This is a genomic window from Nostoc sp. FACHB-280, assembly GCF_014697615.1.
GTDB lineage: Bacteria > Cyanobacteriota > Cyanobacteriia > Cyanobacteriales > Nostocaceae > Nostoc_B.
Map to the genome: position 1 here is coordinate 1 of NZ_JACJSD010000046.1, position 57,671 is coordinate 57,671.

Sequence of the window (57,671 nt, forward strand, 5' to 3'; positions counted from 1 at the left end):
AGCAAGAACTTATTCTGATTTAGCGAAAGCGATTGAAAATGCTTTTAGCCAAGTCTCATTAAATGACATTTATAATTGGTTTACACATTCTTGTTACTGCACCTCACCAGAGTAGAAAACGCTATATATGGATTTATCATCATCAAATCAATTACAAAATCCCCTGTTACAAAAAATCGCCCAAACCAAGCGTCGCCAATCAAAAATTCGAGATAGTCACATAAATTTATCACATGGTAGCGGCGGTAAAGCCATGCGTGATTTAATTGATGATGTCTTTATCCAGAGTTTTGATAATCCAATTTTGAGTCAATTAGAAGACCAAGCCAGCTTTAATTTAGCTAATCTTTTACAACAAGGAGATAGACTTGCATTTACCACTGATTCTTATGTTGTAGACCCATTATTTTTCCCTGGAAGCGACATTGGAGAATTAGCAATTAACGGCACAATTAATGATTTAGCAGTTAGCGGTGCAAAACCTTTATATCTTACCTGTAGCGTCATTTTAGAAGAAGGATTACCCCTAGAAACCTTACGCCGTGTAGTAGCAAGTATGCAAGCCGCAGCCAAAAATGCAGGTGTGCAAATCGTTACAGGCGACACAAAAGTAGTGCATCGTGGTGCTGCTGATAAATTATTTATTAACACTGCTGGTATTGGTGTCATTCCCACAGGCGTGAATATTTCAGCACACAATATTCAACCGGGAGATGCCATTATTATTAACGGCGAATTAGGAAATCATGGCACTGCAATTTTAATCGCTCGTGGAGAATTAGCCTTAGAAACTGATATTCAAAGTGATTGCCAACCCTTGCATAGTTTAGTTGCAACCATCCTCAACGTTTGCCCTGAAATTCATGCCATGCGGGACGCAACACGCGGCGGTTTAGCCACAGTATTAAATGAATTCGCCCTCACATCTAATGTTGGCATTCGCCTTCATGAAGAATCTATTCCTATCAGAGAAGAAGTCAAAGGAGTATGCGAAATTTTAGGTTTAGAACCCTTATACTTAGCCAACGAAGGTAAATTAGTCGTAGTAGTAAAACAAGATAATGCCGACAAAGTTTTAGCAGCCATGAAAACTCATCCAGCAGGTAAAGATTCCTGTATAGTTGGTGAAGTTATCGCCTCACCTCCCGGCGTTGTCTTCCTCAAAACAACCTTTGGTGCTGAACGAATTGTAGATATGCTAGTTGGCGACCAATTACCAAGAATTTGTTAAATACTTCTCTTTATTCTCTTTGCGCCCTTTGTGTCCTTTGCGGTTCGTTAAAAAAATTAATTTTAACTATGCACGAACTAGGAATAACCCAAAATATAGTAGCCATCGTCACCGAACACGCCAAAGGCATGAAAGTACAGAAAGTAGTCTTAGAAATTGGCAAACTTTCAGCCATTATGCCCGATGCGATTAAATTTTGTTTTGATATTTGCTCAAAAGGCACACTTTTAGAAAATTCCCTATTAGAAATTATCGAAATCCCAGGATTAGCCAAATGTCGTCAATGCGGGGCGGAAATTGCTCTTGATAAGCCTTTTGGTGTTTGCCAATGTGGTAGCGTGCAACTTGATTTAATAACTGGTGAAGAACTCAAAATTAAAGAAATAGAAATAGAGGAAATATGTGTGTAACTTGCGGTTGTTCTGATGATGCTGAAGGCAAAATTACAAATCTCCAAACTGATGAAATTAATCACCATCACGACCATCATACCCACACTCATACTTTACCCGATGGTACTGTGATTACCCATTCCCATCATCATGATGAAGCACCACAAATTCATGCCAAAATGCACGGCACAACTATATCTTTAGAACAAGATATCTTAGCAAAAAATAATTTATTAGCAGCCCAAAACCGGGGATGGTTTAAAGGTCGAAATATTCTCGCTTTAAATTTAATGAGTTCTCCCGGTGCAGGTAAAACAACATTATTAACTCGCACTATTAATGATTTAAAACAGCAATTACCGATTAGTGTAATTGAAGGCGACCAAGAAACAACTAATGATGCTCAAAAGATAAAAGAGACAGGCTGTAAAGTTGTGCAAATCAACACAGGTACAGGCTGTCATTTAGATGCGTCGATGATAGAAAGAGGGTTACAACAACTCAACCCGCCGCTAAATTCTGTGGTGATGATTGAAAATGTTGGTAACTTGGTTTGTCCAGCTTTATTTGATTTGGGTGAACACCTCAAAGTTGTAATTCTTTCTGTCACGGAGGGAGAAGATAAGCCGCTAAAATATCCCCATATATTCCGCGCCAGTGAGATGATGATTCTCACCAAAATTGATTTATTGCCTTACGTGCAGTTTGATGTGAAACGCTGTATTGAATATGCTAAACAAGTGAACCCGCACATTCAGGTTTTTCAAGTGTCGGCGATGACTGGTGAGGGTTTAGATAGTTGGTATAAGTGTCTGACGGAAAAGGTGGGGGATTTGTCTATACCAGTTTGAATTTTATTTCACGCAGAGGCGCAAAGAGGAGAGGATTTTAACAAACCACAGAGGCACAGAGGACACAGAGAAAGAAGAGTTTTAAAGAGTTACTTCTTTCTTCATACCTTTGCGTCTTTGCGCCTTTGCGCGAGGTAATTCATCCTTGGCCGCAACACCAAACATAAAAACACAGATGCACATTGTCACCTGTGTTTATTCATATATATCTGCGTTAAGCGAGATTCAACACCTTGCGTAACAGTGCTTGGTCTTCTATTTTCGCTTTGAGGCGGCCATTTTCCACATCTCGAATCCAGCTTTGGCTTTTGCCGGTGAGTTTGGCTAATTCTCGTTGGGAGAGATTTAAATTTTTGCGGGCTTCTAAAATCTGTTCGCCAACTAAATCGCCTGTAAGTCTGACTCGTCTTCGGTTTTTGATAGTGCGTCGTTGCTTCTTTTCAGAATCAGAGATTTGCTGTTCCCATTCTGGCGGTAGTTCAAATGACAAAATCCGCGCGTTCATCAACAGGTTCCATTTTCCACGGGGGCCGGAATCTGTCAGTCGGGTTTCGCCACCACCATCATTAATCCAAAATTCTAAGGCTTCGTCTGGATCTTCAGGTATGCCCATTAACTTCGCCCACAATGGTTGAATTTCCAAGGGGTAAGTTACTGGGTCAAACATCGGTTTGATACCCAAATGATTCAGCACTTCTAAGTCATTTTCAAATGTCCGCAATAGTCTTTTGCGTTCTTCTCGCTGTCGGGAAGCTAAGGTAACTTTTTCCTCACCATAAGCAATGCGTAACAAGGTAGGAACAGTGATGCGTTGTTCTCTACCCATCTTGGTTTTAAAGAGTAACCACAACATGAGTCGGACTGCGCCTTCGTGTTGTTGCCAAATACTCATAACCGTGGTGAGCAAGGTTTTGGGCAAACTACCGTATTGGTAAAAGGCGCTGCGCTCTTTACAAGCTTGTTTGTTGAGGAAATGCTGCGCCCAAATTCCGGCGCGAATTTTGAAGGTTAGCCCAACCAGGTATTTACAGCCTATGTCATCTTCTTGGAAGTGGTGTTGGATATGGACTAAGTGCCACAAGCGAGATTGAGTAACGGAAAATCCTTTGACGCGCCCTTGTTGCGGCCAGTCAATAGAGATTAACAGCGAGCAAGCTTGTTGGACAAGATTTTTCATTAAGGTGAGTTTGGCAGTTTTACTTAAGTCTTTGCGCTTTTCTAGCCCCAAGTATTTTTCTATTTGCCGTTCATCTAGGGAAAATTCTTGCTCCCAAGGTTGTTCTAAGGTTGTGGCGTAGGCGGCAAATATTAAATGGATACAAGCCGCCCGAATATCCATTGTTTCAATCGCTTCTAAATTAGTGATACGATCGCTAACTTGGAAGGGATGTTGAATGTGAAAGGCGATCGCACCTTTGCCTTGGCTGACTTGTCGGCTGTAACATAGATATCCTTCTGCATCATGTTCCCAATTTAAGGATGTGCGTTGAGCCAATACATTACACGCCTCCCAAATTGCGATCGCTGAAGCAAAAGGGTTATTCTTCCCATTAGAAAATAAATCCGGGCTGGTAGCATCTCGCGGTTCGACTTTACATCTCCCCTTTTTTGCTTGCCACGGTATGGGAGAATTGGTCGGACAAGCTATTACACATTGCGGTTCTGGATAATAGCCCTCACAATTGTTACACAGACAAGGATCAATCCAATATTCATCGTCTTCTAACTGAATCGCACCCGTAGGACATTGGGGACGGCAGTTATCACATCCAACGCAACTGTTGTTAGGAATTGTATACGGCATAAAACTTCTTCCCACCTAATCGTTGAGATGTTTGGCTCAAGTCTCCCCTGGATGTGTCCTGTTTATTTATCACTCGCAACCACATTAATTACCTAGCAAGAAGTAAATTTTCTTGCTGCGATAATTGCCCACATCCATATTCAGACTTAGTATCCAAGTAGAGGCTCAATTAGGCTTTTCAGCCCAGCCGAATCTTTATTGTTCATTAACTATAAATTTCATAAATATTTAGATGATTTTGTTCATCATGAGCTTAGGAAATTTTCTTAAGCTTTCATATTTTTTTAACTACTAACCTTTAATGTTTGGCTTCAAAACCTTAACCCAAGGATTTTTGCTGAATTTTTATACACACAATCATTTAGCATAATCCCATTTATTAATAATTTTAATATTTAATATCAAGCTAACTGCTGCTACAAAAATCACATTTTTAATTAAAATGCTCAAACCACCTGCTATTCTATTGATTTGGGCATTTTTATTGCTAAATAACAATACGTTGCTAATACAAATTGCAAATATATTTATGTAATGAAAGAACATAAGGTTTGTATAGTGATTTACTGTCTTTTTGATATCGGTCAAAAACTGCAAAAGAATTGCATTATTAATTCAGGCAATCATTAACTTTAAGGTAATTGATTTAACTAAATATAGGACATTCAAATCCCTGACTTGTTGAAGAAGTTGGGGATTTTGGCGTACAAGAATCATTGAATACTAAAATTATTATCAAAAAATATATAAATTATTGCTATAAAATCTCATTTAAATAATCAAAATAAACCTGAAAATAGACCAAAAGTCATCAAACTTTAATGAAAGAAAAATTAATCGTTTAACAACAAAACAAAACAATTAGATTAAGTTAGTATGAAATTAAGTACAAACGATTAGATTGGCGAAATCGCCGAAGGTTTATTCATGGCAGCACTAACAGGATTGACATTTGGAGGTAAACCCTGGACACCTAAATTTGCCCAGGAGATTGACAAAGATAAATGTATCGGCTGTGGCAGATGTATTAAAGTGTGTGGGTATAGTGTGCTGGATTTAAAAGCACTCAATGAAGAAGGTGAATTTGTCGAAGATGAAGAAGATGATGAAATCGAGCGCAAAGTCATGGTAGTTGCTCATCCAGAGAACTGCATTGGTTGTGAAGCTTGCTCTCGGATTTGTCCTAAAAACTGCTACACCCACGCTGAATTGAACAACTAAATATTGGCGGAAGGTTGAAAGTTGTTGTTTTGGTAAGGGGGTACTCAGCAAGGTAAATTGAGGGGAATTTATATAGCAGGTGACAGGTGACAGGTGACAGGTGACAGATGACGGGGTTATAATCCTGGGTTTGTTAAGTGGAGCATCTGTAAATTTCCTAAACCATGTTTCAAGTGCTATTTAATTACTAGGACTAGTGAAAAAGTTCGTAGTAAACAAATGCGTAAATTTTAAATTGTTACTTATTAACTAAATCATACTTGCTGCTATTTTGAATGTTCAAAATCAGAACTAGTAGTACCCTCTGACAACAACTATTACGGCTTGTAGAACTAGAAGGTACTCTTGTCTAATTCATTAGAAATATTGTTAAGTTTTTGGGGGAAGGATCTGAAGAGATTTGGAAAATTCCCCCAAGTTTTACATTATGTAAGATACAACGTTAATAAGTAGAACTCAAAAGTCAAAAATCAAATTATCGACAGAATTTGATTATAAGCTTTTGTACTGATTTTAATCGTGAAGTTAGGTGTGTTACTGAAGTATCAAAAAATGAAGTTACATAAATTTCCTACTTCAGATTTCATACTAGCCTGCGGCAAGTGGCTGCGCGTCTACACACTTCAAACTTCATACTTACAGGAGCTTTTATGCAACAAATTCCTGTTTCACTATGGACGCTAGTTGCTGGTATGGCAGTTACAGCGTTTAGTGTTTGGGTTGGTCAAAATCACGCACTATTACCAGTACAAGCATCACAACAAGCACCTTTGGTAGATGGATTTTTTAACATCATGTTTACCATTGCGATCGCTTTATTTCTGGTTGTAGAAAGCACCATTCTGATTTTTTTAGTAAAGTTTCGTCGCCGTCGTGGTGACGAAACCGATGGTTTACCAATAGAGGGTAATGTTCCTTTAGAAATTTTCTGGACAGCTATCCCATCAGTGATTGTGATTGGTTTAGGCATCTATAGCGTAGATGTCTTTAATCAGATGGGTGGTTTGGAACCAGGAAGTCACGCCCATTCTCCGGCTCATGTTGCCCATAGTTCTGGAACTGCCCTAGCTGCTACCTTCAATAATACCCCAGAACCAACTTCAGCCCCAAGCATTGGCCTTGGTGCGAGTAGAGGAGAAAGCAAACCTGCGGATTTAGTAGTGAACGTTACCGGAATGCAGTTTGCTTGGATTTTCGAGTATCCCAACGGTGGCGTTACTGCTGGTGAACTACATATTCCTGTGGGTGCTGATGTACAGTTGAATTTGTCAGCCCAGGATGTAATTCACGCCTTTTGGGTTCCGCAATTCCGAGTGAAACAAGACGCACTTCCCGGTATCCCCACTCAATTGCGCTTCACCGCCACTAAAACAGGTACTTATCCCGTCGTGTGTGCGGAACTGTGTGGTGGCTATCACGGTTCCATGCGATCGCAAGTCATCGTTCACACACCAGAAGAATACGATAGCTGGTTGAAAGAAACCCAACTCGCCCAAAAACCAGACTTGCAAAAAGCGATCGCTGTTAATCCCGCCGACTTATCACCCTCCGAGTTCCTTGCGCCTCATATCCAACACCTGGGCGTGAGTGCAGCAACTCTAGAGTCAATAGTCAAAGGTCAATAGTCAATGGCCAATAGACCTTTTAAAAGTCGTTATTTGCGAACTTTTATTTGCGCCTTTGCGCCTTTGCGCGAAACAAAAAAAGACCAATGACAAAGGACAAACTTATGACACAAACAGAATTACCTCGGAATACACCGCCCGATAAGAATCCACAAGTAGCCGTTACCCATACCGCACATCCTAAAAAGTGGAAATGGTACGACTACTTCACCTTCAACATTGACCATAAAGTAATCGGGATTCAGTATCTAGTCACGGCGTTTTTGTTTTACCTGATCGGTGGATTGATGGCGATCGCCATTCGCGCCGAACTCGCCACCCCAGATGCGGATATCCTCGATCCCAATCTGTATAACGCCTTCATGACCAACCACGGGACAATCATGATTTTCCTGTGGATTGTTCCCAGTGCGATTGGGGGATTTGGCAACTATCTAGTACCGTTGATGGTTGGTGCTAGGGATATGGCATTCCCCAAACTGAATGCGATCGCCTTTTGGTTAAACCCACCAGCCGGATTATTACTGCTGCTGAGTTTCCTGTTTGGTGGTTCCCAATCAGGTTGGACAGCTTACCCACCACTGAGTTTAGTCACCGCGCCAGTTGCCCAATCTCTATGGATTTTGGCAATTGTCTTAGTAGGTACTTCCTCAATTTTGGGTTCGTTGAACTTTGTCATCACCATCTTAATGATGAAAGTCCCCAGTCTGAAATGGGATCAACTTCCCTTATTCTGCTGGGCAATCTTAGCCACCTCCGTACTAGCACTTCTCTCTACACCTGTGTTAGCTGCGGGTTTAGTGTTGCTATTATTTGACATCAACTTCGGCACATCCTTCTTTAAACCAGATGCAGGCGGTAACGTTGTTATCTACCAGCATTTATTCTGGTTCTATTCTCACCCGGCAGTATATCTGATGATTCTGCCAATTTTCGGCATCATGTCCGAGGTGATTCCCGTTCACGCCCGTAAACCAATTTTCGGATATAAAGCGATCGCTTATTCCAGCGTCGCCATCTGCGTCGTCGGGTTGTTCGTTTGGGTACACCACATGTTTACCAGTGGTACACCCGGCTGGATGCGGATGTTCTTCACTATTTCTACCCTCATCGTTGCTGTTCCCACTGGCGTAAAAATATTTGCTTGGGTTGCGACCCTCTGGGGTGGAAAAATCCGCTTTACCAGTGCCATGCTATTTGCGATCGGTTTATTGTCGATGTTCGTCATGGGTGGTTTAAGCGGCGTGACAATGGGAACAGCCCCCTTTGATGTTCACGTCCACGATACCTACTATGTAGTTGGACACTTCCACTACGTCTTATTTGGTGGTTCCGTATTTGGTATTTACGCAGGTATATATCACTGGTTCCCCAAAATGACCGGACACAAGCTAAACGAATTTTTGGGACGGGTTCATTTTGCCCTCACCTTCATCGGGACAAACCTTACCTTCTTACCGATGCACGAATTAGGTTTACAAGGTATGCCCCGACGAGTGGCTATGTATGACCCCCAGTTCACTAGCTTGAATGAAATTTGTACCATCGGCGCATTTATCTTAGGCTTATCAGTCATCCCCTTTACCATCAACATACTGTGGAGTTGGAGTAGAGGCGAAGTTGCAGGTGATAATCCTTGGCGGGCTTTAACCCTAGAATGGACAACCAGTTCACCTCCATTGATTGAAAACTGGGAAGTCTTACCCGTAGCCACTCACGGCCCCTACGACTACGGCCATAGCCCCGAAGCACAACCCACCACAACACCTGAAGTGAGTGCGTAATTTAGATCCCCCCTAACCCCCCTTAAAAAGGGGGGAACATGACTCATATATAGGACTTACGCAAGAAATCTCTCAGACTCTTATAACTTCGCGTCCTACCCTGCGGGAAGCCGCTATTGCGTCCTTTGCGCCCTTTGCGGTTCGTAAAAAAAGTTAGGTATTCTCACTCACAACAGTACAGGAGTAAAGGATGAGAATGTAGCCCCCCTTTTTAAGGGGGGTTGGGGGGATCTCCAACACCCTTGTTAGAAATTCAGATGGTAAAAATATGACAGTCGCCACACCCAGCGAACATCACGGACATGAAGCCGAACATCATCCAGATTTGCGAGTTCCGGGATTATTAACCTTCCTCATCTCGGAATCTTTAATGTTTGGCGGATTCTTTGCCACATACTTGTTCTTTCGCGGCACTACAGAAGTTTGGCCGCCAGAAGGTACAGAAGTAGAATTACTCGTACCGACAATTAACACCATCATCCTGGTGTCTAGCAGTTTCGTCATTCACTTTGGTGATATGGCGATTAAAAAGAATAACGTCGCCGGAATGCAATGGTGGTACAAAGTGACCGCCGTTATGGGCGCAATGTTTTTGTTAGGTCAAGTGTATGAGTACCTAACCTTGGGATATGGCATGACAGCCAATATCTTTGCTAATTGCTTTTACATCATGACAGGCTTCCACGGATTGCACGTATTTGTGGGACTGTTATTGATTTTAGGAGTATTGAAGCGATCGCAACGTCCCGGTCATTACTCCGCCACCAAACACACTGGCATCGAAATGGCAGAAATTTACTGGCACTTCGTAGACATCATTTGGATTGTTCTCTTTTCTTTGTTGTACATTCTCACACAGTTTTAAAAGTGAGTAGGGAGTAGTAAATTAACCCACTCACTACTCCCTACTCCCCACTCCCCATCTACAATTATGCAAATAGATACCAACAGATTTTCTTGGTTTCAAGTACCAGAAAATGTCAAAAAATTACTAATTCTCGCTGCTGATACTTGGCATAATAATTCTGAATCCGAGAAATATATGCAACAAGCCATCACCGAAGCTGGAGACAATACAGACATTTTAGTTTCAGCTTATAGATATTTTTACTACAAAAATAATTATTCTCTCGCCTTGCAAACAACAACTAAATTATTAGATAAAATTAAGAAAGCAGAAAATTTTCCTGAAAATTGGGAACAGCTAAAACCCATACTCATAAATCGGAGGGAAGAAAACCAAATCAGATTGTACCTAAATGCTTATGCTGCGACTGGTTTGGTTTTAGCTAAATTAGGAAACATCGAACAAGCCAAAGAAATCAGCATCAGGGTGCAAGAAATTGACCCCAAACATGATTATGGTGCTGGTATCCTTCTGGATATTTTGACACGTCCAGCCGAGGAAGAAGATTGAATAGTCAATTGTCATTAGTCATTAGTCATGAGTAATTAGAAAAAATGACAAATGACAAATAACCAACACTCAACGATCAAAATTTACAAACCATGATGAACAATTTCTATTTTGCTCGACCTCTTTCCACCTTTACCCTACCCGAAAATCCCCTGCCCAATACTGTTCCTTTATCACCTGTAAGTCTTCCTGAAACTAACTCTCCTTGGTATGCAGCACCAGTAATTGTTATGCCTTCAACTTCTCAATTTAGATTCTAAAAGTTATGCAAGGTAGGGATTGGCTACTTACTGGAGACGGTCAGTATCAAATTTGCAAATCTGTCAGAGCATGGGATTTATTGCGAGAAAATTATCGCCTCTATCGTTTTTTGACTGAGGTAGAAGATATTCTCAATGGTGTTGAGGATGAATCTAGCCGTCTACCAGAAATTAGGATGTTGGTGAGGCGCTTAATTGCCAATTCCTACTGGGTGAGAAGTCAACATTTAGAGCCTTGTCCCAAAACAGGTACTTCTGTTGTTCTCTTATACGATGAATTGGGTTTTCCGTTAACTGTTCAAACAGTAACCTTTGCACCAGGAACAACTTCAAACATCCATAATCATGGCACTTGGGGAGTTGTCGCGGTGTTAAAAGGTCAAGAAAAAAACACTGTTTGGCGACGCACAGACAACTCAACATCTTCAGGTAAAATTGAACAAACAGGAGAAATAATTTTATCTCCTGGAGATATTGTGAGTTTCACTCCTGATGCAATTCACAGCGTGCAAGCAGTCGGTGATGAACCAACTGTGACTTTCAATATTTATGGGGAAACTGATCCAAAACAACGATTTGAGTTTGATTTAGTTACCCATACTGCACGGAAGTTTTAGTAGAGGGGTGTAGGGGTGTAAGGGTAGAAAGGGTGTACTTCGACTGCGCTCAGTAAGCAGGGTGTAGGGGAAGATTATGTGAATCAGCATTTTTAACCACAAGAAAATCTCACAAACATAAACATCTTTCCCTTATACCCCTACCCCCTTACACCCCTACACCCTAATTGAGAGGGTTCTCTGCGTAAATCCTAAACCATTTAAGTGGATTAGGAGCAAGCACAATGGCAAGAGTAATTTTTTATGAAAAACCAGGCTGTAAAAATGGTACTAGACAAAAAGTGTTGTTAACTGCGGCTGGTCATGAAGTAATTTCATACAACTTATTAACCGAACCTTGGACGATTGAGCGTTTACGGTCATTTTTTGGGAATCGCCCTGTATCTGAATGGTTTAATCGGGCTGCACCCAAGGTAAAATCTGGGGAAATTGTACCCGAAAATATCGACGCAGAAACCGCCTTGGTACAGATGTTGCGTGACCCGTTATTAATTCGCCGTCCTTTAATTCAAGTAGGCGATCGCCGCGAAGTCGGTTTTGAGGTCGAAAAACTTGATGCTTGGATTGGCTTAAAACCTGTAGATGAATCCTTCCAAGCTATGAGTGAAGACCTGATGAGTAAGGATTTGCAAGGCTGCGCCCACGGTGGTAATCACCACCATGACCATGAACATGGCCACGGTCATGGTAATTGTAAACATTAAATTAAGTAAAAAGTAAAAAGGCAAAGGGCAATAAAGACATAAGTAAAAAGTAAAAGGGCAAAAGGTAAAAAAGTTTATTTTCTATTTTTACTGTTTACTCTTCACTTTTTACTTTTTCCTTTTTACTTTTGCCTTCTTAACTAAGGCTCAAATCTTGAAACATTGCTGTGCTGAGGTAACGTTCGCCGAAGGAAGGCTGAATCATCACAATCAAACGACCAGCATTTTCTGGTCGTTTTGCTACTTGCAATGCAGCACACAAAGCCGCACCTGAAGAAATACCAGATAACAAACCTTCTTCTTTGGCTAACCTGCGTCCGTACATCATGGCTTGGTCATCGCTAACTCGGATGACTTCATCCACCAATTCCAAGCGCAGTACGTCAGGGACAAAGCCTGCACCAATGCCTTGAATTTTATGAGGGCCTGCTTCGCCACCAGAGAGGACAGGGCTGTTACTGGGTTCAACTGCGATCGCCTGTAAACTAGGTTTACGTTGTTTCAATACTTCGGCAATTCCGGTAATTGTTCCGCCAGTCCCAACGCCAGCAATCACAATGTCTACTTCCCCGTCTGTATCTTCCCAAATTTCTTCGGCGGTGGTTTCGCGGTGAATTTTGGGGTTAGCTGGGTTGCGGAATTGTTGCAGCATATATGCGTCCGGTGTATTCGCTACAATTTCCTCAGCTTTGCGAATTGCGCCCCGCATTCCTTCTGGGCCTGGTGTCAACTCTAGTTTTGCACCATAAGCACGCAGCATTGAGCGCCGTTCTTGGCTCATAGTTTCTGGCATAGTTAAAACTAGGCCGTAACCACGGGCGGCAGCGACCATTGCCAAAGCGATTCCAGTATTCCCAGATGTCGGTTCGACTAAAATGGTTTTTCCTGGTGTAATTAACCCTTCAGCTTCGGCGTTATTAATCATACTTACGCCAATCCGGTCTTTTACAGAAGCGGCTGGGTTCATTCCTTCGAGTTTGGCAAGTATCCGCGCCACTGCACCTTCAGCTTGGGGAATTTTATTTAGTTGAACTAAGGGAGTTCCACCGATTAGTTCTGTAACATCTTTAGCAATTCGCATAAATTAACTCCTAGCCTTTTAATTTTAAAACTGCCTATTTACTTATAACTATCATTTTTGGGTAATTGCTGGGTTAAGCGATCGCCAAAACTATTTCCTTTCACTAAAGCATAAATATGTAACATCCAGAAATAATTTTGGTTAATTTACATCTAAATTCAGATTTTTGATGTCTATTGACAGAAAAGCACAGTATTTAAGTATTGCTCAACACTAAACATCAGCTTGTTTTGAGAAACTTAATTAGGTTGCTTACGTCTAACAAGCATATAAAAACTCATTTCATATTTTTCAATACATCACCAATCAAATCAACAACCTATTTAACAGTTTGCTAAAATATCCATTTTTCCAGATATAAACCCATAAAATGTCATTTAAATACAGCAAAACATTTAATTCATCAAATTCTAATATTTGCTAATTAATTAATTGAAATTATCTCCAAATACTGCTATTTAGAGCCTTAATTCTTCATCTTGAGTACAAAAAATATTCATCAAAAATTATCTAAAAAAATCGTTTTTATCTATAGCCTGTCTAGCTTTAAAGCTGAGTGCAGAAATTCCAGACCCCCTACCAAGCAATACTAGCCCCTCTGCCCAGAAATACTAGACCCTGTAACCCCAGCAATTTTTATAAAACTTACACAGCAATGCTTTAGGGCTTTGAGTACCGATTTAATCAATTTAATAAACTTAATCCACACCAACTAAACAGCCACCTCCAAAGGCAACTGATATAAAACATATAGGATTTACGCAGAGATTCCCCTCTACCCCCCGAAATTCCCTAGCTTGCTAGAGAACTAGGGGGGACTTCTTAACTAGATATTTTCAGATAAGAGTGCGTTAATTCGACAAGTATAAAAATAGAAATTAAAAAAATTAGGTAATTATTCACTAGTTATTAAATCTACAAAATAGATACCCGACTTCTTTGAGAAGTCGGGTATCTGAAAACCACTAACTATGTAAAACTCTCTTATCTAACCTGTAACCTATCACCTGTAACCTATCACCTGTAACCTATCACCTATAACCTCCAACCCCTAGCCTCTACCCCAAGGATGAAAGTCAAAATTCTCAATGTTCTTACTGTTTGCCTAGTAACATTAATCGTAATTTCTCCAGCAATGGTAGTCCTGAGAGTAGTTTGGGAAAAGCATGGAGAGTTAGTTAAGGCACAGAATTTAACTTGTGAAGTTAATAAGATTAACGAAGTCAATCAAGCCTGGTATCCCCCGGTAACGGCTGGTATTAATAATTGCGATCGCTACATCGTGAACCAACCGCTCACAACAGATTATATCTATAAACTTGCCATTATTCTCCAATGGTTTATCTTGCTAACCCCTGTATGTATCGGGTTAGGAATTCTTGTATACGACAGGTATCTAGCGCATCGCGCCGCCGTATATCAAGAACAAGTAGAAATGTTAGAAAGACTTTGGCGACAAAGTATTGAACAATAATCAATTCACCTCACACAATTACAAAATATTATGACTGAAGAACGGCAAGCTCAATATTTTGATTTAATCGATCAATTACTACAATGTCCTAATGGCCAAGAGCCAGCAGTTTTAGAAGCAAACTCAGAACTAGTTGATGCTAACCTCATCGAAGCAATGGCAAAAGTAGCCACAATGTTTGCTCACGATGGTAATCAAGATGGTGCTAAATTTTTATTTCATGTAGCTCGTGAGCTTGCCAAACAATTAGGTTTATATCCTGACTTTAACAATTCCGAAGCTGCAAAATCTGAATGAAGTTGCCTAACAAGGAGTAATCATGCTACTTACGGCTACTGATGCTGGACATATAGCGTTAGAGTTTCTCTTAGCAGACTGGAATATTCGTGACGAATATCGAGAGTGGTTTACTGTTATCAAATCTCGTTTAGTTGGCGAGAGTTGGTACATTGTTGAGTTGGGTGTGGAAGGTTTTCCTGATAAATGGTTTATTCAAGTCTACGATACAGGAGAATGCGATCCAAGCTATACTTTTGTTTCTCCCATCAGTGGTAAAGAAGGATTTTCTGACTTTTGTGATTTACCAGAAATAATTGCTGAAGTATTAGTAGCAGAAAGAAAATCTCGGTAATCAATATAATGATTTAAAACATCTATCAAAAGTTCGGAAGTTTTAGATCCTCGATTTCTTAAAGAAGTCGGGGATTTTAGATTATAAATGAATTAACTATCCACTATTATCTATTCATAAAATTAAAACTAATTCACCATGTTTTCTATATATTATTTAACCTAAAAATGCAATATAAACTACACTTTATGTCATGCTTGGTTGACAAATATATGTTATATTAAATAGCGTGATGAAAGCTACAGAAACATCAGCTAAAATGATTACTGAAGATATCATCGCTCAAGAATTCAAACGAATTATCAGCGAGTATTATCCAAAGGTTGGAGAACTATTAGACGGGTGTCATGTGAAAGTCATCACCTGTTTTTGGGGAAGACCGCCTAGACGTTTGCAATACATAGGTATTTATTGCTCTGAAGAAATGTTGCCCCACATTAGAGAACAGCAAAAAATCCTCAGAGACATAGCCGACAATATGGGATTAGTCCAAGTAGTTTGTATGAATGCCAAACGCTTGATTCGAGACCCCAAATCGACGCTCAAAGATACCGATCCACGCCTGTGGTTGGAGTTGCAAATGGTAGCAACCTAAGAATAGCAAACAATGAAAATTGGACTTTTCTGCAATTACGAAAATCATCACCAAAATTACCGCCGCGCAATTTTTGAGCAAGTTGCTTTAGTCAGACAAGCTGAAAGCTTAAACTTTGACGAAGCCTGGGTAAGTGAACACCATTTTAGTGAAGTCAATATCAGTTCTTCGATGCTGTTGTTGATGGCGCATTTAGCAGGTGTCACTTCCACAATTCGGTTAGGTACTGCGGCGGTTTTACTGCCATTTCACAACCCGATTCGGGTAGCGGAAGATATTGCGACTTTGGATAATTTGTGTAATGGCAGATTATTATTTGGAATTGCCAAAGGCGGGCCTTTTCCTCAGCAAAATAAACATTTTGCGATTGCAATGGGAGAATCTCGCGCCAGAATGTTAGAGGCTATGGCATTGATTCATAAGCTGTTATATGAAAAAGAAGTTTCATTTTATGGGCAGTATTATCAATGCGATCGCCTCACAGTATATCCTAAACCTTTGCAACAGCAAATTCCGGTATATATAGCCAGTGGTGACACTTCAAGCATCGAATTCGCCGCGCAAAATTCCTTTAGCTTAATGGGGGGGCCACCCTTTGCGCTAGAGAGATTGAAAAAAACAGTCAACGAATACCGCAATATTAATCCTAGTGGTGCAGATAATTTTGTCTTAGCGCGGTTCTTTTTTGTGGGGAAAACTAACGAAGCTGCGGTGAATGAAGCCATGCCTTTTATCCGCCAATTTAGCCAAAAAATGAAAGCTAATACGGCAGTAGTAATGCAGAATAGTTCCACCGGACATAAACCATTTGAGCGGACAAATATTTGTTTTGACGAAGACTATTTGATTGAGAATTCAATCATTGGTGATGCGATTACTTGTCGAGACAAAATCAAGAAATTTCAGGACGAATTGAATCTAGGTACATTAGCACTCAAACCCGCATCGTTTGATATGCAAAAAAACATCGACAGTTTGCAGTGCTACAACCAAGAGGTACGCAATTATGTCTAAATTAAACCAGCTTCCACCCGATGATTTACCACCAACTCAGGTAACAAAAGAGGATGGAATGCTGCACCTAGAGCTAGAGCAATCGATTGGCAGATGTTTTTATTACAGTTGCGATCGCATTACTCAAGCTTTACTCAATAACTGTCAGTGGTATCTTACTGATAAAAATGCAAAAGTTATGTTAGTAATTGACTGCCCTGACATTGTATCTTACTGGCATATAGTCAGCAATATTCCCCAATTAGGTAATAGATTAGAGCGATTTACAACTAATGCCAAAATTAGAGTTTATCCGCCTTTTGGTAAAGGTGGGCCGTTAGAAATTAGTGTCAACGAAATCTCTGCTTATCGAGATTGGTTGTAAAGTCATAACACAATTTTTTAAACCCCAGTTTTTTTCTATAAAAAGCTGGGTTTTTCTTTATAATTAATAAATCCAACGCCAGCGAGATAACGGTTATGCTTTCCCCCGATCTCAAAAATGCGTTACCTAGCACTGATGAACTGCCATGCTCAGACGATACACCAGTGGATAACGAAGACCAAAACTTACTGCCCAACATTTTATTATTTTTACTCAACACTATTTGGGCAAATCGCCAAGATTGGTACTTTGGCGTAGATATGGCAGTTTATCACACCACTGGAGTTAACCCCAGAGTGCCAGTAGTACCAGATGCGTTTTTAAGCGTGGGAGTAGAACGGAGAAAAGGTGGTAAGTCGCGCAAAAGTTACGCCGTCTGGGAAGAAAAGGAAGTAGTTCCCATTTTGGCAATAGAAATGGTGTCTCATACACCAGGAGAAGAATACGACGCTAAAATGCTAATCTATGCCAAACTCGGTGTACTATACTACGTAATTTACAATCCCGAATACTGGCGACGCGACCAACATCAACCTTTTGAAGTGTATAAGTTGGTAAATGGTAACTATCAATTACAAATAGGTGAACCTTACTGGATGTCAGAAGTCGGTTTAGGTATCGGCAGATATCAAGGTGCAGTGGGTGGCATTCCACAAGAATTACTATCTTGGTATGATGAACGAGGTACGCGCTACCTGACAGCAGAAGAACGAGCCGAAAAGTTAGCTCAACATTTGAGATCGCTTGGCATTGACCCTGATAATTTACCTAGTGAATAACAGGCGATCGCTTCTCACTAGGGGCAATATGTCGTTACTAGTAATATTTTGTTACAAAAGACTCTATATTCATCTTTTCAGGCGTTCAGCGAAGAGAATTCTTTGTGTCTACTCATCCATCATATTCGGATGTAGTTTCAAAAAACTCCCTAAAGTGCTTGACAATTTTTTATTCCGTAAATTTACTATTAATTACTTAGTACTAACTGTAAGGTGAACTTTCCTTCATAGTACTTTTGAACTATAAAAATGCTGGTAATAAGGCAGTTATAAAGCAATATCTCAAAAATGTTGCTACTGCCGATTACCAGAAATCCTAGAAAAAATACATAAATCTAAAAATACCAGAGTGAAAAAAATTCTATTTGATTTATCTCATGAAGAGCTTTTGCAGGATACAGAGTCTCAAGAAGCGCGACAAGGAGATTCTTGGGGAATTATGAAGCAGCAAGTACTGGAGGCGCAAAAAGATAAATTTGGCTGGGAAGTAACTTATCATAATTCTACAGAAAAAAAACTGGATGAAAAATTACAGGAAGATGAACCTGATGTATTAGTATTAATTGCGCCTAAGAAAGCTCTAGATTTTACAGAGATATATGAAATTATCGACTTTGTAAAATCTGGAAAATCTCTACTTTTTGCCTATGATTATAATTGCTTATGGCATCAACAATATGAAGAAAAACAAAATACTACTAATTTATTATTAGAAGCTTTTGGGTTACAAGTAGAGCAGTTATTAAGTCGCAGACCTGACGAAGTATTTAACTTACAACCTCACTACCTCAGCACAGAAGTAACTCGCTTATCTACTTACAAACCAGTTTATTTCAAGACTTTAAATGATGAGCCATATATACTTGCTAATTTGCCTGAGACTAACAAGGCATTTTTAGCTACAGTTGATCTCAATCCTGGACGGGTTATTTCAATTGGAGATTATGTATTATTTAGTAATAGACAAATCAACGAAAAAGATAATAGACAATTTATTGTGAATGCTTTTCGTTGGTTGACATATACCAATCCTGTAGACTGTAATGATGCTTCTATCGCAACAGAAGTGACTTATGGTAAAACTGCCAAATATTCCATTACATTAAGCAACCCGCACCAAAAACGTTTAGAGCGCATAAATTGTCTACTAGAATCTGACACTGGTGTTCTTATTAATAATCCAGTAATAGAAATTCGTTCTATTCCTCCTGGTGGTAAAAATCAAGTAATTTGGGAAGTCAATCCGCAAAAGTTAGGTAAACAAACCTTAAGGCTGACTATAGATTTTCATGATAAAAATGACTCTATATTTTTAGATTATGCTGGCGAATTTCAATGCCTGCCGGATGCAGAAATTGACTTAATTTTCCGCAATCCTCAAGGAGAAGCTCAAGAACTCATTGAAACAGGGATACCTTTTGAAGTTCAAGCCATAACTCGTTGGGCCAATAATGCCAAACAAACTCCATTAGAATTAGAACTTCACTGTCCATTAGCACATACACAAATTGAGAAAATAGATAATACTCGCTGGCGATTAGTCGCGTTAGATGAAGGACAATGGAAAATTACATTGAAAGCAAAAGAGATAAATCAGCAAGTGACTCGCTTAATTCATGCCTACCCTTCATCTCAGTCCAAAATAGCGGGTATAGAACAGGAGATTGTCTCTCCACTAGCATCGGAAGTACACCGCAAAGTCTGTCAAATTCGTTCAGAATTTGACGTATATGATATCCAACAAATTGCCTTTCGTTTATTTACACCAGAAGAGCAGGTACGTTTACTATATCAAGGCAACGTCACCGAACATTTACTAGAAGCTATAAACACAGCTAGAACTACAACAGAAAGATTCCTGCCATTAGTTGATGAATTACTACGTTACATTGCACCTAGTTATTCACCAATTCATGGATGCTGTATTCCTTACGACCCAAAATTGGCGGCTCATTTAGCTAAAGCTAACCCAACTCGCAAAGAACACCTAGCTTATAATTTCCTCTGTATGGATGGAAATGATCGCTATGGACAGACGTGGTTAGAGGGTAATATTGCTGCATTGTTACTACATGAAAAGTACGGTCATGGTTTCTTTTACACTCAAACTACTATAGGTAAACAGTTAGCAATTCTCTATCGTCATGGGTTACTTCGCAATGTAGATTATGAATATCTGCAATTTCCTTATCCTCAATCATTGCAAGCAAAATACGCTAGAGCCATTCAAGCATTAAATGACAGCACATTAATTGTGAATGAAGGATTTGCGACTTGGTTAGAGTTAACTGTACTTAACCGGATGGCAGGACAGTTTAATCAAACTGTGTATCGACGTAAAGAATTTTTATTTAAAGATACAAGCCTAGAAACTTTGCAAATCTCTAGTAATTATTTTCAACGTCAAGACCCATATAAACCATCATCTAAATCTAAATATGAAGAAGGCTGGCAATCTTTAGAGTCTATTGAAAGTCTTTTTGGTCCTGATTTTGGCCCTAAATGTGCAGTCCAAGCGGTTATCAAAGCTACTGATGTCAATCTTGGCATTGTTGAATGTGGTGGACAAATACAATTTGGATTAGAAGCAGAAAGCCTAGAACAAGCTTTGTTGGAGGCGAAAAGTGACGATGCACGTACTGATATGCGGTTAAAACGTATCGAACTTGTCTTAGATGAGTTCAAAGGGCGTATACAAGAAGAACAAGAAAGGTTAAAATGTAATAAAAGTTGCTTGCATTCCGAGTGTCCACTGAATAAGATTGTATCTGAGCGTTTAGGTTGGTAGTCTCATGAGTGTAGAAGATTATAGGAAGAGAATTAAAAAAAGAAAGGGTATTACTGGAGAAAAGAGCAATCAGTTTGATTATTGTATAGATTGTCTCACAAATCAAGCAGATGAACTGAGTCCGTATCTTTATGGACAACCTTTTAGCAGTTCTCTACCAGAGCTTCAGAGGTGTCATGAGCAACTTAAAGGTTTTAAATTGACTGAAGCAGAAATCCGAAGGTGTATTGGTATGAATAAATAATTAATTTAACAAAAATAAAATTTAAATTTTAAAAAACTTCTATCTTGATAAAGCTATTAGATAGCTTTATCAAGCATTTTTATTTTAGTGATATTACAGGAGTTAGTCTTTGGTTAACTCAAATCATGGTGGTGAAGGTAAAGCTTTGCTCCAAGTCCTGAGCCATAACCCTAATGTGCAAATAGAGTGTTCTGAATCTGGAACTGTGATTATCAAGTATGGTCAAGAAGTCATTTTAGAAACAAATTTACAAATTCCACAGTTATCTAAACCTGTATTACCAGAGAATTCATCTATAATTACTACACCTGAAACACCTGAAAGTAATACTAGTACCCAAACAACACCTGAGTCTAATCCACAATCTAAACCTGCAATAAATCAATCAGAAAATAAACTTTCACAAGAACCTATTGAGTCACCTAATAACCAAGCATACGCGAAAATTTCAATACGTAAATGGGAAAAGCGTTTAAAGGAAACTCAGAAATATAGTAGAGATGAAACGAAGCATAGTTCAGAGCCAGATAAATTAGCAAGTGTTTTGTTAAAATTGCTAATTGAATATTGTCATGGCGAAGAAGAAGTTAGACAATGCTGTTTTCATCTTATCCTCAAGGAACCCAAATATGATGAGATTATTGGAGAAAAAGGTAAAGATGTGATTGCGCGATGTTTAGTAAAATTACTTTTTGACCGCAAACAACTTGATAAATTAGTGAAATATCTTAAGGAAAAGTTTCCAGATATTATTATTCAATAGTCAAACTATTGGTGTTAAAATCTGATACTATTTGAAATGTGTTGCCTAGTTAAACAATTATCTAACACTAGTTAAAGATATTCAAAAGATTAAATAACCATAATTCAAATGTCTAATAATATTAGAAATCCTCCGAAGGTATTCATTAGCTACAGTTGGGACTCACCTGAACATAGGGATCGCATACTTGCATTAGCAAATCGTCTGCGTGAAGAAGGAATTGATTGTCAGATTGATCAGTATGAACAATTTCCAAGCCAAGGATGGCCTCGGTGGATGGAAGCTAAGATTGAATGGGCAGATTTTGTTCTTGTTATTTGCACTGAAAAGTATCTTCAACGATTTAAAGGTGAAGAAGAAATTGGTCAAGGTCTAGGTGTTACATGGGAAGGAGTTATTATCACCCAATATCTATATCAAGCTCAAAATAATAATACTAAGTTTATCCCTGTTGTGTTTTCTTCCCAAGATGTAAAATTTATTCCTATCACACTTGCTTGTTTCAGTCGCTATGTACTCAACACTAAGGAAGGATATGAAGAACTCTATCGCTACCTAACCAACCAACACAGCACTCCAATACCAGCTATTGGTAAATTACAACCATTACCATATCAAGAACGCAAGCAAGATTTTTTTGATTTTTTCAAGGAGACTCAGAACTACACTAGAGATGACACAAAGCAGAATTCAGAGCCAGAATATTCAGCTAGTTTTTTATTAAATTTGTTGATTGAATATTGTGACGAAGAAGAAGTCAAACAATGTTGTTTTCATCTTATCCTTAAAGAACCAAAATATGATGAAATTGTTAACGAGAAAGGCAAACTTAAAATTGCGCGACAGTTAATGGAATTACTTGATCGCCGTAAAAAGCTTGGTGCGTTAATAGATTATCTTAAGAAGACGTATCCTGATATTATCCTTTGAACTTTACACTAATTGCTTAAAAGACTTATTGGCTAATTACAATTAATAAAGTTACTACAATAACCACCAAATAAGGCAAATTTGCCCAAGATTTGATAGTACTCATATACATCTGAAATTCTTGCCCCGCCGAGATAGCCTCTATCTTTAAAAAATTACCCCTTAATTTCCTGATGTTTTCTAGTTCCTGTTCATCGAAACCGCATAATATCTCTGTCAAGCGATTAAAATTATTACGAAAACGTCTTTCTAGAAACAGGTAATACATATCTAAAAAAGCTAGTAATATCACAGAAATAATAGCTAACACAAATAAGGATGGAGTTTTATTAGTAAAACCAAATCCCACTAATGCAGCCCAGATACTAAAAGCTAGTTGTTTGACTGCTAGTGAATTGGCAGTCATACGAGTAATAACAGCTTGAAGCATTTCACTTTGTTTTACAAGATACTCTCGATTTTCTTTGACTATATTGTGGTTATCTGGCGTATTCATAGTTATTAGATAATAATAAATTTATTGTGAAAAGTTAAATTTTTAAATCATTAGGACTTTCGCACCCATCACTCAAAACCAGTCTTTACGATTACTTCGCTTTGCTCGTAATGACGTAAAATCATATTCTGTGCGTAGTCCTAATCGTGTTAAGATTTTTGATCATACAAAATATCTCTTAATTTAAAATAACCTAGTTGGCAAGCTGAGTACTCACATCGGTTTAAATACTCGAAAGAATGCCATTCATTTTTACTGATAGATTCATGATAACTACCATCCTGTGGTGCAGTATCTGGTGCTAAATCAGTGACATCGGCATAATACATATAGCAAATTTCATTCGTCTGAGTACCAACAATGTACTTCCCTAGTGGTAAAACTTGTACAGAAAAACCAGTTTCTTCATAAACTTCTCTAATGGCTGCTATTTCTGGTGACTCACCTTCATCTAATGCACCAGTCACAGGACAAGGAAATAATTTGAGGCTGCCATCGACTTCTATATTATCAATACATAAAGGTTGCTGTCTAATTAAAACTTCATATTCATTGGAATTATGACCCTTTTTTTTCAAAAGAAAAACAGCAACTGAATTTTGACCTTTTCTTTGTAAATAATAAAATCCTTTGGGTGTTTGCTTAACTTCCAGCCATTCATTACAAAAAATACTTTTATCAGCGTTGATCATATTAACTCCAAATTTGGCATATTTAAAATAACAGAAAGTTCCTGAAAGCTAACTATAATTGTCAAAATCATTTACAAATGTAATGTGCGATCGCATCTATTAAACCACAAATCAAATCAGGCGATCGCTCAAAATTATCAATTATAATATTTGCTATACTTTTACAGATAATTGCGAGCCTTAGTCTACTTATATAACAACTACAATCGTTGTTGAGGAATCATAATAATCAATTCTGTACCTGTACCTGGAATTGATTTACAGTCTATTTGACCTTGATGAGTTTCAACAATAATTTGATAGCTAATCGAAAGTCCTAAACCTGTACCTTTACCCACTGGTTTAGTAGTGAAAAATGGGTTAAATATTTTTTCAGTGACCTTTTCATCAATTCCTATCCCATTGTCACTAATGCGAATTGAAATCCAGTTATCTATTAATTCTGTAGTAATTTTAATTGTAGGATTAAAAGTTAATATTGGTCGTGTATTGACACCATTTGTTGGATAATAACTATGCAGCAGATAATCTATTTTCTGCTCTAAAGCATCGATAGCATTACTAATAATATTAATCAAGGCTTGGTTAAGCTTACCTGCATAACAAGCTACCCTTGGTAAATCACCATATTCTTTAATAATCGTAATTTCTGGGTAATTAAGTCGTGATTTAAGTCGATTTTGCAGCAGCATTAAAGTGCTATCAATGCCTTCATGGATGTTAACCTTTTTCACCTCTGCTTCATCCAACCGAGAGAAAATACGTAAAGAACGTACAATTTCGCTAATTCGCTGACTGCCAATTTCCATAGAATTTAGAACTTGTAAAAAATCTTTTTTGACAAATTCTAAATCCATATTTTTGATTTTATTTGCTATTTTTAAATTTGGCTCTGGATAGGATTCTTGATAACATTGGAGTAGTTCTAAAATATCACCTGCATATTGAGCAACATAGTTGATATTACCATAGATAAAATTGACTGGATTATTAATTTCATGGGCAATTCCAGCCACTAAAATTCCCAAAGCCGACATTTTTTCAGATTCTACTAATTTGCTCTGTGTAGCACGTAGCTTTTTTAAAGTTTCTTCTAAATCGCAGCTTTGCTGTTCTAAAGTTTTTTGCGACTCACGTAATTCATCAATTATCTTTAGAAATAAAGCCTCTTTCTTTTCATTAGTTTCCTCTAAAGCAATCCTTAAAGATTCAGAACGCTCTAGCTTTTTTTGGAGAATCCGATTTGCTTTTTCTAATTCCTTAATTCTTTGCTCATGTTCTAATGCCATGATAATTTAATGTCTTCCTATTAAAAGAGTGACAAAGGTTTCATGATGTAGCCTAGTTTCGCCGCCATTATTTAACGGCGAAATTTCACCATGAGTATAAAAACCACAACCAGGAATTGCTGCTGTCAAAAATTCTTGAGCTAGTTGATATTCTTCGATAGCCCGTGTACCCAATAATAGCCGCCGAGCTGCACAAGAAAAAAATAAAGCTGCATCTGGCTGTTTTCCTGGATAATTATTTAAAGCATTGGTAATTGAGGTTTTAGCCGCACCTAAAATCTCATTACGACTAGCTTGTGCTATTTGCACAAAAGCATCTGCTGGTACTTCTCCCAGAAAAGTAATGCTGCCATTTTCGGGATTATGAATACTAGGCGCACGCATATAAAAATTATCGCTTTCTGACTCAAATACCGCTAAAGGATATTCACCAGAAGGAGGTAAACCACCTAAATAGTGATGATAAAACTCTAAGGCGGGTTTGCCATTAATTTCATAAAGAATATTTTTATCAACATTGGTAACTTTACCTTTCTTCCCTATAGGATGCCAACCACTAGCTACTCCTTGAGAGAATAATAATTGACCTGAAAAAATCAATACAGGAACAGCATCATTGAGAATTTCTGTTTGGAAAAATTGATAGGTTTTTTGAAATTGCCATTGATCAGCAGTCAGTCCGCCAAAAATTGGAATATCTTTTCCTAAAGCGAGTTTTAAGCCTTCAACAATTGCTACACCATCAACTGTTAAACTTTCAGGAAAAGTCAAACAAAACTGAGAAATAGCCGGATGTTTAATTTTGGATTTTGCCTGTTCTACAGCTTGTTTAGTAGCTAAAATAGGGTCTTGTGATAAGTTTTTCCCTAGACCAGCATGAATTTCAATTTCATCACTACAAAAGAGCATCAATGCTAAAGAATCTTGCTGAAATTGTAATAATGAAGAAATTTCGGCATCACTAGTACCACCAATTAATTCAATTCCTGGAAAAGTTTGCACAATTGTTTGCAATATGAGTGCATAATCAAAATCAATTGCTACAAATACAATCCCAGCTTGCGGAAGTTTTTCATTTAAATTAGCTTGACATTGTTCTATAACTTCAGTAATTGCAGCTAAAGAATCAGGGTCATTACTATGGCCAACTACTACATTCAACATATATATCTGGTCTGGGATTTTCTACCGTGAACTTATTATTCCCAAACCAAATGGATTTATTTAATACACCCCTCAGACTGGAAGTTTGGAGTTGTACAAACAAAGCTTGCACTTCGACAAGCTAAGTGATCACCTTCACATGCTAATGATCTACCAATACGCTTCAGATAAGAATATTTAACCGCCGATGCACACCGATAAACGTCGATAAATTAAGGATTTAATTAACCCATTGCGTTGATTTCTCAGAAATCTAGCGTTAACTGAACCTGATTGAATTATGGTCTGCTTTATATCGATTTGCGATTACCGATAAAGCACTTCACCAAATCTTTGTCCGACAACTTCTGGATGAGCAACTTTTAATTTCATCTGTTCAGCACGCGCAGTTAAAAAAGGCTGACCTAAACTTATACCCGCAAAAGGACTTTCCCCAGGGACTTCTAATTGTGAGCTAACTAAACCCAACAGTGCTTCACATTCCGCCGAAAATCGAAGTAACTCAACACCCTGAACACTAAAGGAGGAACCAGTCAACCGTTGTCGCCACGCTAAACTTTGCTGAGTATAATTCAGAGTACACAAATTGCGATCGCCCTGACGCACCGTCACCCGCTTATCGTTTTCCCAAGTAAATTCGGCTAACTCTTTTGGTAGTCCCCAAATTTCTCGACCACCAGCCACAGAATCAGCATTATCTACATAAATGTGCGAAATCCAAGCACCAATTTGATTTTGATAACTCACAATAGCCGGAGCAACAATTAACTCACTGTACTCCAATACAGAGCCTTCTCTGTAATCAGATAAATACACACAACCAAGAGTTTTACCAGGCCAGACAGAGAAAATTTGAAATTCAGCCGGAATCAGGGAGCGTACTTGATTAATATTTACCAGATGTAAAGAGGCGATCGCTTTACCTAAAAGTATCCAAGGCGTTGCAGGATATGACATATAACAATTTTGGATTTGAGATTTTGGATTTTGCGGAAAGTTGCGTGGGCGGGTTCCCCGACTTGAGCAAACTTTCCAAGACGGATTGGAAATTGCTGATGTATAAAAATTGAAACAAGGCTTTTAAATCTGTAACCTGTAACCTGTAACCTATCACCTGTAACCTAAATACCAAATCCCTCCATAAAAAAAATCCCCACCCAGGCGAATGCGTGGATGGGAAATATTAACTAGGGAATGTCTCACCTTCCCTACATCATTGGAGGAATTATTTGCTTTCAGTGAAATCTGCATCAATTACATCATCACCGCCACCAGAAGAAGTAGAAGAACCGCCATCTTGAGGTTCAGCACCAGGCGCAGCACCACCAGCTTGTTGATAGATATTGCTACCAACTGCGAACAGTGCTTGTTGCAATTCTGGCATCAGCTTGGTGATTTGCTCATCATCTTCCTTCGCCACAGCTTCCCGCAGGTCTTTCACCAAACCTTCAACTTTGGTTTTGTCAGCAGCAGGAACTTTATCACCTAATTCTTGCAGTTGTTTTTCAGCTTGGTATGCTAAAGAGTCAGCTTGGTTCTTGCGGTCAATTTTCTCACGGCGCTCTTTATCAGATGAAGCATTTTGTTCTGCTTCACGTACCATCCGGTCAACATCATTCTTATCTAAGGTAGAAGCACCAGTAATGCTGATGGACTGTTCTTTACCAGTACCTTTGTCCTTAGCGGTAACGTTGAGGATACCGTTAGCGTCGATGTCGAACACAACTTCGATTTGGGGTACACCACGGGGTGCGGGAGGAATACCATCAAGGCGGAAGGTTCCCAAACTCTTGTTGTCGTTAGCAAATTCCCGTTCACCTTGGAGGACGTGAATTTCTACGTTGGTTTGTCCATCAACAGCAGTAGAGAAGACCTCAGATTTCTTGGTGGGAATTGTGGTGTTGCGAGGAATAATCTTGGTCATCACACCACCCAAGGTTTCTACACCCAAGGACAATGGTGTTACGTCTAACAACAAGATACCTGTAACTTCACCACCCAATACACCACCTTGAATCGCAGCACCAACAGCTACCACTTCATCAGGGTTAACAGTTTGGTTAGGTTCTTTACCTAATGCTCGCTTCACTAACTCTTGGACTGCGGGGATACGGGTAGAACCACCAACGAGTACAACTTCATCGATGTCATTTTTGCTTAACTTAGCATCGCGGAGCGCATTCTCTACAGGAATACGGCAACGGTCAATTAAATCAGCGCAAAGTTCTTCAAACTTAGCACGAGTCAGCGTCGTATCCAGGTGCTTTGGCCCGTCTTGGGTAGCGGTGATGAATGGGAGGTTAATTTCCGCTTGAGTCACGCTGGAAAGTTCAATTTTGGCTTTTTCAGCCGCTTCGGTTAAACGTTGCAGTGCTTGTCTGTCTTTGCGGAGGTCAATACCTTCGTCTTTCTTAAACTGTTCTGCTAAGAAATCCACAATTTTCTTATCGAAGTCGTCCCCACCAAGGTGGGTATCACCAGAAGTTGCTAATACTTCAAATACGCCGTCGCCGACTTCTAGGACGGATACGTCGAATGTACCACCACCCAAGTCAAATACCAGGATAGTTTCGTTGCTCTTCTTATCAAAGCCGTAAGCCAAAGAAGCGGCGGTAGGTTCGTTAATAATCCGCAGTACTTCAATACCAGCGATTTTACCAGCGTCTTTGGTAGCTTGACGTTGAGAGTCGTTGAAGTAAGCCGGAACGGTAATTACAGCTTGGGTAACAGTTTCACCCAGATATTTGCTTGCGTCTTCAACAAGTTTACGCAGAACTTTTGCGGAAATTTCTTCTGGGGCGAACTGCTTACCAGCGCCAGGAGAGTCTAGCTTGACGTTACCGCCACTGCTTAACACTTTATAAGAAACTTCTGTCGCTTCGTTAGTAACTTCGTCGAAGCGGCGACCAATGAACCGCTTAACTGAGTAAAAAGTGTTTTCGGGGTTCATCACCGCTTGGCGCTTGGCAATTTGTCCTACCAAGGTGTCGCCATTTTTCGCAAACGCTACTACTGATGGTGTTGTGCGAAAACCTTCTGCGTTAGCAATAACCGTGGGTTTACCACCTTCCATCACTGCCACGCAGGAGTTAGTTGTTCCTAAGTCAATTCCAACTACTTTTGCCATGTTAGGTGCTGGCTCCGTATAACTACAAATGAATGAATGGGAATATAAGGACTAAATCTTGAACCAACTGATTTTATGAAAGCAGTTACTTCAGCATCAATGACCTTTAGCTCGGTTGCGTTGGGGTTATAGCCCCAATTTCTGCTGATATATATACTGAGCTTGTATAGCCAGTCCATGAAGGGTGGTTTCCCGAACCTGCTTTGGGACGGTTAATTTTAAAGTTTTGTCTAGTTGGTTCATGGATTAATTTGCTTTCACTTCGTCTAATTTATGAGAATTAATACATCCAGTAATTAGGGTGAACCGTAATCACCATGTGGTGTTTGCCGTCTTTAAGCAACATTAACTCCAGAGATACAGAGAATTAGTGAGCTATAAAAGGATTCCTTGGCTAATAAATTCAGTCAAAATGCGGATACTTATAGGAGTTACTTAAGAAAATCAGATCAAAGGTTGGAAAAAGAGTCTAGGTGTTCAAAACACTTATAGCCTCATACCCTTAATACCCAGTTGAAACAGACAACTTTGGTGCTGAATTTTTAACTTAAATGTAAGGGTAGATTTTGTAGCGTTCATGTATTAAAAATGTAATTAAAAAATGTTAGTTATGCGTCGTGCCTCTGGATGTTTATTTGGGCTTGCCTGTGGTGATGCTTTGGGTGCTGCTACAGAATTTTTAAGTGTGGAAGAAATTCGTCGTCGCTTTCCGCCAAATGGGCCACAAGAAATTGTGGGTAATCCTGTGCGTGTCACTGATGACACACAGATGACATTGGCAGTGGCGCAAGCTTTAGTTGAGGTTGGTGCCGCAAACTTGAGTTTAGCTAATTTGGAACCTGTTCTTCGACGTACTTTTGTGGAGTGGTTAAACAGTCCCGACAATAATCGCGCTCCGGGAATGACTTGCTTACAGGCTTGTGAATATCTGGAAGCAGGGTTGTCTTGGCAGCAAGCAACTAGGCCAAATTCTAAAGGCTGTGGTGCCAATATGCGTGTTGTTCCTGTAGGTTTATTATCCACAGATGATACAACCCGTGCGGCGGTGGCTCAATTTCAAGCCGCATTAACGCATGGTCATCCAACTGCCTTGGCAGCTTCTGATTTAACCGCAGCAGCAATCACTTATTTTGTCAAGGGCGGTGAACCGCAAGAATGTTCGGCTTATCTTCGCAACTATGCCTTAAGTCAGCGTTCAGTTTATCATGCTGATTGGCTGGGGAATTTATGGCAGCGTCCAGGCATTAATACGCCAACAGAATTTATTAGTCGTGGTTGGGATGAGTGTTTAGCCGTACTTGACCGTCTGGACGCAGCATTAGTCAACCCCAACCGCGACATTGACCCCTGTTTAGCTATAGGTGAAGGCTGGGTGGCTGAGGAAGCTTTTGCTACTGGTTTATTATGCTTTTTGTTTTTTCCAGAAGCACCTTTAGACGCAGTGCGACGTGCTGCACTGACAGCCGGAGATTCTGACTCAATTGCTTGTTTAGCAGGCGCTTTTGCTGGAGCATATTTAGGAATGGCTGCATGGCCAGAAGATTGGGTAATTCGCATTGAATACCGCGACCAATTGGCAGCCCTAGGTGAAATCTGGGATTAAAAGTAGGTATGGTGGAAATCTATTATTGAGTTTTTGTGAACCCTATCGACTGCACTCAGGGTTCAATCACTGAAATTTATTTATGGCGGTTCCCTCCTGCCTTCTGCCTTCGTCCTCCTGCCTCCTCTGTACTGGCGATCGCTATAAAGCAATCATAAGTGCTAAATTGTTACTTAATCAGTCAATATGTAGATGTAAAGCTGTTTAAATCGTTTGTGCATCCTTCATTTTGAATCACGGCAATGGATACAAAACGCAAAGTCAACGTTTGGTGGAATTACGTTGTTCTATTTATGTTAATTTTGGCATTTAGACCAACTACCTATTTTATTCGTCAGGCTTTGCGGGGAGACCCCATAGACATTAATTATTTTTGGACAGAACTTTCTCCCTTTGGACTGCTCAAACAAGGTCTATATAACGGCAATGGTGGCGCTGATTGGCAAATCGGCCGACCGAAAGTTACCATTTGGAATGCGGAACAGTTGCGTTCTGAGCCAGAGTTAAGACAATTTGCTTTAGAATTAGTCAATCGCGATCGCACTTTAAATAATTTAAAACCTTTAACAGCCGATTCTTTACTATCACTCGCCGCCCAATTCCACGCCCAAGATATGCTAGAGCGGCAGTATTTTAATCATATTTCTTTAGATGGGAAAAATCCCCGCGATCGCTACATTGCAGTTGGTGGTAATCGGGGTGAGGCAGTTGGTGAAAATATTATTCAAGATAGTGTCCAAGGTTTAGGTTTAACTTACGGTAAAGTCGAAGATTTTCAACGCAGTTGGATGTACAGCAACAGTCACCGTCAAAATTTGCTGCAACGTGAATATAAAAAATTTGGCTATGGTATAGCTGTCGGCAAAAATGGTCGAATTTATGCTGTCCAAATGTTTAGCGATTAAAATTGTGCAACAATCATCCCCGAATAAAGCGACGCGAAATAGAAAGGGCATTAATTATGCACTGAATCTTGGGCTTCGTAGTATAATCTGGTCGCTATGCGAAACATTTCTTGACCAGTGTGCAGATAGCGATCGTCATAGTTCATGGGAAAGTATGCCAATTCTTCTATGCCATCAGCTACTTGATTGAGGCTGTAATAGAGATGCGCCGCAGTTCTGGCCAAACTGGGGGGATTAGGCAAAGACCGAAAAATCACTTGCGCTTGTTTAATTTCTTCTCGACAAGTATTTAAATATTCCTGAAATTCTTCTAATAATTGATCATCAAAAGGATCGGCGGCTAATTGCTCAATTTGCTCTTCTAGAGAATCAAGCACTTCACCAAGAACGTTGTTAACTGGTTGATAAATTAAACGTAGCCATTCTTCGACTTGTTCATCAGCATTTTTACCTGATTTTCGATTGGCTTGGTAATGTTGTTGCGCCGATGCTGCCCGTTGTTGGCGATTTTGAGATTCATCTTGCAATTTTTGGTCATAGTCAAGGCGACTTTGAGAATCACCCAAGACTTCATAAGCAGCATTAATGCGAATAATTTCATCTTTATCGGCTGTATCTTGATTGCTATCAGGATGAAATAATTTCACCAAGCGGCGATAAGCTTGTTTTATCTCCGCTTGGCTGGCATCACGATTAATTTTGAGAGTTTCGTAGTGGTTCTCAGTGTGTTTGGAGTTAACCATTAGTCTAAGTGATTGTTAGCTGACGCTGGTAGTTATTTTTGCTTCCAGGTCTTGGAACAACGGTGTACTTAAATACCTTTCGCCAAAACTGGGCTGAATCATCACAATTAAGCGTCCGGCGTTTTCTGGGCGTTGGGCAACCTTAATTGCAGCGCATAAAGCCGCACCGCTAGAAATTCCTGATAATAAACCTTCTTCTCTAGCTAACCTTCGACTGTATGCGATCGCTTCTTCATCAGTCACAGTAATTATTTCATCAATAAACTTCATCTTTAAAACTTGCGGAATAAACCCCGCACCAATCCCTTGGATTTTGTGCGCTCCTGGTTGTCCGCCTGATAAAACTGGGCTATTGGCTGGTTCAACTGCGATCGCCTGAAAACTTGGTTTCCGTGCTTTTAGAACTTCTGCTACACCAGTAATCGTACCACCTGTACCCACTCCAGCAACAATCATATCTACCTGACCATCGGTATCTTCCCAAATTTCTTCGGCGGTTGTTTCTCGATGGATTTTGGCATTCGCTGGATTGCGAAATTGCTGCAACATGTATGCGTGTGGTGTAGTATTAACTATTTCTTGGGCGCGGCGAATCGCACCACCCATCCCTTCCAGCCCCGGAGTCAATTCTAATTCTGCCCCGTAAGCTCGTAACATCGCCCGTCGTTCGCCACTCATGGTATCGGGCATTGTCAAAATTAAGCGATAACCCTTAGCAGCTGCTACCATTGCTAGGGCAATTCCCGTATTCCCAGAAGTTGGTTCTACCAATATAGTCTTTCCGGGAGAAATCAATCCTTCAGCTTCGGCGGCATTAATCATGCTAATCCCAATGCGGTCTTTTACCGATGCTGATGGGTTCAGGCTTTCTAACTTAACTAATATTTGTGCTACACATCCCTCAGCTTGGGGAATGCGATTTAACTGCACTAAGGGCGTACGACCAATAATTTCTGTAATGTTACGGGCAATTCGCATAATATTCCTTTGTAATTAGTCAAGAGTCAAAAGTCCACAATCAAGAGTAAAAACTATTGACTATTGACTATTGACTGTTGAGCATTGACTAATAACTAAATGTAGTACATGATGTCTAGCTGTTTACGGGCATCTCTTTTTTCACAAAGATCCTGAAGTGTATAGTTTTGTAAAACAGCATTTGCAGCTAAACAGGCTTCTTGCCAGACTTCATCGACAACAGCACTATCTACACTTTTGATAGTGGATGTTTCTTCGCTTACACGCACATCTAAACCTTCTAAGCATTCTAAAACTTCATATATCGTAATTTTCCAAGGTTCTTTCGACAACAGATAGCCACCTTTAGAGCCGCGTTGACTCTTGATGATACCCCCACGTCTCAAGGTTGCCAGAAGTTGTTCTAAATAGCGATCGGGTATGCTTTGTTGAGCAGCGATTTGCCGAATTTGCATCGGTTCACCGTTTTCGTAATGAGTTGCCATTTCGATCAGGGCAAGAATTGCGTATTCTGATTTACACGATAGTTCCACAGGCAGTAATTAAAGTTTAAGTATGAAGTATGTAGACACCCTTTGGGTAGCTTCCCGCAGAGTAGTATGAAATATAAATATTCATACTTTTCTAGTATACTCCGGTTAATTGCTGGGGTTTTTGGATAAATGCGATTAACTTTGAATAAGGTAGGAGTCAGGAGAAAATATAAATAAATCAAATAACTAACGCAACATCAGCAACGCCGTATCAGTCACAATGATTAGCTACAAGTCTCTTTAGGGATGTGAGGAATGTCAAATCTTGTCAAACGCCAATCTCGTCAACTCAAAAAACGCCGACCTTTTGGTTTATTTTTGGTCATTGTGGCTTGGAGTCTGATTATGGGTTGGCTATTTGCTTCAGCAACTAGTGTTTACAGTGCGGCTCCCACATCAGAAATTGGTACAGTTGATGTAGTATCTGCTCAGTACAAGCTAGGACAAGAACTTTACATAGAAAATTGTGCTAAATGTCATATTGCCATCCCACCGCAGGCTTTACCGACCCAAACCTGGAAAAATCTTTTAGAAGACTCCCAGCACTACGGTGTACAACTTAAGCCGTTAGTTGACCCATCCCGAATTCTGGTGTGGCGATATCTGGCTAATTTCTCACGCAGCCAACTCAAAGATGAAGAAACACCCTATCGCCTGGATAAATCGCGTTTCTTCAAAGCTTTGCACCCCAAAATTGATTTACCCCGTCCAATACAAATCAGTAGCTGCGTTAGCTGTCATCCCAGCGCCGAGGAGTTTAATTTTCGTCGCCTGTCTGCGAAGTGGGAAAATTCTAATTGATTCTGACTTCTGAATTCTGGCTGCTGTATTCTTCTTCAATCTCTTAAGACTCTTCTAATACTGGCTGATTTTGCTCATAGCGTGGCTCTTGACAACCAATGCCCATAACTAATAATCCAGGCCAGTATAAATAAACTAATATTTCTAAATTTTCACCAAAGGTATACAAAAAAAGAATCATTACAATACTTAAGCCAACTTTAGCTGTAGGGCATCTGCTATCCATTGACTTAATTAATAAATATATAAAAGTTAAACCCATCGGTATAGCTAGTGCAATAAATCCCACAATTCCTTTGACAAACAATAAACCTGCCCAAGTATGATGTGAACCGATAGGCATGTGTTCCACAAGGTGCGGGCCATCTTCTACTACACCATGTCCCCAGATTGGAGCTTCAGCTTTCCAACGATATATAGCAATTCTTTTCAAGGCCATACGTACCCTTGTAGAACCAGCCCTCGCTGCTTTGAAACTTTCCCAAAAATTTTTTATGGCCATAATGATTGATGGTGAGAAAATACCACCTAAATAACTAAAAAATCCTAGTCCAATTAAGATTTTGGGTCGATTCATCCCAGAGAAAATTGTTGTAAATAAAGGAATTAATACTATACAAACTTGTGCCAGACGTGACTTACAAACAAAGCACATTAATATAGCACCAATTAATCCAAACCAGCGCCACTTTTTATCTTTTTCTTGTAACGCCAGCATAAAGTAAACATTACCAACAAAACCCAAGGCTGGCCCCCAAGGGGTAAATAGTCGCCAACGTAAATCGCCTGTGCTACCGTCAATTTCGTAAAGCGGCACGTCAAAAAATTCATTACCTGGCCCCCCTACTGCTTTGAGTGGTGATACATAGAGAATTTGGGGTAGATGCAATGAAGGAGTTAATAGTAAAAAAGGAGTAATTAATAACGTATGAAAACCAACAATGCAAACGGCGCGATAAATAACTTGAGGTCGGATTTTTAAGCATCCTGCTAAGGGATAAAGTGCTAGTGCTGCCCAACCTTTAGCCCAACCAATAGAAGATTTAATAATTAAACCTGTTGGCAAATTATAGTCTAAATGTCCAGCTACTAATGCTATTTCCATCAAGAGCATCCCAATTACCCAAACCCAGAGAATCCAAGAAATAGAGATTTTTTCTTCGGGGGGTGTATCTGGGGTTTGAGCCAGAATTTTAATCAAGAGAAATAGTAATAGTAGCCAACCCATGAGAGCGCCAACAACATATAGCCCTCCCACCACCCAAATAAAATAAGTGTTAGCGATCGCCCACCAAACTACTTTTTCTGGTATATTCTGCGGTTGGATATCATCGGGATTAATTTGTTTTTTGGGTTTTTTGCTCATTTTAAGAAAGCCACTTTGATAGCTTGTCTAGCCAAGGTTTACGAATCCATAACAAACACAAGCCAAGGGTAGAAAACATAGAACCAGCCGCAGCGCCAGCTAAAACAAAGCCTTTTTTCGGTGCTGTGGGTTCGTCGGGTACACTCGGCTCTACCAACATTTGCGCTAAAGGATAAGCGGCAAAAATATCACCTTGTCCCAAATCTAATTTTGTTAAAGTGGAAGCAAACATCGCTTCGGCAATTTGTTCATCTCGCTTCAGGTTTTCCAGTGTTGATTGTCGTTGAGAAAGACTTTCTAAACGTTTCTCTAATCGCTGAATTTCTAAATCTAAAGTTTGAACCTGAGCTTTGAATCCTTGTTTATCAGATCGGTAAGAAACTAAATTTTGAAATAATGTATCTCGACTGGTACCACTTGTAGGTAAAGCTAAACGGTTTAAGGCTTCTATAGTCATCTGTTTTTTTAATAACAGTTCACTGCGTTGTAATATTGCTGCTAAAGCAGATTCTTGCCTTTTAGTTTCCTTAACTACTTGGGGATGGTTAGGGCCAAACTTAGTGATTAAAATTTCAAGACTGGCTGTCGCCTCGCTGTAGTCTTTGACATTTTGTTGAAAAATTTGGTCTACATACAATAAAAAAGCATCTGCTGCATCTTGAGATGATAGCCCCAAATTATTTTCTAACTGTTGCAATCTCTGGCTAGTAAATTGTTCTTGGGCTTTAAGTTCTGCTCGTTGTCGGCGTAACTGCTCAATATTAGATGACAAGTTACCGACTTGATCAGGAAAACTTAAACCAGAGCGCATTTTATATTCTGAAAGATGTTGTTGTGCTTGTTCTAGTTTATGTTGAGCCGCTAGTAAAGTTTTTTCTGTCGGCCCTTTGCGCTGACTCAGTTCTCCAGAGCGTAAAAAGTTGATTTGATAGACAATAGCTTGATACAAAGCTAAAGATTTATTCCGGGCTTCTTTGGGACTTCTGCCAGTAACTTCAAACTGCATGATTGTTGTGTTGTCTAGCAGTTTGATGCGGGGTTTACCAAATTGATCGGTGTGAATTTTAGCGATCGCAGCGGCTTTCTTTAACACTGCATCACTAGTAAAAATATATTCGTAGTTTGCTCTGGCATCATAAGTAGAACCACCAATAGCCGAACTGCTAAAAGATGATGCTTGACCAATTCCTGGCAAGTTAACATTCACACCAAAACTTGCTCCAGATAGAATTAAAGCAAACTCGCTGGTATAAGATGGTTTGGTAACTTTTAAATATTGCAGCGATGAACTCCAAATTAATGTGTTACCGATAATACTCAAAATAAAATAACGTAACCAACGACCTTTGAGCAGATTAATAATTTTGATTTTTGGCAAAGTGGAAACTTTTTGCATCATTTGAAGATATCTCGCAGAATTGGAATCGGAGAGAGGATGGTTTTAATCACATCCTGGAATTGAATCACTCTGGAGTCATAACAAGCGACAATATCGTTGGGCTTCAAAAATGGATTGTTGGTATCATCGTTTGATTTCATCAGCAAATTATTAACATGACGCTCTAAGTATGTAGTTTTGCCAGTTAAATGTTCGGTCGTAACTAATATGGCTTTGCGTTCTGCATTCGTTCCCCGCGTTCCGCCAGCGCAGTTAGCCGCCGCCACTGCATGAGAAAAGCGAGAACCATAGGGAAAAGATGTAGCATCACGACCAACACCAGAAACAGCGTTACCTGTAGCTGGTACCGTTAAATTCGAGATAAAAATTTTCACACCCATAGGTGTAATTGGTGAGGGACGCACCAGTTCGTTGTGCATTTGTCCGGAATCGGGAATGATAACGCGATCGCCTGCAATTAAGGCCACATCTGCAAAGGGTTCACCTGTTAACACACCAGATAAATCAATAATCTGAGTCTGTCCTTGACGAATTAACTGCACATTTTTAATATCGGCGGTGGGGGTAACTCCTCCAGCATCATGAATTGCTACTGTTAAATAACGGTTGTAAGCATATTGACCAGCTACCGGCACAGGCGGTTGTGTTTTTTCTCCTAGAGAGAGGTCATTGATCATTACCCTTCCTGGGGAAAATGTGGCTCCACTGACAAACACCATAATCGGCGACCACTGCACCACACCCACATTCACCCGCAAAAAAGACGGCTGAAAAAAACCACCATCAATTAAAGCGTGGGTAAGATTAGCTTGAACTTGCTCTGGTTCTAAGCCAGCTACAGCTAAAGGCGATAAATAAGGAATTTCCAACTTTCCATCTAAGTTGACCTCAAAAATCCCGCTAAACTCGTCACCTTCGGGAATACTCACCTTCAAGCGATCGCCTGGAGAAAGCGGTAAGGCAAAACAAGGTGTTGCGATGGTCAAGATAGCAGCGATCGCATTCAAAATTAAATATTTAAACATAAACTCATCAAACCAAGCATTAATTCAGTACATAAGCATTAAACAAAGTATCTATTTGCGTAAAAATACTGTTAAGCACGTTATCCTTGTTCGTTAAAAACTATACCTCTTTTTTCTTTATGCCATCTAAATAATCAGGACGGTTTTTTAAGTTGGTATAAAACTTTTCTGATTTTGATGAACGATTATAAGCTTTATAGCTTGCTGTGAATTTATTAAACTATGTAATTCTACTTTTGCTATCTCAGTAGAGATTAAATACTAGAAAAAAAATATACAAAAAATATTAGACAAATATCCAAAAATAGTTTATAAAAAAAATACATTCGTTTTGCATATCTGAACTACTCTTTCAATTAGCTACTGGTTACTGGAAGCAGTTAGGTTTGATGCAAAGATCAGGGTAAATCAGGCGTATGAAGCAGTGTAGGGATTTAACCCTCACAGGCACAAGAAAAATATAGCTGTCGCAGTGTAGGTTAAAACATTTTGCAAGCGTCCATTTAGCAAGAGTAATTTTCTGCCGCCTGTGTTCTGCTATGTCAAGCATCTACCAGTCACATAACTATGGAATTCACAACGCTGTTGAGCAAACATGGGACTCACCATTGGACTGGTAAATACATATTCAACTTTAAATATTGGGGATGCGGCAATTTATAGTGCGCTGACGGCTTTAGCATCAGAGGCTCAAGTTGTAGCACAATTTCCCGATGCCCAACCAAATTACATCCCAGGATTACAGGTTTTACCCCAGATTGGGCAATGTGATGCTTATATTAGTGTGGGTGGCGATATTTTCAACAACGCCCGTGAAGGTTTAATTACCAAAACCTTTATCCGTAATTTGCTTCAGTTAAGACGATCGCCACAGCAAACCTTTGTATTTGGTCAATCAATTCCGCGATCGTGTCATGGGTTGAGTTTTCAAGCGTTGACATTTTGTTTACGTCGCTTGGCTGCTGTATGTGTGAGAGATGCGGAAAGCCATCAACGTCTAACCCAAGCTGGAGTCAACGCCATTTTATCTTTTGATGCGGCTTTTAGTTTATCAGTATGCGAACAGGCAAAAACTACAGCCAAAAATGTTTTACAAACCTTAGATATCCAACCAGAGTCAGCCGCATTGATTTCCCTGCGTGCTTTTGACTCGATGTACAGCCATGACAATCACCAGTTTCAACAACAAATAGTGACTCTGAGTCGTAACCTCTACAAACAAGGATATCAACCAGTACTATTAATTCAATCTCAAGCTTACGGTGCTGATAATGACTTAGCGGTAGCAGAACAAATCGCCGTACAAGTTCCAGAGTTAAAAATTTTTAATCCTTTTGTGGTGGCTCATCAGCAGTCTCATTGGCAATTGGTGATGGGAGTGTTAGCTATTTGCCGTTTAATTGTCGCCGTTCGTTATCATACGGCAGTGCTGGCAATGGCTAGTGGCAAGGTTCCGTTTAATTTGTACTACTCAAATAAGGGCAAAGATTTAACGCAACGGTTAGGAATTCCTGGGTGTAGTTTAGACAAGTTTGATCCCAATACCTATATAGATGCGATCGCTCGTACTTCTGAACAGACTTTTGATCATAATGCCATTCGTACTCAAGTCAAACAAGCTTTTAATCAATGCTGGCAAACTATCAAAGGATAATTTTATGAATCAGATACATCCTGAATTTAATACAAAGCAGACTATTCAGCAGCAAATAGGCGATCGGCCTTTTGTCTTAAATGTCAGTGACAATCTGCCCCGCAAACAGTTGGATATTCTGCTAGAAACCTATGCTCGTCTCAGATATCATCACCCAGAATTACTATTGGTGAGAGTCGGCTCAGAATGGGAACCAGAAATGCAGGCACGAATCGAGCGATTGGGCATTCGTTATGGTATCCGATTGTTCTCTCAACTAGAACATCAAGATTTAGTAGAACTGTATCAACGCGCTGCGATCGTTCTCATCACCAACGACAGCGAAAGTTTGGATGTGCCTTTGGTTTGTGATCCCATAGCTTTAGTTAATGAGGTTCCTGTACTGCAAGCAGTAGACAAAAATACTGTTGTTTACTGTCGAATTAGCAAGCCGGATGTTTGGGCTAACACCATTACTCGTTTACTCAATCATCTAGTAATCTGCCAACGTAACTTTGCGTGGTGGCAGGGGGTAGGGAGAGGAGGGGAAAGATTCTCCCCCTACACCTCTGCTAAGTCTACACAGCAATGTTGGGTTGGTGAACTACAATGAACTGGACGCGAACTCTACAAAAACGTCTGTTTCAAGACCGTTTTATTCGTAATATTGGTTGGATGGGGGCGGCAGAATTAGTAATTCGAGTGTTTAGACTTGTTACTACTGTGATTTTGGCGCGGTTTCTCAGTGCAGAAGATTATGGACTAGCCGCTATTGTCTTGATGACTTACGAATTTATTCGTGTTTTTACCCGCAATGGCATAGCCGATAAAATTATCCAAGCTGAGGCTGCGGAGGTTGAGGAATTATGCCGTACAGCTTACGGTTTGAATTGGTTACTTGCTGGTGTTTTATTCACTGTGCAGTGTTTTGCATCTTTAGCGATCGCCAAATTCTATAATAATTCCCAACTCATCCTTCCTATCTGTTCAATCGCCATTACCTATCTCATCTATCCCTTGGGAATGGTGCAAACAGCCTTAATTAGAAGAGAAAACCGCCTCAACATTTTGGCTTTGATTACTTCGGTGCAAGTCTCGACAGATAACGTTTTAACAGCCCTCTTGGCCTTATCTGGGATGGGAATGTGGGCAATTGTCTTACCAAAGTTCCTCGTGGCTCCTATTTGGATTATTCTTGCACTGAAATATCATCCTTGGCGGATGACTGCATCTCTCAGCTTTGAGAAAGGGCGACAAATTACTTCCTTTGGTTCCCGTGTTTTAGGTATTGAGTTACTGTCTATCTTTAGAGAAAACGTAGATTATCTTTTAATTGGTCGGTTTGTCAGTGTGGAAGCTTTAGGTGTATATTATTTTGCTTTTAATGCCGGATTAGGACTGAGCCTTAGTGTAATAAATGCTATCAGGGTATCATTATTCTCTGACTTATGTGACCTCAATTCTCAAGCCAGCTTATTTGCTCAACGTTATCTACAAAGTCTACGTAAAATCGCTGTGATTATTGTGCCACTGGTAATGTTGCAATCAAGTTTAGCTCCCTTCTACGTTCCCTTAGTATTTGGACATCAATGGGTTGAGCGTGGAGCCTTACCAATTTTAATTTTGATTTGCTGTTCAGCTTTATCTCGTCCCTTTGCTGATGCAGCTTCCTTAATGTTCCGCGCCTTTGGTCAGCCGCAAATTGAGTTGCGTTGGAATTTAATATTTACTATATGTCTAGCCACAGCTATCTGGATAGGAACACAGTGGGGTATTGTAGGAGCCGCAATTGCAGTGATGGCAACCCACCTAACTTTGCAACCTTTATATACTCTTTGGGCGACTCGTCAGACTCTACCTAAATTTGTGCAGGAGGCGCAAGGATGAACAAAACTAGCCCAATGGTATCGGTAATTATTCCAGCTTACAATGCGGCTCAGTTTTTACCAGATGCGATCGCCTCTGTACAACAACAAACCTTTGCTGATTGGGAACTACTGATAGTTAACGATGGTTCTACAGATAACACAATAGAAGTTGTGCAAGAATATCAAAAAAATTGCGATCGTATTCATCTGATTAATCAACCAAATCAAGGTGTTTCCACTGCTCGCAATCATGGGGTAAAAAACAGTCAAGGTCAAATCATCGCCTTTCTTGATGCTGATGATCAATGGTATTTCGACAAACTCAGCCAACACCTAACACATCTGCAATCAAATCCCTGTTTAGGAGTCAGCTTTGCCCAAGTGGAAATTCTCAATCAGACAGGTGAACCAACCGGACAGATTTCTAGTTCTCGCTTAACCCAATTAAAACCAGAATATTTCCTCTCGGAAAACCCTACTACCACCACTTCTAACTGGGTAATTCGCAAAGAAGTATTTACACAAGTAGGAGGATTCTGCCCCGAAATGAGTTATTCCGAAGATTTAGAATGGCTACTCAGAGTTATCTGTACAACTGATTGGCAAATAGCCGGAATTAACCAAGTTTTGACGCGCTATCGTACAAGTTCCAGTGGACTGTCCTCCCAGTTATATCGCATGGAAGCAGGCTGGAATCAACTCATAGCTAAAGCCAGAATCTATGCACCCCAACTAGTTGAGCATCACTTTGCTTTAGCCCAAGCTGTACATCTGCGTTATTTGGCTCGCCGGGCTTTTCGCTTGAAATTACCTGCTAAAGTCGGTATTGATTTTATCAGTCGTGCCTTACATTCAGATTGGCGACTGCTATTTCATCAACCGCAACGTACTTTCTTAACTTTGGTAGCAGTATTAGCAACGTTGGTAGGTGACAGGTTACAGGTTACAGGTGATAGGTTACAGAGTTAAATTTCATCTATAACTATCAATATGAATTAGGCTCAAAACCGCTTCAATAATTGCCTTCTCCTCAAGACAATCGGACTTACACAACACTCCTTTAAAACTCTGATTCCACCAAAATCTAGATTAATAGAAGCCACTGCTCTAACTTCTCTCCGTGTCCTCCCGAAGTTTGCTCAACGCGGGGAACCCGCGCACGCAACTTCTCTCTGCGTCTCTGTGGTTCGATATCTGAGTACTTGAGCGTAAGTCCAAACGAAAATCTTCACACCAAATCAATTACACACTATGAATTTATCTGTGATTATTCCGGTTTATAACTCGGAAAGTTCAGTTGCAGAAACCCTGCGTTCTGTCTTAGCGCAAACTTACCGCGACTTTGAAATTATCATTGTTGACGATGGTTGCACAGATAAAAGCATTGATATCTGCAAAAGCTTTAATGATCCGCGCATTAAAATTATCCATCAACAGAATCGCGGATTAGCTGGGGCGAGAAATACGGGTATTCGTCATGCTCAAGGTGAATATTTAGCTTTTATTGATAGTGATGATTTGTGGCTACCACAGAAATTAGAAAAACACATACAGCATTTTGCGCGATCGCCCAATGTGGGAGTGAGTTTTTCTCGTTCTAGCTTGATTGATGAACAGGGTAAACCTCTAGGAATTTATCAAATGCCCCGATTAACCGATATTTCACCCGAATATTTATTCTGTCGCAATCCGATCAGTAACGGTTCTGCGGTAGTAATTCGGCGGGTTGTGTTGGATGAAATCAAGTTTCTAGAAAATCTCTATGGAGAGACTGAAGACTTCTACTTTGACGATCGCTTTCGCCAATCAGAAGATATTGAATGTTGGTTGAGAATTGCCTTGCAAACTAATTGGCAGATAGAAGGCATACCCGAAGCCTTGACTCTCTACCGCGTCAATATGGGTGGTTTATCGGCCAATATTCTCAAGCAATATGAATCTTGGGAAAGGATTATTGTGAAAACCCAAGTCTATAACCCTGGTTTTGTTGAAGAATGCGGTAATCAAGCCAGAGCTTACCAACTTCGATACTTAGCACGTCGAGCAGTCAGACAGCGATCGCCCGAAATAGCTGTTAATCTTCTGCATAAAGCTCTCAAAACCTATTGGCGAATTTTATTAGAAGAACCTCGACGCACTTTCATTTCTTTGAGTGCAGCTTATTTACTGTGGATGCTGCCAAAAAATATATATCAACAACTAGAAAAATTAATGATGCAAATCACTGGTATGAGTCAAAAACGACGGATTCAGAAGGAAGAATCCAAGAGCGATGCCCTGAGCTTGTCGAAGGGTCAGCACCAAAAGAATTCCAACCCATTAATAAGTGGGGAAATGTTACCTACTGCTCAGATATCCTCAAAACAATCAATGTAAAGGAAAGAATTATTTATGAAAGTTTTACTTGTTTGCTCTTCTGGTGGACATTTTAAAGGACTCCAACAACTCAATTCTTTTTGGGAAAATCATGAACGAATTTGGGTGACTTTTAACACTACTACAACTGAAGCGGCTTTAAATGGAGAAAAAGTTTACTGGGCTTATAGCCCAACCAACCGAAATATTCCTAATTTATTGAGGAATATGTTATTAGCCTTTCAAGTTATCAATCAAACTCGACCACAACTGATTTTATCTACAGGTGCGGGTGTGGCTGTTCCCTTTTTAATTGTGGGGAAATTATTTGGCAGTCAAACAGTATTTGTAGAATCAGTAACTCGAATTAAAACTTTGAGTTTATCTGCCAAGTTAGTGTTGCCTTTTTTAAATGTTTTGTATGTGCAGTGGCCGCAACTGCAAGCCCGTTATCCTCAAGCCGAACTCATTACACCCCAGGAAAGTTTATGATTTTAGTCACAGTTGGTACAGAACAATATCCATTTAATCGCCTCATGTCTTGGATTGAAGTATTACTAGAAACTGGATTAATCCAAGACGAAATAGTAGTGCAGTATGGTAATTCTACGATTTTACCTGCTGGCGCAAAAGTGTATCGTTTCCTCAAAGAAGATAAATTTCAGGATTTGATTAATCAAGCAAGCATTGTGATTGCTCATTGTGGAGAAGGGACTTTATTACTGCTAGATTCTCTAGAGAAACCTTATATTTTGGTGTCTCGCAGCCAGAGATATCAAGAACACGTCGATGATCATCAAGTAGAACTAGCTTTAGCACTATCACAAATCAATGTTCCGATTGCTTGGTCGCCTGGTGATTTAGTACGATTTATTAATGAGCCTAGAAAAGTTTCTTTAGCAGAAATTTCTCAAGCTTCAGCACTGGCTATTTGCGAAAGTCTCCATAACCGTTTTAATCAACCCTTGACCACAGAATTATCAGTAGGTATATCCAGATGAGCAGTCCTAACGCTAAAACTTCCTTTTGTCTACTTACTACACGGATGAATAGCACTCTATTAGTGCAGTTACCACCAAGATTAACTGTCATTGATGCTGTTGCCTTTAGAAAATGTTTTCAACAATGGGTTGAAGATGCAAATTTGACAAAAATTATCTTAGATTTTGGTCAAACGACAATGATTGATAGTAGTGGGATGGGGTCATTAATTAGTAACCATAAATCAGCACAAGCCAACAATATTCAATTAACTTTTTGGAGTGTACAACCACAGGTAAAATTAGCTTTTGCTTTAGGTGGCTTAGAACAGATATTTAATATTGAGGCGAATACCGCAGCGATTATTCCTACAGAAAGTCGCAGAATTGAACAGCGTCCACCCCTAACTCATCCTTCGGTGCGATCGCTAATGAAACGAGCCATTGATATTATCGGGGCGATTATTGGCTTGAGTATAACTGTCTTACTCTTTATCCCAATTGCGATCGCCATTAAACTTGATAGTCCAGGGCCTGTACTGTTTAGTCAAATTCGCTGTGGTTGGATGGGACGAAGGTTTCGCATTTGGAAATTCCGTTCAATGGTGTCTAATGCGGAAGCTCTGAAAAGTAATGTTCCTAACCAAGCTGCTGGTGCTTTTTTCAAAAATGAACATGATCCACGCATTACCCGTGTTGGTCGCTTTTTGCGTAGAACAAGTTTGGATGAATTTCCTCAGTTTTGGAATGTTCTGATGGGTGATATGAGTTTGCTAGGGACTCGTCCACCTACACCCGACGAGTTAGAAAAATATGAAGTGAGTAATTGGCAAAGATTGGATGTCAGACCAGGAATGAGTGGCGAGTGGCAAGTTAATGGTCGTTCCAAAATCCGTAACTTTGAGGATGTGATTGAGCTAGATTTGCGTTATCAACAGAATTGGAGTTTATTTTATGATTTCAAGTTAATGCTCAAAACAGTGATGCTGATTTTCAATAAAAATTCAGGGGCAGCTTAAATGGCGCTGGAAACAGAGTTATTGATTCATCATTCTACCTTGCAAGTCGTTAGTCATTTAGATGCAATGGCAACGGTGGTAGAGTGGTTTGATCAATTCAACTGTACACAGTTGCCTTATCAAGTGTGGATAGAAGGACAAACTGCATTAGTAGAAGGATTTACCAATGTAGTTCGTCATGCCCATAAACATCTGCATCCACAAACACCTGTTCAGTTAGCAGCCGCTATTTCTGCTGATGAGTATTTCCAAATTTATATCTGGGATCAAGGAGAGATTTTTAATTTAGAAGCCGAATTAGAAAAGCTGAATCAACAAACAAGCGATCGCAACTTTAACCCCTTAGACCATGAAGCTCATTGGGGCTGTATTTTTCTCCTCAAACTTAGAAAAGACTATGGGTGGAATGTCAGTTACACGCGTGAATCACCAGAGAGAAATTGTTTGTTACTCAAGAAAAAAATAACATTTTAAGTGATTAACAATGGGCATGAGGTTTAGCTTCCCGTTATTTTTATTTCCTCATGTCCAAATTTCTTTAGTTGAGTTTTGGAAAATTACTATTTTACCTCAAGATTATGAATTCTAAAGTAAAAGTGATTAAACCTAGTGGAATTTTCGACGGTAGAAAAGGCAGACAAGTTAACGAACGTGTGAGTAATTTGCTTGATTCTGGCTTCAAAACTTTTTTGATTGATTTTCAGTCTGTTCACTTTATGGATAGTGCTGGATTCGGGACTTTGATTTTAACCCTGAAAACTGTTAAAGATAAACAAGGAAGACTAGGTATTTGTGCTATCAACGATCAGATTCACATGATTCTTGATATCAGTGGGACAATTACCGCCTTTGAAGTGTTTCCTGACCAAGAATCATTTGTAAAAACAGTGAATACACTTGTTAATTCTAAAGTGAAAATTATTAAACCTACTGGGATTTTTGATGGCAAAAAAGGCAGACAAATCAATGAACGAATTACCAAATTATTAGAATCAGAAATTAAAAACTTTTTGCTAGATTTTCAATCTGTTAATTTTATGGATAGTGCAGGCTTCGGCACCCTAATTTTAACTTTAAAAACTGTTAAGGATAAACAAGGAAGGCTGAGTATTTGTGGAATTAATGAGCAGATTAAACTGATTTTTGATATTAGCGGCACCACGAAAGCTTTTGACGTGTTTCCTGACCAAGAATCATTTATTAAAAAAGCTACACAGCTCCAAAACTGACTTCAAGTAACGAAAAGTCATCAGTGAATATTTGACTCCCCGTTGTGTCTTTGATGGCTGCCAAAATGGTATCTAAATCAGTGGAAAATTGCTGATTACATAAAGTAAGTAAGTTGATAAAGCTCTGTAAGTTCCACATCTTACCATCAGATTTTTCCACTTCGTAAATGCCATCACTAAACACATACAATTTACTGCCAGATTGAACGTCACACACGGTATGATGATATTGGTGTGTGGCATATACCCCGATAGGCGCACTACGAGTCATTAATTGTTCTACCCGTAAATCAAACTCTGTAACAGGTGACAATAATATCGCTGGGGGATGACCAGCACTAGCATAGGTGAGCTGAGAAGAAACTCGGTTAAAAACACCATACCAGATAGTAAAATACTGGTAGTTTTGTTGCTCCATTTGAAACACTTTATTTAAGCTTTGAAAAACTTCATCTGGATGATAAAGACTAGCTTGGGGGAGAGACTGCGATCGCAGCATGTTATGTATGGAAATTGAAGGTAAAGCCGCAGCTAATCCATGCCCCGAAACATCAAGTAAATACATGACTAAATTGTCTTCATCCAACCAATAGTAATCAAAACAATCGCCCCCTAATTGACGAGAGGGAAAGAATCGAGAATTAATTGTAATTAATCCTGATAACGGTTTAGGCAGAATTGATTTCACATAATCAGCCGCTTCACTTAATTCTGCTTCTAAAAGCTGTTTTTGAGTTTGTAAATCTTGAGCTAATGTCTGAAGTTCTTGATTTGCCTGATATAACCTGAGTCCAGCTCTGACACGAGCTTTTAACTCATTGACTTCAATTGGTTTACTTAAAAAATCATCTGCACCTGTATCTAAACCCTCTACTCGGTCTTCCACCGCTTTCCGGGAGGTGAGCAAAATAAAGAAAATAGATGATAAAGATGGTTCTGATTTGATTTTCCGACATAGTTCTAAGCCATCCATTTCATCCATTTGCCAATCGGAAATAATCAATGCTGGATGGTGTTTATGAGCTTTTTCTAATCCTTCTATGCCACTTGAGGCCAAAATTACTTCATATCCTTGACTTTGCAGAGCTTGTTTTAAAAGTATTTGAATCAGACGGTCATCATCAATCACTAAAATTTTTACAGAAGAATTTGAATTGTTAGACATATTTTCTAGCCGATAGGTATATTTATAAGGGAAATAATTTGTTTAATGGGCAGATGCAGAGATATCTTGTAAAGCTGTAATGACTTTGTGATATTCACTTTCTAATTGATTAATCAGCAGAACAAGGGACTCTAATGATTGGTCAGAAGCGGAATTTTCTAAAGTTTCACAGATGTCTCCTAAGTTAACAGCACCAATACTCACACTAGGCGATCGCAAAGCATGAGCCGCTTTTTGTAAGTTGATTCTGTCTCCCACTGCAATGGCTGTTTGAATCATTTCTATTCTCCTTGGAGTATCTTCTAAATAAACTTGGATAAGTTCAGAGACTAAATGCTCACCATCACTACCTGCCATATTTTTTAGTTCTTCGATAAAACTGTAGTCAATGGCAGCTGTAACATCAGCATTTAGAGATATAGAAGGTAAAACATATTCAGTTTCTGCTATTAGCTGAGGCGGTAGAGAATCTTGATATTGTTGAATATTCGAGTGTTTTAAAACTGCTTCTAGCGCCTCTAGACGAATTGGCTTACTAACATAATCATTCATCCCGACTCTTAAGCACTCCTGACGGTCTTCGGGACGAGCATGGGCAGTCATAGCAATTATCCAAGGTTGGACTTGTGGGGAGAATTCCTGACGAATCCGCATCGTAGTTTCCCAACCATCCATTTCTGGCATTTGGATATCCATAAACACAACATCATAGAGTTGCCGTTGTAAAGCTTCTAGAGCCTCGCGCCCATTATTGGCCACATCGGCCCGAAAACCTAACCGATTCAGCATTTTCAGCGCAATTTTCTGATTCACTAACACATCTTCCACTAAGAGAATTTTGAGTGGTAAATTTTGGGCAAGTTGGTCATCAATTCTTGGTAAGTGTGGTGCAGGTAAGCGGGAATAAGAAGGAATGGTAATTTGAGTATCGACACGGCGGGTAGACCAACTACCACGCACAATTTGTAAAAGCGTATTTTGCAATTGGTACTGTCGCACAGGCTTGTGCAGAAAGGCAGTAAATTCAGCCGCTATTTGCCTCACCTCTAAAGTTTGCTTGCCTTTGGAACTTAACATGACCAAAGGCAAATTTTGCTGTTGGGGTATGCTACGAATTTGTGTAGTTAGTTCTAGGATATCTAGATAAGGGCAATCGACATCTAAGATAGCGAAGTCAAAGTTAGGCTGTAGTTCCAAGCACTGCTGAACAGCCTTGAATGGGATTGTTTGGACATCAACTCCCAAGCTCTGAAGTTGCCAAGTTAAACATTTCTGTAAACTAGCATTATCTGTGATCAGCAGTAATCGCTTGTCCAGCAACTCTGGATAAATACTATATGAACTATCAATTACTGAAGGATCAACTTGCAGTGTAAGGGTGAAATTGAAAGTCGAACCCTGACCTATTTCACTTTCTACCCACATGCTGCCCCCCATAATTTCGCTCAGGCGCTTACTAATGGCTAATCCTAAGCCTGTACCACCATAACGCCGAGTCATGGAAGCATCAACCTGACTAAAGGGCTTAAACAGTCGATCTAAGCGATCGCGTGGAATTCCAATTCCGGTATCACTCACCGCAAACAGAAATTCGTAATATACATGATCATCTGTTACGGTTTCTGGTTGTTGGACTTGCTGCATAGCAATGGTGACAACCACTTCTCCCACCTTGGTGAATTTAACCGCATTGCTGACCAAATTCCAAAGAATCTGACGGACACGGGTAATATCACCAATAATTAAAGTTGGTGTCTGGGGTTGGAATTGATATAACAATTCGATGCCTTTGAGGGCTGCTTGGGGAGCCAGCAAATCCAAGGCTTCTTCCACACAAACTTGCAAGTCAAAAGGTTGTTCTTCTAACTCTAAATTGCCAGACTCAATTTTAGAAAAGTCGAGAATGTCATTGATAATTGTTAATAAAGCATCGCCACTATTACGGATCGTTTCTACATAGTCAATTTGCTCAGGTTTGAGAGGTGTATCCAAAAGTAATCCCGTCATCCCAATGATTGCGTTCATGGGCGTGCGAATTTCATGACTCATGGTAGCGAGGAAATTACTTTTGGCCATATTGGCCGCCTCAGCTGCTTGTTTGGCAATATTCAATTCTTCGTTTTGCTGGGCGAGCAAATCCGCTTGGCGAGTTTCTTTGGCTAACAATTGGGCTTGGGTGAGAGCAATGCTCATTTGATCTGCTAGGTGTTTGAGCAAGTCTAATTCCAAATCTGTCCATTGTCTGGGGCGATCGCATTGATGTACTACTAATAATCCCCATAAATGTTCCCGCACTAAAATCGGTACAACCAGATTAGCTTTTACCTGACAATCTTCGATTTCACATGGTTGAAATTCTGTTTGTCCTAACTGGGAAATTACACTTAACTGCCCATCACGATACAAGTTGAGATATTTATCTTGTAAACAACCATCACAAATATCTTTGTTTAAAACTACTGACCATTCCGGGACTACTGCTTCCTGAACAACTTTACCTGAACCATCAGGGTTAATTTGGAAGATTAACACCCGATCAGCCTGTAAAATGTGTTGTACCTCTGTGACTGTGGTCTGGAGAATTTTTTCTAGTTGTAAGGACTGACGAATTTCTTCTGTAATTTGCTTGAGTAAAAGAGCGCGTTGATATTGCTGCTGTAGTTCTTCTTCAGCTTTTTTGCGTTCTGTAATATCTAAATGAGTTCCGACCATTCTCAGAAACTTGCCTTGGAAATCGCGGTTGACTAACTTACCTCGATCCAAAATCCATTTCCATTTCCCTGATTTAGTCAAAAATCGGGCTTCAGCTTCATAAAAAGGTGTATGTCCCTTGAGGTGAGCGATTAGTCTTTGTCGCATCAACAATCGGTCATCGGGATGAATCAATTCATTGACAACTTTAATATCATCTTGGAGTTCATCGGGATGATACCCTAGCATTGTGTACCAACGGGCGCTACGATAAACTTCTCCAGTGGCTAAATTCCAGTCCCAAAGCCCTTCTTCTACCGCATCCAGCGCCAATGCTAACCGTTCTTCACTTAATTTCAGGGCATTTTCTGATTGTTTTCTGAGGGTAATGTCACGATATTTCCACAAGTGACCATATAATTTGTCATCAACAACAATGGGTACATAATCTTGTTCCAAAATTCGTCCATCTTGGAGTTGCCATTCTTGATTGATGACGATTTCTCCTTGGTAGAGAATCTCATCTAGGCGCTGAATAAATTCGTCAGGCTCCACAAACATTTGCTTGCTGACTTCTGAGGCTTGGCGACAATCCATGCCCTGTAAGGCTGCTGGAGGAATAGGAATATTAAATAAATTACAGAATTCTTGATTTGCCAAAACAACATGTCGCTTCTCATCTTCTAGCAAAATCCCAATTTGTAAACTTTCAATCAGTGTTGTTAACCTGGAAGCTGTGGCTCTTAATTCGGCGCGTTGTTCTGTGAGTTTTGTGGTGAGCTTTTTGGCATCTGTAAGTGCAGAATTCTTGGCCTGTAAGAGAAACAGATAATCTGAAACTGAGTCATATAAAGGAAAATCATCAATGCTCAGTTCTAGCTTTTTGAGATTAGTAATATCTGTAATCCAGGGAGAGCCAAGAAATACCAATTGATCACCATTTTCCCCACATACTATCTGTCCCTTAAGCTGCATATCTTTGTGGAGTGATTGCAGCAGAAACAGCGATCGCGTTTGTTGGCAAAGAGCTTCAAAGTTAACTGCACAGTTGGGGCGATTGATGCAAAAATGCGCTTCTAGAGGACTATTGAGGATCTCAATGGGTGAGAGAATTCGCTCAAGCACTTCACCCACTTGGATGATCTGCATCTGTTGATCTATCACCAGATGGAACGGAAACAATGCTGCAAATTGGTCAGCACTGAGGCTGAAGTGTCTTAACCCGATCGCATCATTCTTGGTCATCGGAGTCAGAATCTGTGTATTTAATAGTGAAGGTATCTTGAGAATCTCCTTGGTCACGAAAACTCTTTTGGGTAATATCCACTTTGGTGTGAAAGCGTTTTCCTAATCCGTGGAGTAAACCAATCACCATTGGTGCTAATCCTTGGCGAGTTGATTGGTAGTGGAGATCCAATGATTGTTCACTTGTGTGTTCACACTCAAACGATGGTGGACGCAGTTGGGAGAAACTCAAACCTACTCTGGCATGAAGGTTATCCAGATTTTCGACAAATTGGGGTAATGAGTTGCCAGCACTGTCTAACAGATCCCCATAGCCTTCTTTGGCGGTATAGTTAACCCAATATTCACCAAAAGCTTGCAAAATTTCCGGTGCAGGCATATTCAATACGTCACAAGCTGCTGCCACTAAACTATAGGTGACTTCATCGGGATAACCATCCATACCGATAAAAAAGTCTATATCCTCATATCCTGCCTTGCTCTTAATGATTTCCCATATCTTCTCTCCGTGGCATTCACAAATCATATCTTGAATTGCTTTGTTAACAAGTCCGTACATACTCTTAACCTATATGTATATTATTTTTGGTAAACGCTTCAGTAATATTATGTATTACCAGGACTCTGATCTGATAAAAAATGGAGTATGCCTTATCAAACAAAGTTGTTAAAATTTATAGCTTCTGAAGCGACCTTTTGTCCACATCAAGAGCATAGTATAAAATTAACATTCTTGAAGCATAAGCAAGTATTGTGCGATCAGCCCTTGTTGTGCGCTTTTAAACAAAGTTAAATGGGAAGGGAAATTACAAACTCTGTTCCCTCTCCCAGAACAGAATGAACTGTGATTTTACCACCGTGTTTTTCTTCAACAATTTGCCGGGCGATCGCTAATCCTAATCCCGTACCTTTACCTACAGCTTTAGTAGTAAATAAATGGTCAAATATTTTTTCTTGTACTTCTGCACTCATGCCCTTGCCGTTATCAGCAATTGATATTTTTACATATTGATTATTTATGATTGATGTTGTGATTGTGATACGGTTAGGATAAGCTTGAATTTCTGCAAAACTCTTACCAATATTTGCTTCTTCTAACGCATCAATAGCATTGGCAAGAATATTCATAAATACCTGATTTAATTGTCCAGGAAAACAATTGACTAAAGGTAAATCACCATAGTTAGTAATTACTTCAATTGCTGGGTGTTGTTGATTTGCCTTCAGGCGATGCTTGAGAATTAAAACTGTGCTGTCAATGCCTTCATGGAGATTAAACTGGACTTTGTAGTCTTTGTCAGCACGCGAAAATGTCCGCAGGCTAGTGCTAATATTTTTCAACCTGTCGCAAGCCATGACCATTGCATCGATTGTTTTAGGTAAGTCTTCTAACAGATACTCTAAGTCAATTTTCTCCGCATGGTCTTGAATTTCAACACCAGGATTTTCTAAGTTTTCTTGATAAAGTTTCAAGTGTTCTGTAATATCAGCAAAATTTGGTTTAGTTTGTTGGAGAGTAGCAGAAATAAAGCCCAATGGATTATTCATTTCATGGGCGACACCTGCAACTAAATTACCCAACGCAGACATTTTTTCACTTTGAACTATCTGCAATTGGGCATTTTGTAAATCGGTGAATGCTTGTTCTAACTTTTGGGCATATTCTTGAGCAGATTCATAAAGTCGGGCATTTTCTAGTGAAATGGCAGCTTGAGCGCAAATTAAATTGAGTATTTCGACGCGATCGCTTGTGAACGCTCCTGTAACTAAATTATTTTCTAGATATAAAATGCCCATCAACTTGCCTTGATGTAAGATTGGGCTGCACAAAATACTCTTGGGTTGTTGATGCAGAACATAAGGATCATCAGCCAAGGAAATATCCGTTGTTGCATCTAGCACAACAATAGTCTGACTATTGCGTTTGACTTTGTAAATTAGTTTTAAGGGAATTTCCTGGCTGTTTTCAATGGGGAGGTGTTGCCATACAACTGGCTGCAAACCTTCAATTACTGAACCTTGAATGAGTAAGCTATCAGCTTGCAACATAATGAACACACATTTATCCGCCCCAGCATTTTCGATGACGATTTTCAGCAATGATGAGAGAAGTTTTTCGAGTTCAATTTCACCAGAGAGAGCTTGAGAAGCTTTGAGGATAGCTGTTAAATCTAGGGTATCGGAGACACTGCTGTTAGACGTGAGGGAACTGGCGGATGAGACAGTCCTTAATGTGAGGATGGTTTCGTCAGTGGAGAGCGGTGTATAGGTTTGCTCTAATATGGGAGCGAGTAATTGGGGATAGCGAGTTTCTAAATCAGCGACTTTGGCTTCTGCTCCCCAACGAGCATAAGCATAGTAGGCTTCAATCATATAGTCTTGAGCAAACCGTTGTTTGCCCCAATCAAGATAGAATTTTGCCGCCAGTTCGTTAGCCAGTGCTTCTTCCTGTAAGTAATCGTTGATTTTGGCTCCATATATTGCCTTGTCATAGAACTCACTAGCTGGTATTTTTTGTCCTAACACTCGGCATTTTTCTGCTTCTACTAAATCAAACTTATGCTGATGGTTCATAGGTGCATGGTGCGCCCAGTTTTTTAACTGAGTTTGATTTTGCTCTACCCGTTGCAATACCTCTGATGAATCTTGTAATTGCAAGTTCAAACTGGCTAAAGCAATCAAAGAATCGTAGAAATAAAATGCCGGCTCATATACTAGTCCCTGAGCAGCAATTAAATTGTTTCTGCATTCAACAGTATGATTTTGCGCTTGTTCAATTTCTCCAAACAAAAAACAAAGCATGAGTTTATATGAATGGAACACATACAACTCACTCAAGTCATTATCAGATATGATTTGCGGCAGAATTTCCGTTTCTTGTACAACTTCTCCAGACAAAATACAAGGATTTTCCCCATAACCAAGCAAATTGAGTGCAGACTGCCAAGAAAGCCGACAGTGATTAGCTAGTCCTAGTTGATTGAGTTGCATCAACCCATTGTAGTAAGCACGAGCATTCTGTTCTAAGGTAGCAAGAGGTTGATTACACCAAAAAGCAGCATTACAAAAGGTACGGGCATGATATCCGGCAAACTTTGTACTACCAACTTCTAAAGCAATCACATAACTTTCTTGCAACAAAGGAAGGATATCTTTGATGTGAGATTTGCGATGTAGGATAAAACCGCCCAATACTAAAATTACTTCTGGTTTAATAGCTTGAGCGTCAAATTTGGATATAAGTTTTAGTGATAATTGAGCAAATTCTGTTGCTTTATCGACATCTTGTAAAAAATTGCAGAGAATGAAGCCATAGTTAGCATAAGCAAATGCAGAAATAATTGTATTGCCATACTGAATAGATAATTTGACTGACAACGCCATCAGTAATGGACACAAAATAGAACCAACGTTGTAAGCTGGTGGGATGAGAGCATAGGCAATTTGGATAATTGCCAAAACTTCCCGATCTGTCATTACAGGTAAATCACATAAATTGGCAATTTCTCTGTCTGCAATTAGTTCGCTAATTTCCTGAATTGCTTGTTGAATATCTACTGGACTTGGTGATTCGGCAAATTTGACACCAAACTCTTGCAGGAGATTCTGCCCGATATCAATGGCTTTAACTGGTTCATTCTGAAAAACATAAGATTGAATTTTAATACAATAAATATTGACCTTTTCTAGCAAAGAGTTTGCGTGTGTAATCACACTATCAATCAATTGCTCCATTAATTCAAATTCGCCGCATAAAGAAGCGATTTCTGATGCTAATTCATGGAATGCCAAGCTCAGATCATATTGCCGTTGCCAAGCTTGTTCTCCTAATAAACATAATCCTGTTGCAGCATATTCTCTTGCAGCTTGATAGGCAGTAGATTTTTTAGCCTTACGACAAGCAATTAAGTTAAGTTCTGCTAATTCATCTCGTTGATTTTGCTCGGTAATTAACGTAGTTCCGTAATTTAATTGATTGACCAGTTCAAAAATTCTCTCTTCTCTAACATCTAACGACATCTGTTGCAACAGCAGTTGTCCAATTTGGTAGTGAGTTATCTGTTTTTGGTCGTTGGGAATCAGGGAATAGGCTGCTTGTTGGACGCGATCATGTAAAAATTTGTATGTAACTGTGATTTGTTTTTGGTCATCTTTCTGTAGTTCGCTATTTTTTAATGAATAGTCTTGATAAAGTTTATAAACCTCATTAATTGGTAAAATCAGCCCTTCCTGTAAGGCTTTCCACAAAGCAGCGGCGGTTTCAATAACTGATTGCTCACAAATAATAGCCAAAATATCTAAATCGAATTGATTACCAATACAAGCTGCTAACCGCAATATTTTTTGAGTTGATGATGGTAGTTTTTGCAGTTGCGAACTCATAAATACCACAACATCATCTGTGACTGCTTGAGTTGCTACCTGTGCAATGTCAAATTGCCAACAACCTAATTTGACATCAAATTCAATGAATCCATCTTGATGTAATGCTTTAAAAAACTGGATAGTAAAAAATGGATTACCTTGGGTCTTTTGATAAACTAATAAAGATAGATCCCATGCTAAACTCTCACTACATTTGAGGGTATCAGCAACTAATTGATTTACTTGTGCTTGACTTAATGGTGCTAAGGTAATTGTATTAATTGTTGCTTGTTTGTTTTGGATATCACTCAAAGTTAACATTAATGGATGTCCTAGATGGACTTCGTGATCACGATATGCACCGATAAGCAGGAGATGGCCTGTATCCGCCATTAGTAGCTGCATTAATTTTAGTGATGCTGAATCTGCCC

52 protein-coding genes (1 of these 52 running past the window's edge) are annotated in these 57,671 nt (G+C 39.6%); 34 read left to right on the plus strand and 18 right to left on the minus strand.

Features of this window, described 5'->3' with window-relative positions; all coding sequences use genetic code 11:
• Nucleotides 1–127 precede the first annotated feature (127 nt).
• The 3 genes from hypE (at nt 128) to hypB (ending at nt 2,474) form a co-directional block, all read left to right on the plus strand.
• Nucleotides 128–1,231: a hydrogenase expression/formation protein HypE gene (hypE, locus tag H6G75_RS25950; RefSeq protein ID WP_190982799.1), complete on the plus strand. Its 1,104-nt coding sequence runs from the start codon at nt 128–130 to the stop codon at nt 1,229–1,231.
• Between the two features lie 68 nt (nt 1,232–1,299).
• Nucleotides 1,300–1,641 carry a hydrogenase maturation nickel metallochaperone HypA gene (locus H6G75_RS25955; protein WP_190970294.1) on the plus strand — a complete coding sequence of 114 codons (342 nt, stop codon included), beginning with the start codon at nt 1,300–1,302 and terminating at the stop codon, nt 1,639–1,641.
• On the plus strand, nt 1,632–2,474 hold the full coding sequence (gene hypB / locus H6G75_RS25960; RefSeq protein ID WP_190982800.1) for a hydrogenase nickel incorporation protein HypB: 843 nt from the start codon (nt 1,632–1,634) through the stop codon (nt 2,472–2,474). Before H6G75_RS25955 ends, hypB begins: the two co-directional genes overlap by 10 nt.
• Before the next feature lie 214 nt (nt 2,475–2,688).
• On the opposite strand, the gene H6G75_RS25965 is transcribed toward hypB, so the two are convergent.
• Entirely contained in the window at nt 2,689–4,278 is a 1,590-nt protein-coding gene (locus H6G75_RS25965) for a helix-turn-helix domain-containing protein (protein ID WP_190982801.1), read from the minus strand.
• A 927-nt stretch (nt 4,279–5,205) separates the two neighbouring features.
• Here H6G75_RS25965 and fdxB point away from each other — a divergent pair.
• From fdxB to H6G75_RS26005, 8 genes are all read left to right on the plus strand, one after another.
• Nucleotides 5,206–5,499, plus strand: a complete 294-nt coding sequence (fdxB, locus tag H6G75_RS25970; RefSeq protein ID WP_190982802.1) for a ferredoxin III, nif-specific — start codon at nt 5,206–5,208, stop codon at nt 5,497–5,499.
• Between the two features lie 650 nt (nt 5,500–6,149).
• Nucleotides 6,150–7,124 carry a cytochrome c oxidase subunit II gene (locus H6G75_RS25975; protein WP_190982803.1) on the plus strand — a complete coding sequence of 325 codons (975 nt, stop codon included), beginning with the start codon at nt 6,150–6,152 and terminating at the stop codon, nt 7,122–7,124.
• 104 nt (nt 7,125–7,228) lie between these two features.
• Nucleotides 7,229–8,908, plus strand: a complete 1,680-nt coding sequence (ctaD, locus tag H6G75_RS25980) for a cytochrome c oxidase subunit I (RefSeq protein WP_190982804.1) — start codon at nt 7,229–7,231, stop codon at nt 8,906–8,908.
• Between the two features lie 268 nt (nt 8,909–9,176).
• Nucleotides 9,177–9,773, plus strand: a complete 597-nt coding sequence (locus H6G75_RS25985; RefSeq protein WP_190587824.1) for a heme-copper oxidase subunit III — start codon at nt 9,177–9,179, stop codon at nt 9,771–9,773.
• A 66-nt stretch (nt 9,774–9,839) separates the two neighbouring features.
• The gene (locus tag H6G75_RS25990; RefSeq protein ID WP_190982805.1) at nt 9,840–10,325 is read left to right on the plus strand and encodes a hypothetical protein; all 486 of its coding nucleotides are present in this window, start codon (nt 9,840–9,842) and stop codon (nt 10,323–10,325) included.
• Nucleotides 10,326–10,417: 92 nt separating this feature from the next.
• Nucleotides 10,418–10,585 carry a hypothetical protein gene (locus tag H6G75_RS25995; RefSeq protein ID WP_190673653.1) on the plus strand — a complete coding sequence of 56 codons (168 nt, stop codon included), beginning with the start codon at nt 10,418–10,420 and terminating at the stop codon, nt 10,583–10,585.
• A 5-nt stretch (nt 10,586–10,590) separates the two neighbouring features.
• Nucleotides 10,591–11,202, plus strand: coding sequence for a cupin (locus H6G75_RS26000; protein WP_190982806.1), 612 nt, complete (start codon nt 10,591–10,593; stop codon nt 11,200–11,202).
• Nucleotides 11,203–11,426: 224 nt separating this feature from the next.
• Entirely contained in the window at nt 11,427–11,906 is a 480-nt protein-coding gene (locus H6G75_RS26005; RefSeq protein ID WP_062291905.1) for an ArsC/Spx/MgsR family protein, read from the plus strand.
• Nucleotides 11,907–12,042: 136 nt separating this feature from the next.
• On the opposite strand, the gene cysK (H6G75_RS26010) is transcribed toward H6G75_RS26005, so the two are convergent.
• Nucleotides 12,043–12,987, minus strand: a complete 945-nt coding sequence (gene cysK, locus H6G75_RS26010; RefSeq protein WP_190982807.1) for a cysteine synthase A — start codon at nt 12,985–12,987, stop codon at nt 12,043–12,045.
• A gap of 1,069 nt (nt 12,988–14,056) precedes the next feature.
• On the opposite strand from cysK (H6G75_RS26010), the gene H6G75_RS26015 reads away from it, so the two are divergent.
• From H6G75_RS26015 to H6G75_RS26065, 10 genes are all read left to right on the plus strand, one after another.
• A complete protein-coding gene (locus H6G75_RS26015; RefSeq protein WP_190982808.1) occupies nt 14,057–14,461 on the plus strand; it encodes a hypothetical protein in 405 nt (134 codons plus the stop codon).
• Between the two features lie 30 nt (nt 14,462–14,491).
• Nucleotides 14,492–14,758, plus strand: coding sequence for a hypothetical protein (locus H6G75_RS26020; RefSeq protein WP_190970308.1), 267 nt, complete (start codon nt 14,492–14,494; stop codon nt 14,756–14,758).
• A gap of 22 nt (nt 14,759–14,780) precedes the next feature.
• Nucleotides 14,781–15,092: a hypothetical protein gene (locus H6G75_RS26025; protein WP_190982809.1), complete on the plus strand. Its 312-nt coding sequence runs from the start codon at nt 14,781–14,783 to the stop codon at nt 15,090–15,092.
• 232 nt (nt 15,093–15,324) lie between these two features.
• Complete coding sequence (locus H6G75_RS26030; protein ID WP_190970306.1) at nt 15,325–15,687, plus strand: hypothetical protein; 363 nt, start codon at nt 15,325–15,327, stop codon at nt 15,685–15,687.
• 12 nt (nt 15,688–15,699) lie between these two features.
• Nucleotides 15,700–16,701 (plus strand): LLM class flavin-dependent oxidoreductase, encoded by a 1,002-nt coding sequence (locus H6G75_RS26035; RefSeq protein ID WP_190982810.1) that lies wholly within the window; start codon nt 15,700–15,702, stop codon nt 16,699–16,701.
• Nucleotides 16,694–17,065: a hypothetical protein gene (locus tag H6G75_RS26040; RefSeq protein WP_190982811.1), complete on the plus strand. Its 372-nt coding sequence runs from the start codon at nt 16,694–16,696 to the stop codon at nt 17,063–17,065. Before H6G75_RS26035 ends, H6G75_RS26040 begins: the two co-directional genes overlap by 8 nt.
• A gap of 95 nt (nt 17,066–17,160) precedes the next feature.
• Entirely contained in the window at nt 17,161–17,844 is a 684-nt protein-coding gene (locus H6G75_RS26045; RefSeq protein ID WP_190982812.1) for a Uma2 family endonuclease, read from the plus strand.
• Between the two features lie 349 nt (nt 17,845–18,193).
• Nucleotides 18,194–20,632 carry a hypothetical protein gene (locus H6G75_RS26050; protein ID WP_190982813.1) on the plus strand — a complete coding sequence of 813 codons (2,439 nt, stop codon included), beginning with the start codon at nt 18,194–18,196 and terminating at the stop codon, nt 20,630–20,632.
• Nucleotides 20,633–20,985: 353 nt separating this feature from the next.
• Entirely contained in the window at nt 20,986–21,639 is a 654-nt protein-coding gene (locus tag H6G75_RS26060) for a hypothetical protein (protein WP_190982815.1), read from the plus strand.
• 108 nt (nt 21,640–21,747) lie between these two features.
• Complete coding sequence (locus H6G75_RS26065) at nt 21,748–22,569, plus strand: toll/interleukin-1 receptor domain-containing protein (RefSeq protein WP_190982816.1); 822 nt, start codon at nt 21,748–21,750, stop codon at nt 22,567–22,569.
• A gap of 25 nt (nt 22,570–22,594) precedes the next feature.
• Here H6G75_RS26065 and H6G75_RS26070 read toward each other — a convergent pair whose 3' ends face one another.
• From H6G75_RS26070 to dnaK, 6 genes are all read right to left on the minus strand, one after another.
• Nucleotides 22,595–23,065 carry a hypothetical protein gene (locus H6G75_RS26070; RefSeq protein ID WP_190982817.1) on the minus strand — a complete coding sequence of 157 codons (471 nt, stop codon included), beginning with the start codon at nt 23,063–23,065 and terminating at the stop codon, nt 22,595–22,597.
• A 149-nt stretch (nt 23,066–23,214) separates the two neighbouring features.
• Nucleotides 23,215–23,757, minus strand: coding sequence for an NUDIX hydrolase (locus tag H6G75_RS26075; RefSeq protein ID WP_199338031.1), 543 nt, complete (start codon nt 23,755–23,757; stop codon nt 23,215–23,217).
• Nucleotides 23,758–23,957: 200 nt separating this feature from the next.
• A complete protein-coding gene (locus tag H6G75_RS26080; RefSeq protein ID WP_190982818.1) occupies nt 23,958–25,046 on the minus strand; it encodes an ATP-binding protein in 1,089 nt (362 codons plus the stop codon).
• A 6-nt stretch (nt 25,047–25,052) separates the two neighbouring features.
• Entirely contained in the window at nt 25,053–26,210 is a 1,158-nt protein-coding gene (locus H6G75_RS26085) for an FIST signal transduction protein (protein WP_190982819.1), read from the minus strand.
• 306 nt (nt 26,211–26,516) lie between these two features.
• Nucleotides 26,517–27,167, minus strand: a complete 651-nt coding sequence (locus tag H6G75_RS26090) for an acetoacetate decarboxylase family protein (protein ID WP_190982820.1) — start codon at nt 27,165–27,167, stop codon at nt 26,517–26,519.
• A 268-nt stretch (nt 27,168–27,435) separates the two neighbouring features.
• The gene (gene dnaK, locus H6G75_RS26095) at nt 27,436–29,337 is read right to left on the minus strand and encodes a molecular chaperone DnaK (protein ID WP_190982821.1); all 1,902 of its coding nucleotides are present in this window, start codon (nt 29,335–29,337) and stop codon (nt 27,436–27,438) included.
• Nucleotides 29,338–29,947: 610 nt separating this feature from the next.
• Here dnaK and H6G75_RS26100 point away from each other — a divergent pair.
• Both H6G75_RS26100 and H6G75_RS26105 read left to right on the plus strand, forming a co-directional pair.
• The gene (locus tag H6G75_RS26100; RefSeq protein ID WP_190982822.1) at nt 29,948–30,940 is read left to right on the plus strand and encodes an ADP-ribosylglycohydrolase family protein; all 993 of its coding nucleotides are present in this window, start codon (nt 29,948–29,950) and stop codon (nt 30,938–30,940) included.
• Between the two features lie 242 nt (nt 30,941–31,182).
• On the plus strand, nt 31,183–31,845 hold the full coding sequence (locus H6G75_RS26105) for a CAP domain-containing protein (RefSeq protein WP_190982823.1): 663 nt from the start codon (nt 31,183–31,185) through the stop codon (nt 31,843–31,845).
• Between the two features lie 50 nt (nt 31,846–31,895).
• On the opposite strand, the gene H6G75_RS26110 is transcribed toward H6G75_RS26105, so the two are convergent.
• From H6G75_RS26110 to H6G75_RS26120, 3 genes are all read right to left on the minus strand, one after another.
• A complete protein-coding gene (locus H6G75_RS26110) occupies nt 31,896–32,588 on the minus strand; it encodes a J domain-containing protein (RefSeq protein ID WP_190982824.1) in 693 nt (230 codons plus the stop codon).
• Nucleotides 32,589–32,603: 15 nt separating this feature from the next.
• Complete coding sequence (gene cysK, locus H6G75_RS26115; protein WP_190982825.1) at nt 32,604–33,566, minus strand: cysteine synthase A; 963 nt, start codon at nt 33,564–33,566, stop codon at nt 32,604–32,606.
• Between the two features lie 95 nt (nt 33,567–33,661).
• A complete protein-coding gene (locus H6G75_RS26120; protein ID WP_190982826.1) occupies nt 33,662–34,099 on the minus strand; it encodes an Rrf2 family transcriptional regulator in 438 nt (145 codons plus the stop codon).
• A 255-nt stretch (nt 34,100–34,354) separates the two neighbouring features.
• Here H6G75_RS26120 and H6G75_RS26125 point away from each other — a divergent pair, with 255 nt between their 5' ends.
• Entirely contained in the window at nt 34,355–34,900 is a 546-nt protein-coding gene (locus tag H6G75_RS26125) for a cytochrome C (protein WP_190982827.1), read from the plus strand.
• A 43-nt stretch (nt 34,901–34,943) separates the two neighbouring features.
• On the opposite strand, the gene H6G75_RS26130 is transcribed toward H6G75_RS26125, so the two are convergent.
• The 3 genes from H6G75_RS26130 to H6G75_RS26140 are packed head-to-tail and all read right to left on the minus strand — an operon-like array spanning nt 34,944 to nt 38,690.
• Nucleotides 34,944–36,266, minus strand: coding sequence for an O-antigen ligase domain-containing protein (locus H6G75_RS26130; protein ID WP_190982828.1), 1,323 nt, complete (start codon nt 36,264–36,266; stop codon nt 34,944–34,946).
• A gap of 1 nt (nt 36,267) precedes the next feature.
• On the minus strand, nt 36,268–37,665 hold the full coding sequence (locus tag H6G75_RS26135) for a GumC family protein (protein WP_190982829.1): 1,398 nt from the start codon (nt 37,663–37,665) through the stop codon (nt 36,268–36,270).
• Nucleotides 37,662–38,690: a polysaccharide biosynthesis/export family protein gene (locus H6G75_RS26140; protein ID WP_190982830.1), complete on the minus strand. Its 1,029-nt coding sequence runs from the start codon at nt 38,688–38,690 to the stop codon at nt 37,662–37,664. Before H6G75_RS26140 ends, H6G75_RS26135 begins: the two co-directional genes overlap by 4 nt.
• Before the next feature lie 595 nt (nt 38,691–39,285).
• On the opposite strand from H6G75_RS26140, the gene H6G75_RS26145 reads away from it, so the two are divergent.
• The 10 genes from H6G75_RS26145 to H6G75_RS33190 all read left to right on the plus strand — a co-directional run bounded on the left by H6G75_RS26145 (nt 39,286) and on the right by H6G75_RS33190 (nt 47,774).
• A complete protein-coding gene (locus tag H6G75_RS26145) occupies nt 39,286–40,344 on the plus strand; it encodes a polysaccharide pyruvyl transferase family protein (RefSeq protein ID WP_190982831.1) in 1,059 nt (352 codons plus the stop codon).
• 4 nt (nt 40,345–40,348) lie between these two features.
• Nucleotides 40,349–40,936 (plus strand): glycosyltransferase, encoded by a 588-nt coding sequence (locus H6G75_RS26150; protein WP_242051647.1) that lies wholly within the window; start codon nt 40,349–40,351, stop codon nt 40,934–40,936.
• Nucleotides 40,933–42,210: a lipopolysaccharide biosynthesis protein gene (locus H6G75_RS26155; RefSeq protein WP_190982833.1), complete on the plus strand. Its 1,278-nt coding sequence runs from the start codon at nt 40,933–40,935 to the stop codon at nt 42,208–42,210. The genes H6G75_RS26150 and H6G75_RS26155 overlap by 4 nt, the downstream gene beginning before the upstream one ends.
• Complete coding sequence (locus H6G75_RS26160) at nt 42,207–43,160, plus strand: glycosyltransferase family 2 protein (RefSeq protein ID WP_190982834.1); 954 nt, start codon at nt 42,207–42,209, stop codon at nt 43,158–43,160. Before H6G75_RS26155 ends, H6G75_RS26160 begins: the two co-directional genes overlap by 4 nt.
• Before the next feature lie 282 nt (nt 43,161–43,442).
• Entirely contained in the window at nt 43,443–44,567 is a 1,125-nt protein-coding gene (locus H6G75_RS26165; protein ID WP_190982835.1) for a glycosyltransferase family 2 protein, read from the plus strand.
• 15 nt (nt 44,568–44,582) lie between these two features.
• Nucleotides 44,583–45,038 carry a PssD/Cps14F family polysaccharide biosynthesis glycosyltransferase gene (gene pssD / locus H6G75_RS26170; protein WP_190982836.1) on the plus strand — a complete coding sequence of 152 codons (456 nt, stop codon included), beginning with the start codon at nt 44,583–44,585 and terminating at the stop codon, nt 45,036–45,038.
• On the plus strand, nt 45,035–45,547 hold the full coding sequence (locus H6G75_RS26175; RefSeq protein WP_190982837.1) for a glycosyltransferase: 513 nt from the start codon (nt 45,035–45,037) through the stop codon (nt 45,545–45,547). The genes pssD and H6G75_RS26175 overlap by 4 nt, the downstream gene beginning before the upstream one ends.
• Nucleotides 45,544–46,545, plus strand: a complete 1,002-nt coding sequence (locus H6G75_RS26180) for a sugar transferase (protein WP_190982838.1) — start codon at nt 45,544–45,546, stop codon at nt 46,543–46,545. The genes H6G75_RS26175 and H6G75_RS26180 overlap by 4 nt, the downstream gene beginning before the upstream one ends.
• Complete coding sequence (locus tag H6G75_RS26185) at nt 46,546–47,019, plus strand: anti-sigma regulatory factor (protein WP_190982839.1); 474 nt, start codon at nt 46,546–46,548, stop codon at nt 47,017–47,019.
• A gap of 104 nt (nt 47,020–47,123) precedes the next feature.
• Complete coding sequence (locus H6G75_RS33190; RefSeq protein ID WP_242051648.1) at nt 47,124–47,774, plus strand: STAS domain-containing protein; 651 nt, start codon at nt 47,124–47,126, stop codon at nt 47,772–47,774.
• Here the strand turns inward: H6G75_RS33190 and H6G75_RS26195 are convergent.
• From H6G75_RS26195 to H6G75_RS26210, 4 genes are all read right to left on the minus strand, one after another.
• The gene (locus H6G75_RS26195) at nt 47,755–48,939 is read right to left on the minus strand and encodes a PP2C family protein-serine/threonine phosphatase (RefSeq protein ID WP_190982840.1); all 1,185 of its coding nucleotides are present in this window, start codon (nt 48,937–48,939) and stop codon (nt 47,755–47,757) included. The genes H6G75_RS33190 and H6G75_RS26195 overlap by 20 nt on opposite strands.
• Nucleotides 48,940–48,981: 42 nt before the next feature.
• Nucleotides 48,982–52,875 carry a response regulator gene (locus H6G75_RS26200; protein WP_190982841.1) on the minus strand — a complete coding sequence of 1,298 codons (3,894 nt, stop codon included), beginning with the start codon at nt 52,873–52,875 and terminating at the stop codon, nt 48,982–48,984.
• On the minus strand, nt 52,862–53,434 hold the full coding sequence (locus H6G75_RS26205) for a heme NO-binding domain-containing protein (RefSeq protein WP_190982842.1): 573 nt from the start codon (nt 53,432–53,434) through the stop codon (nt 52,862–52,864). The genes H6G75_RS26200 and H6G75_RS26205 overlap by 14 nt, the downstream gene beginning before the upstream one ends.
• 230 nt (nt 53,435–53,664) lie before the next feature.
• Nucleotides 53,665–57,671: the 3' portion of an ATP-binding sensor histidine kinase gene (locus H6G75_RS26210; RefSeq protein WP_190982843.1), read on the minus strand. The gene runs 1,399 nt beyond the window's last position; 4,007 of the gene's 5,406 nt are visible here — the last part of the coding sequence; its start codon lies off the right edge, out of view — the gene reads right to left on this strand; the stop codon is at nt 53,665–53,667.

Coding starts and splice junctions, on each gene's coding strand:
- H6G75_RS26125 (WP_190982827.1), top strand. CDS start 34,355: ATGTCAAATCTTGTCAAACGCCAATCTCGTCAACTCAAAAAACGCCGA.
- H6G75_RS26145 (WP_190982831.1), top strand. CDS start 39,286: ATGGGACTCACCATTGGACTGGTAAATACATATTCAACTTTAAATATT.
- H6G75_RS26015 (WP_190982808.1), top strand. CDS start 14,057: ATGAAAGTCAAAATTCTCAATGTTCTTACTGTTTGCCTAGTAACATTA.
- H6G75_RS26100 (WP_190982822.1), top strand. CDS start 29,948: ATGCGTCGTGCCTCTGGATGTTTATTTGGGCTTGCCTGTGGTGATGCT.
- H6G75_RS26205 (WP_190982842.1), bottom strand. CDS start 53,434: ATGTACGGACTTGTTAACAAAGCAATTCAAGATATGATTTGTGAATGC.
- H6G75_RS26065 (WP_190982816.1), top strand. CDS start 21,748: ATGTCTAATAATATTAGAAATCCTCCGAAGGTATTCATTAGCTACAGT.
- H6G75_RS26200 (WP_190982841.1), bottom strand. CDS start 52,875: ATGACCAAGAATGATGCGATCGGGTTAAGACACTTCAGCCTCAGTGCT.
- H6G75_RS26175 (WP_190982837.1), top strand. CDS start 45,035: ATGATTTTAGTCACAGTTGGTACAGAACAATATCCATTTAATCGCCTC.
- hypE (WP_190982799.1), top strand. CDS start 128: ATGGATTTATCATCATCAAATCAATTACAAAATCCCCTGTTACAAAAA.
- H6G75_RS25975 (WP_190982803.1), top strand. CDS start 6,150: ATGCAACAAATTCCTGTTTCACTATGGACGCTAGTTGCTGGTATGGCA.
- H6G75_RS25965 (WP_190982801.1), bottom strand. CDS start 4,278: ATGCCGTATACAATTCCTAACAACAGTTGCGTTGGATGTGATAACTGC.
- H6G75_RS26185 (WP_190982839.1), top strand. CDS start 46,546: ATGGCGCTGGAAACAGAGTTATTGATTCATCATTCTACCTTGCAAGTC.
- H6G75_RS26155 (WP_190982833.1), top strand. CDS start 40,933: ATGAACTGGACGCGAACTCTACAAAAACGTCTGTTTCAAGACCGTTTT.
- H6G75_RS26070 (WP_190982817.1), bottom strand. CDS start 23,065: ATGAATACGCCAGATAACCACAATATAGTCAAAGAAAATCGAGAGTAT.
- dnaK (WP_190982821.1), bottom strand. CDS start 29,337: ATGGCAAAAGTAGTTGGAATTGACTTAGGAACAACTAACTCCTGCGTG.
- H6G75_RS26030 (WP_190970306.1), top strand. CDS start 15,325: ATGAAAGCTACAGAAACATCAGCTAAAATGATTACTGAAGATATCATC.
- H6G75_RS26085 (WP_190982819.1), bottom strand. CDS start 26,210: ATGTTGAATGTAGTAGTTGGCCATAGTAATGACCCTGATTCTTTAGCT.
- H6G75_RS26000 (WP_190982806.1), top strand. CDS start 10,591: ATGCAAGGTAGGGATTGGCTACTTACTGGAGACGGTCAGTATCAAATT.
- H6G75_RS26045 (WP_190982812.1), top strand. CDS start 17,161: ATGCTTTCCCCCGATCTCAAAAATGCGTTACCTAGCACTGATGAACTG.
- H6G75_RS25985 (WP_190587824.1), top strand. CDS start 9,177: ATGACAGTCGCCACACCCAGCGAACATCACGGACATGAAGCCGAACAT.
- H6G75_RS26130 (WP_190982828.1), bottom strand. CDS start 36,266: ATGAGCAAAAAACCCAAAAAACAAATTAATCCCGATGATATCCAACCG.
- H6G75_RS26080 (WP_190982818.1), bottom strand. CDS start 25,046: ATGGCATTAGAACATGAGCAAAGAATTAAGGAATTAGAAAAAGCAAAT.
- H6G75_RS26140 (WP_190982830.1), bottom strand. CDS start 38,690: ATGTTTAAATATTTAATTTTGAATGCGATCGCTGCTATCTTGACCATC.
- H6G75_RS26075 (WP_199338031.1), bottom strand. CDS start 23,757: ATGATCAACGCTGATAAAAGTATTTTTTGTAATGAATGGCTGGAAGTT.
- H6G75_RS26135 (WP_190982829.1), bottom strand. CDS start 37,665: ATGATGCAAAAAGTTTCCACTTTGCCAAAAATCAAAATTATTAATCTG.
- H6G75_RS26160 (WP_190982834.1), top strand. CDS start 42,207: ATGAACAAAACTAGCCCAATGGTATCGGTAATTATTCCAGCTTACAAT.
- H6G75_RS26165 (WP_190982835.1), top strand. CDS start 43,443: ATGAATTTATCTGTGATTATTCCGGTTTATAACTCGGAAAGTTCAGTT.
- H6G75_RS26090 (WP_190982820.1), bottom strand. CDS start 27,167: ATGTCATATCCTGCAACGCCTTGGATACTTTTAGGTAAAGCGATCGCC.
- H6G75_RS26025 (WP_190982809.1), top strand. CDS start 14,781: ATGCTACTTACGGCTACTGATGCTGGACATATAGCGTTAGAGTTTCTC.
- H6G75_RS26110 (WP_190982824.1), bottom strand. CDS start 32,588: ATGGTTAACTCCAAACACACTGAGAACCACTACGAAACTCTCAAAATT.
- H6G75_RS26005 (WP_062291905.1), top strand. CDS start 11,427: ATGGCAAGAGTAATTTTTTATGAAAAACCAGGCTGTAAAAATGGTACT.
- hypB (WP_190982800.1), top strand. CDS start 1,632: ATGTGTGTAACTTGCGGTTGTTCTGATGATGCTGAAGGCAAAATTACA.
- cysK (WP_190982825.1), bottom strand. CDS start 33,566: ATGCGAATTGCCCGTAACATTACAGAAATTATTGGTCGTACGCCCTTA.
- H6G75_RS26150 (WP_242051647.1), top strand. CDS start 40,349: ATGAATCAGATACATCCTGAATTTAATACAAAGCAGACTATTCAGCAG.
- H6G75_RS25995 (WP_190673653.1), top strand. CDS start 10,418: ATGATGAACAATTTCTATTTTGCTCGACCTCTTTCCACCTTTACCCTA.
- H6G75_RS25990 (WP_190982805.1), top strand. CDS start 9,840: ATGCAAATAGATACCAACAGATTTTCTTGGTTTCAAGTACCAGAAAAT.
- fdxB (WP_190982802.1), top strand. CDS start 5,206: ATGGCAGCACTAACAGGATTGACATTTGGAGGTAAACCCTGGACACCT.
- H6G75_RS25955 (WP_190970294.1), top strand. CDS start 1,300: ATGCACGAACTAGGAATAACCCAAAATATAGTAGCCATCGTCACCGAA.
- H6G75_RS26040 (WP_190982811.1), top strand. CDS start 16,694: ATGTCTAAATTAAACCAGCTTCCACCCGATGATTTACCACCAACTCAG.
- H6G75_RS33190 (WP_242051648.1), top strand. CDS start 47,124: ATGAATTCTAAAGTAAAAGTGATTAAACCTAGTGGAATTTTCGACGGT.
- H6G75_RS26195 (WP_190982840.1), bottom strand. CDS start 48,939: ATGTCTAACAATTCAAATTCTTCTGTAAAAATTTTAGTGATTGATGAT.
- ctaD (WP_190982804.1), top strand. CDS start 7,229: ATGACACAAACAGAATTACCTCGGAATACACCGCCCGATAAGAATCCA.
- H6G75_RS26020 (WP_190970308.1), top strand. CDS start 14,492: ATGACTGAAGAACGGCAAGCTCAATATTTTGATTTAATCGATCAATTA.
- cysK (WP_190982807.1), bottom strand. CDS start 12,987: ATGCGAATTGCTAAAGATGTTACAGAACTAATCGGTGGAACTCCCTTA.
- H6G75_RS26035 (WP_190982810.1), top strand. CDS start 15,700: ATGAAAATTGGACTTTTCTGCAATTACGAAAATCATCACCAAAATTAC.
- pssD (WP_190982836.1), top strand. CDS start 44,583: ATGAAAGTTTTACTTGTTTGCTCTTCTGGTGGACATTTTAAAGGACTC.
- H6G75_RS26180 (WP_190982838.1), top strand. CDS start 45,544: ATGAGCAGTCCTAACGCTAAAACTTCCTTTTGTCTACTTACTACACGG.
- H6G75_RS26105 (WP_190982823.1), top strand. CDS start 31,183: ATGGATACAAAACGCAAAGTCAACGTTTGGTGGAATTACGTTGTTCTA.